General features: G+C 71.8%; 51 protein-coding genes (2 of these 51 running past the window's edge). 21 read left to right on the top strand and 30 right to left on the bottom strand.

Features of this window, described 5'->3' with window-relative positions:
• The 5 genes from cydD to recQ form a co-directional block, all read left to right on the top strand.
• On the top strand, window positions 1–1,211 hold the 3' portion of the coding sequence (cydD, locus tag BLR02_RS05075) for a thiol reductant ABC exporter subunit CydD (RefSeq protein ID WP_090661068.1). 466 nt of this gene lie to the left of the window's left edge; 1,211 of the gene's 1,677 nt are visible here — the last part of the coding sequence; the start codon falls outside the window, past its left edge; it ends in the stop codon at window positions 1,209–1,211.
• Window positions 1,212–1,215: 4 nt separating this feature from the next.
• Window positions 1,216–2,856, top strand: a complete 1,641-nt coding sequence (gene cydC, locus BLR02_RS05070; RefSeq protein WP_090661601.1) for a thiol reductant ABC exporter subunit CydC — start codon at window positions 1,216–1,218, stop codon at window positions 2,854–2,856.
• A 16-nt stretch (window positions 2,857–2,872) separates the two neighbouring features.
• The gene (locus BLR02_RS05065; protein WP_090661065.1) at window positions 2,873–3,832 is read left to right on the top strand and encodes a radical SAM protein; all 960 of its coding nucleotides are present in this window, start codon (window positions 2,873–2,875) and stop codon (window positions 3,830–3,832) included.
• A gap of 150 nt (window positions 3,833–3,982) precedes the next feature.
• A complete protein-coding gene (locus BLR02_RS05060) occupies window positions 3,983–4,375 on the top strand; it encodes an OmpA family protein (protein ID WP_090562211.1) in 393 nt (130 codons plus the stop codon).
• Between the two features lie 68 nt (window positions 4,376–4,443).
• On the top strand, window positions 4,444–6,291 hold the full coding sequence (gene recQ / locus BLR02_RS05055) for a DNA helicase RecQ (RefSeq protein WP_245704615.1): 1,848 nt from the start codon (window positions 4,444–4,446) through the stop codon (window positions 6,289–6,291).
• A gap of 12 nt (window positions 6,292–6,303) precedes the next feature.
• Here recQ and BLR02_RS05050 read toward each other — a convergent pair whose 3' ends face one another.
• From BLR02_RS05050 to BLR02_RS05015, 8 genes are all read right to left on the bottom strand, one after another.
• The gene (locus tag BLR02_RS05050; protein WP_245704614.1) at window positions 6,304–7,281 is read right to left on the bottom strand and encodes a YihY/virulence factor BrkB family protein; all 978 of its coding nucleotides are present in this window, start codon (window positions 7,279–7,281) and stop codon (window positions 6,304–6,306) included.
• A gap of 57 nt (window positions 7,282–7,338) precedes the next feature.
• Window positions 7,339–9,069, bottom strand: a complete 1,731-nt coding sequence (locus tag BLR02_RS05045) for an ABC transporter ATP-binding protein/permease (RefSeq protein WP_090661062.1) — start codon at window positions 9,067–9,069, stop codon at window positions 7,339–7,341.
• 35 nt (window positions 9,070–9,104) lie between these two features.
• A complete protein-coding gene (locus BLR02_RS05040) occupies window positions 9,105–9,554 on the bottom strand; it encodes a DUF1499 domain-containing protein (RefSeq protein ID WP_090661029.1) in 450 nt (149 codons plus the stop codon).
• A complete protein-coding gene (locus tag BLR02_RS05035) occupies window positions 9,551–9,817 on the bottom strand; it encodes a DUF3253 domain-containing protein (protein WP_090562875.1) in 267 nt (88 codons plus the stop codon). The genes BLR02_RS05040 and BLR02_RS05035 overlap by 4 nt, the downstream gene beginning before the upstream one ends.
• A gap of 64 nt (window positions 9,818–9,881) precedes the next feature.
• Entirely contained in the window at window positions 9,882–10,841 is a 960-nt protein-coding gene (locus tag BLR02_RS05030) for an NAD(P)/FAD-dependent oxidoreductase (protein WP_090661026.1), read from the bottom strand.
• The gene (locus tag BLR02_RS05025; RefSeq protein WP_143018038.1) at window positions 10,838–12,931 is read right to left on the bottom strand and encodes an HWE histidine kinase domain-containing protein; all 2,094 of its coding nucleotides are present in this window, start codon (window positions 12,929–12,931) and stop codon (window positions 10,838–10,840) included. The genes BLR02_RS05030 and BLR02_RS05025 overlap by 4 nt, the downstream gene beginning before the upstream one ends.
• A 213-nt stretch (window positions 12,932–13,144) precedes the next feature.
• A complete protein-coding gene (locus BLR02_RS05020; RefSeq protein WP_245704613.1) occupies window positions 13,145–13,849 on the bottom strand; it encodes a DUF1194 domain-containing protein in 705 nt (234 codons plus the stop codon).
• Between the two features lie 277 nt (window positions 13,850–14,126).
• On the bottom strand, window positions 14,127–17,045 hold the full coding sequence (locus BLR02_RS05015) for an FAD-binding and (Fe-S)-binding domain-containing protein (protein WP_176849376.1): 2,919 nt from the start codon (window positions 17,043–17,045) through the stop codon (window positions 14,127–14,129).
• Between the two features lie 127 nt (window positions 17,046–17,172).
• Here BLR02_RS05015 and BLR02_RS05010 point away from each other — a divergent pair, with 127 nt between their 5' ends.
• The 3 genes from BLR02_RS05010 to BLR02_RS05000 all read left to right on the top strand — a co-directional run bounded on the left by BLR02_RS05010 (window position 17,173) and on the right by BLR02_RS05000 (window position 20,852).
• On the top strand, window positions 17,173–18,357 hold the full coding sequence (locus tag BLR02_RS05010; RefSeq protein ID WP_090661020.1) for a pyridoxal-phosphate-dependent aminotransferase family protein: 1,185 nt from the start codon (window positions 17,173–17,175) through the stop codon (window positions 18,355–18,357).
• A gap of 175 nt (window positions 18,358–18,532) precedes the next feature.
• Window positions 18,533–19,171: a VOC family protein gene (locus tag BLR02_RS05005; RefSeq protein ID WP_090562228.1), complete on the top strand. Its 639-nt coding sequence runs from the start codon at window positions 18,533–18,535 to the stop codon at window positions 19,169–19,171.
• Window positions 19,172–19,472: 301 nt separating this feature from the next.
• Entirely contained in the window at window positions 19,473–20,852 is a 1,380-nt protein-coding gene (locus tag BLR02_RS05000) for a PleD family two-component system response regulator (RefSeq protein ID WP_090661017.1), read from the top strand.
• 103 nt (window positions 20,853–20,955) lie between these two features.
• Here BLR02_RS05000 and rpmG read toward each other — a convergent pair whose 3' ends face one another.
• The 3 genes from rpmG to BLR02_RS04985 form a co-directional block, all read right to left on the bottom strand.
• A complete protein-coding gene (gene rpmG, locus BLR02_RS04995; protein WP_043342217.1) occupies window positions 20,956–21,123 on the bottom strand; it encodes a 50S ribosomal protein L33 in 168 nt (55 codons plus the stop codon).
• A 91-nt stretch (window positions 21,124–21,214) separates the two neighbouring features.
• On the bottom strand, window positions 21,215–22,633 hold the full coding sequence (locus BLR02_RS04990; protein ID WP_090661014.1) for a CHAD domain-containing protein: 1,419 nt from the start codon (window positions 22,631–22,633) through the stop codon (window positions 21,215–21,217).
• A 77-nt stretch (window positions 22,634–22,710) separates the two neighbouring features.
• Window positions 22,711–23,250, bottom strand: coding sequence for a SixA phosphatase family protein (locus BLR02_RS04985; protein WP_090562233.1), 540 nt, complete (start codon window positions 23,248–23,250; stop codon window positions 22,711–22,713).
• A 94-nt stretch (window positions 23,251–23,344) separates the two neighbouring features.
• Here BLR02_RS04985 and BLR02_RS04980 point away from each other — a divergent pair, with 94 nt between their 5' ends.
• Genes BLR02_RS04980 through BLR02_RS04960 form a run of 5 tightly spaced genes read left to right on the top strand, consistent with a single transcriptional unit; the run spans window position 23,345 to window position 27,502 of the window.
• On the top strand, window positions 23,345–24,067 hold the full coding sequence (locus BLR02_RS04980; protein ID WP_090661011.1) for an SDR family NAD(P)-dependent oxidoreductase: 723 nt from the start codon (window positions 23,345–23,347) through the stop codon (window positions 24,065–24,067).
• On the top strand, window positions 24,067–24,666 hold the full coding sequence (locus BLR02_RS04975; protein ID WP_090661007.1) for a DUF6134 family protein: 600 nt from the start codon (window positions 24,067–24,069) through the stop codon (window positions 24,664–24,666). Before BLR02_RS04980 ends, BLR02_RS04975 begins: the two co-directional genes overlap by 1 nt.
• 16 nt (window positions 24,667–24,682) lie before the next feature.
• Window positions 24,683–26,224: a cryptochrome/photolyase family protein gene (locus tag BLR02_RS04970; protein ID WP_090661004.1), complete on the top strand. Its 1,542-nt coding sequence runs from the start codon at window positions 24,683–24,685 to the stop codon at window positions 26,222–26,224.
• A gap of 52 nt (window positions 26,225–26,276) precedes the next feature.
• On the top strand, window positions 26,277–27,032 hold the full coding sequence (locus BLR02_RS04965; RefSeq protein WP_090661001.1) for a creatininase family protein: 756 nt from the start codon (window positions 26,277–26,279) through the stop codon (window positions 27,030–27,032).
• 5 nt (window positions 27,033–27,037) lie between these two features.
• A complete protein-coding gene (locus BLR02_RS04960; protein ID WP_090562244.1) occupies window positions 27,038–27,502 on the top strand; it encodes a GNAT family N-acetyltransferase in 465 nt (154 codons plus the stop codon).
• Between the two features lie 3 nt (window positions 27,503–27,505).
• On the opposite strand, the gene phoB is transcribed toward BLR02_RS04960, so the two are convergent.
• The 7 genes from phoB to BLR02_RS04925 all read right to left on the bottom strand — a co-directional run bounded on the left by phoB (window position 27,506) and on the right by BLR02_RS04925 (window position 33,721).
• Window positions 27,506–28,222, bottom strand: a complete 717-nt coding sequence (phoB, locus tag BLR02_RS04955) for a phosphate regulon transcriptional regulator PhoB (protein WP_245704612.1) — start codon at window positions 28,220–28,222, stop codon at window positions 27,506–27,508.
• Window positions 28,223–28,237: 15 nt separating this feature from the next.
• Window positions 28,238–28,957, bottom strand: coding sequence for a phosphate signaling complex protein PhoU (phoU, locus tag BLR02_RS04950; protein WP_090562245.1), 720 nt, complete (start codon window positions 28,955–28,957; stop codon window positions 28,238–28,240).
• A 16-nt stretch (window positions 28,958–28,973) separates the two neighbouring features.
• Window positions 28,974–29,756 carry a phosphate ABC transporter ATP-binding protein PstB gene (pstB, locus tag BLR02_RS04945; RefSeq protein ID WP_245704643.1) on the bottom strand — a complete coding sequence of 261 codons (783 nt, stop codon included), beginning with the start codon at window positions 29,754–29,756 and terminating at the stop codon, window positions 28,974–28,976.
• Between the two features lie 70 nt (window positions 29,757–29,826).
• Complete coding sequence (gene pstA / locus BLR02_RS04940; RefSeq protein WP_090660995.1) at window positions 29,827–30,714, bottom strand: phosphate ABC transporter permease PstA; 888 nt, start codon at window positions 30,712–30,714, stop codon at window positions 29,827–29,829.
• Window positions 30,715–30,718: 4 nt separating this feature from the next.
• On the bottom strand, window positions 30,719–31,669 hold the full coding sequence (pstC, locus tag BLR02_RS04935; RefSeq protein ID WP_090562882.1) for a phosphate ABC transporter permease subunit PstC: 951 nt from the start codon (window positions 31,667–31,669) through the stop codon (window positions 30,719–30,721).
• 44 nt (window positions 31,670–31,713) lie between these two features.
• Window positions 31,714–32,772: a phosphate ABC transporter substrate-binding protein PstS gene (gene pstS, locus BLR02_RS04930; protein ID WP_245704611.1), complete on the bottom strand. Its 1,059-nt coding sequence runs from the start codon at window positions 32,770–32,772 to the stop codon at window positions 31,714–31,716.
• Between the two features lie 136 nt (window positions 32,773–32,908).
• Window positions 32,909–33,721, bottom strand: a complete 813-nt coding sequence (locus BLR02_RS04925) for an enoyl-CoA hydratase-related protein (RefSeq protein ID WP_176849375.1) — start codon at window positions 33,719–33,721, stop codon at window positions 32,909–32,911.
• A gap of 91 nt (window positions 33,722–33,812) precedes the next feature.
• On the opposite strand from BLR02_RS04925, the gene BLR02_RS04920 reads away from it, so the two are divergent.
• From BLR02_RS04920 to BLR02_RS04910, 3 genes are all read left to right on the top strand, one after another.
• A complete protein-coding gene (locus BLR02_RS04920; RefSeq protein ID WP_090660989.1) occupies window positions 33,813–35,513 on the top strand; it encodes a gamma-glutamyltransferase family protein in 1,701 nt (566 codons plus the stop codon).
• Between the two features lie 93 nt (window positions 35,514–35,606).
• A complete protein-coding gene (locus BLR02_RS04915; protein ID WP_090562259.1) occupies window positions 35,607–37,325 on the top strand; it encodes an N-acyl-D-amino-acid deacylase family protein in 1,719 nt (572 codons plus the stop codon).
• Window positions 37,326–37,339: 14 nt separating this feature from the next.
• Window positions 37,340–37,939 carry a hypothetical protein gene (locus tag BLR02_RS04910; protein ID WP_090660986.1) on the top strand — a complete coding sequence of 200 codons (600 nt, stop codon included), beginning with the start codon at window positions 37,340–37,342 and terminating at the stop codon, window positions 37,937–37,939.
• A 10-nt stretch (window positions 37,940–37,949) separates the two neighbouring features.
• Here BLR02_RS04910 and BLR02_RS04905 read toward each other — a convergent pair whose 3' ends face one another.
• Window positions 37,950–38,759 carry an alpha/beta fold hydrolase gene (locus BLR02_RS04905; protein ID WP_176849374.1) on the bottom strand — a complete coding sequence of 270 codons (810 nt, stop codon included), beginning with the start codon at window positions 38,757–38,759 and terminating at the stop codon, window positions 37,950–37,952.
• 64 nt (window positions 38,760–38,823) lie between these two features.
• Between BLR02_RS04905 and BLR02_RS04900 the strand changes: the two genes are divergently transcribed.
• Complete coding sequence (locus tag BLR02_RS04900; protein ID WP_090562263.1) at window positions 38,824–39,507, top strand: DUF1194 domain-containing protein; 684 nt, start codon at window positions 38,824–38,826, stop codon at window positions 39,505–39,507.
• Here BLR02_RS04900 and BLR02_RS04895 read toward each other — a convergent pair whose 3' ends face one another.
• The 8 genes from BLR02_RS04895 to BLR02_RS04860 form a co-directional block, all read right to left on the bottom strand.
• Entirely contained in the window at window positions 39,508–40,470 is a 963-nt protein-coding gene (locus BLR02_RS04895) for a Bug family tripartite tricarboxylate transporter substrate binding protein (RefSeq protein WP_090562265.1), read from the bottom strand. It lies immediately after the preceding gene.
• Window positions 40,471–40,504: 34 nt separating this feature from the next.
• Complete coding sequence (locus BLR02_RS04890; RefSeq protein WP_245704610.1) at window positions 40,505–42,112, bottom strand: AMP-binding protein; 1,608 nt, start codon at window positions 42,110–42,112, stop codon at window positions 40,505–40,507.
• Window positions 42,105–43,313 (bottom strand): acyl-CoA dehydrogenase family protein, encoded by a 1,209-nt coding sequence (locus BLR02_RS04885; RefSeq protein ID WP_090562269.1) that lies wholly within the window; start codon window positions 43,311–43,313, stop codon window positions 42,105–42,107. The genes BLR02_RS04890 and BLR02_RS04885 overlap by 8 nt, the downstream gene beginning before the upstream one ends.
• Before the next feature lie 11 nt (window positions 43,314–43,324).
• On the bottom strand, window positions 43,325–44,095 hold the full coding sequence (locus BLR02_RS04880; RefSeq protein WP_090660980.1) for an SDR family NAD(P)-dependent oxidoreductase: 771 nt from the start codon (window positions 44,093–44,095) through the stop codon (window positions 43,325–43,327).
• An 83-nt stretch (window positions 44,096–44,178) separates the two neighbouring features.
• Entirely contained in the window at window positions 44,179–45,129 is a 951-nt protein-coding gene (locus BLR02_RS04875; protein ID WP_090660978.1) for a CobW family GTP-binding protein, read from the bottom strand.
• The gene (locus BLR02_RS04870; RefSeq protein ID WP_090660975.1) at window positions 45,126–45,413 is read right to left on the bottom strand and encodes a hypothetical protein; all 288 of its coding nucleotides are present in this window, start codon (window positions 45,411–45,413) and stop codon (window positions 45,126–45,128) included. Before BLR02_RS04870 ends, BLR02_RS04875 begins: the two co-directional genes overlap by 4 nt.
• The gene (locus tag BLR02_RS04865; protein ID WP_176849373.1) at window positions 45,410–46,840 is read right to left on the bottom strand and encodes an amidohydrolase family protein; all 1,431 of its coding nucleotides are present in this window, start codon (window positions 46,838–46,840) and stop codon (window positions 45,410–45,412) included. The genes BLR02_RS04870 and BLR02_RS04865 overlap by 4 nt, the downstream gene beginning before the upstream one ends.
• Before the next feature lie 55 nt (window positions 46,841–46,895).
• A complete protein-coding gene (locus BLR02_RS04860; RefSeq protein ID WP_090660972.1) occupies window positions 46,896–47,942 on the bottom strand; it encodes a hydroxyacid dehydrogenase in 1,047 nt (348 codons plus the stop codon).
• An 88-nt stretch (window positions 47,943–48,030) separates the two neighbouring features.
• On the opposite strand from BLR02_RS04860, the gene BLR02_RS04855 reads away from it, so the two are divergent.
• Window positions 48,031–48,771 (top strand): sulfite exporter TauE/SafE family protein, encoded by a 741-nt coding sequence (locus BLR02_RS04855; protein WP_090562287.1) that lies wholly within the window; start codon window positions 48,031–48,033, stop codon window positions 48,769–48,771.
• Here the strand turns inward: BLR02_RS04855 and BLR02_RS04850 are convergent.
• Together BLR02_RS04850 and BLR02_RS04845 are read right to left on the bottom strand one after the other, a co-directional pair.
• The gene (locus tag BLR02_RS04850) at window positions 48,768–49,904 is read right to left on the bottom strand and encodes a 2-methylaconitate cis-trans isomerase PrpF family protein (RefSeq protein ID WP_090660970.1); all 1,137 of its coding nucleotides are present in this window, start codon (window positions 49,902–49,904) and stop codon (window positions 48,768–48,770) included. The genes BLR02_RS04855 and BLR02_RS04850 overlap by 4 nt on opposite strands.
• A gap of 22 nt (window positions 49,905–49,926) precedes the next feature.
• Window positions 49,927–52,242, bottom strand: a complete 2,316-nt coding sequence (locus BLR02_RS04845) for a xanthine dehydrogenase family protein molybdopterin-binding subunit (RefSeq protein WP_090660964.1) — start codon at window positions 52,240–52,242, stop codon at window positions 49,927–49,929.
• 109 nt (window positions 52,243–52,351) lie between these two features.
• Here BLR02_RS04845 and BLR02_RS04840 point away from each other — a divergent pair, with 109 nt between their 5' ends.
• Genes BLR02_RS04840 through BLR02_RS04830 form a run of 3 tightly spaced genes read left to right on the top strand, consistent with a single transcriptional unit; the run spans window position 52,352 to window position 55,294 of the window.
• Window positions 52,352–53,491, top strand: coding sequence for an acyl-CoA dehydrogenase family protein (locus tag BLR02_RS04840; RefSeq protein ID WP_090660961.1), 1,140 nt, complete (start codon window positions 52,352–52,354; stop codon window positions 53,489–53,491).
• Window position 53,492: 1 nt separating this feature from the next.
• Window positions 53,493–54,497: an acyl-CoA dehydrogenase family protein gene (locus BLR02_RS04835; RefSeq protein WP_090660959.1), complete on the top strand. Its 1,005-nt coding sequence runs from the start codon at window positions 53,493–53,495 to the stop codon at window positions 54,495–54,497.
• Window positions 54,494–55,294 carry a crotonase/enoyl-CoA hydratase family protein gene (locus tag BLR02_RS04830; RefSeq protein ID WP_090660956.1) on the top strand — a complete coding sequence of 267 codons (801 nt, stop codon included), beginning with the start codon at window positions 54,494–54,496 and terminating at the stop codon, window positions 55,292–55,294. The genes BLR02_RS04835 and BLR02_RS04830 overlap by 4 nt, the downstream gene beginning before the upstream one ends.
• A gap of 36 nt (window positions 55,295–55,330) precedes the next feature.
• On the opposite strand, the gene BLR02_RS04825 is transcribed toward BLR02_RS04830, so the two are convergent.
• Window positions 55,331–55,425 carry the 3' end of a phasin family protein gene (locus BLR02_RS04825; protein ID WP_090660953.1) on the bottom strand. It continues 295 nt past the right edge of the window, so the window shows 95 of its 390 coding nt (coding positions 296–390); its start codon lies beyond the right edge, outside the window — the gene reads right to left on this strand; the stop codon is at window positions 55,331–55,333.

Here is a 55,425-nt window from a genome sequence, read left to right as displayed (position 1 = left end):
CGACCTATGCCGACCCGCGCAGCGGGTTGCTGCTCGCCATCGCCGGCCTGCTCTACCCTGTGGCGATGGCGGCGACGGGCATCGGCGCCGCCCAGGCCAGCCGCCGTCAATTCGAGGCGCTGGAGCGCCTTTCCGGCCGCTTCCTCGACCGCATGCGCGGCCTGCCCACCCTCGTCCTCTTCAACCGGCAGGAGGCGGAGGCCGAGGCGCTGGGCGAGGCGGCGAACGAGTTGCGCCGCCGCACCATGTCCGTGCTGCGCGTCGCCTTCCTCTCGGGCACCGCGCTCGAGCTGCTCTCCGCCCTGGCGCTGGCCTGCATCGCCTGGCGCCATGGTGCGCTGGAGGGTGGCGACCCGGCCGCCGGCCTCTTCTGCCTGCTGCTGGTCCCCGCCTTCTTCGCCCCGCTCCGCGCCTTCGCCGCCGCCTATCACGAGCGCCTTGCCGCGGCCGGCGCCGCCGCCGCCCTGGCTCCGCTGCTGCTCGCCGAGGAGGACGCCGGCCTCGCCCTGGAAGAGATGCCGCCCCGCGTCGTCGTGACCTTCACCGATGTGCGGCTGACCTATGACCCCGCCCGGCCCCCGGCGCTCGACGGCCTCTCCTTCCGGGTGAATGCCGGCGAGACCCTGGTGCTGGCAGGGGCCTCCGGCGCCGGCAAATCCTCCGTCCTGCGCCTGCTGATGGGCTTCAACCGGCCGGAGGCGGGGCGCATCGCCATCAACGGCCAGGATGCCCTGGCGCTGAAGCCGGCCGAGCTCCGCCGGCTCTCCTCCTATGTCGGGCAGAAGCCGCATCTCTTCCGCGCCTCGATCCGCGACAATATCCGCTTCGCCCGGCCGGATGCATCGGCCGGGCAGGTGGAGGCCGCCGCCCGGGCCGCCCAGGTGCTCGATTTCGCCGAAGGCCTGCCGCAGGGCCTCGACACGCTGGTCGGGGAGGGGGGCTGGGGCCTGTCCGGCGGGCAGGCCCAGCGCGTGGCCCTGGCCCGCGCCTTCCTGCGCGACACGCCGCTCGTGCTGCTGGACGAGCCCACCGCCCATCTCGACCCGGGCACCGAGGCCGAGGTGCTGGAAAGCCTGCAGCGGCTCTGCATGGGGCGCACCGCGATCATCGCCAGCCATTCCGCCGCCGCCCGCGCGAGCCTCGGCCGGGTGCTGGAGATCAGCCATGGCCGTGCCCTCGGCACTGCCCGCGCCGCTCAGGGCCAGGGGTAACGCCATGACCGCCGACCTCCTCCGCATCCTCGGCCTCTGGCGCGGCCGCCGGGGCTGGCTGGTGGCCGGCCTCGCCGTCACCATCGTCTCCGCCCTGCTCGGCGCCGCCCTGCTGGCCCTGGCCGGGCAGGCGGTGGCCGATGTGCTGGGCGGCGCCGCCGTCGCCGGGGCCGTGGCCTTTCTCCTGCTCCGCCCATTGATCGCGCTGCGCCCCGCTGCCCGCTGGGGCGAGCGGATGATGACCCATGCCGCCACCTTCCGGGCCCTGGCCGATACCCGCGTCTGGTTCTTCCGCCGCCTCGCCGACCGCCTGCCCTCCGGCATCGGCCTCCGCCGTTCCGGCGACCTGCTGGGCCGGCTGGTCTCCGATGTCGAGGCATTGGACGGGCTCTACCTCAAGGTGATGGTGCCGGTCGCCGCCGCCCTCGCCCTGGTGCTGGTCGTGGTGGCGCTGCTCGCCGGCCACCCGCTGCTCGCCGCCGCGGTCGCCCTGCCGCTCGCCCTGGCCCTCGCCCTGCCGCTGCTGCTGGCCCCGGGCGCCGCCCGTGCCGCCGCCGAGGCTGCCGAGGCGCAGGGCCGGCTGCGCGCCACGGCGGTCGATCCGCTGATCGGCATCGAGGACACGCTCGCCGCCAATGCCGAGCGGCAGGCCGGCGCCGCCCTCGCCGCCGAGGCGGTGCAACTCGGCCGGGCCCAGCGCCGCCTTGCGGGCCGCGCCGCCCTGGCGGGCGCAGGCGGCACGCTGCTTGGCCAGGCCGCGCTGTTGGCCGCCCTTGCCTGGGGCCTCTCGGGCGGCGGGGCGGGCGTCACGGTGCTCGCCCTCTTCCTCGTATTGGCCACCGCCGAGACGATCGGCGTGCTGCCCCGCGCCGGCACCGCCCTCGCCGCCGCGGGCGCCGGCGCCCGCCGCCTCTTCGAGGCCGCCGATGCCCCGGCGCCGCTGACCGAGCCCGCCGTGCCCGCCGGCCTGCCCGGCGGCCACGCCATCCGCATCGAGGGCCTTCGCTTCGCCTGGACGCCGGACCGGCCCCTGGTCTTCGACGGGCTCGATCTCGATCTGCCGGAGGGCACCCGCCTTGCCATCCTCGGTCCCTCGGGAATCGGCAAGTCCAGCCTCGCCGCCCTGCTGCTGAAGCTGGCCGCGCCGCAGGCCGGGCGCATCACCCTGGGCGGCGTCGATCTCGCCAGCCTCGCCGCCGAGGATGTCCGCCGCCGCATCGCCTGCCTCACCCAGGATGCGCGGCTCTTCGACGACAGCATCGCGGCCAATCTCCGCATCGCCGCGCCCCTTGCCCCCGAGGCGGCGCTCTGGCGGGCGCTCGACCGGGCCGGGATCGGCGCGCTGGTCCGCGCCCTGCCCGAGGGGCTCGAAACCCGCTGCGGCGAGGGCGGCGCCCGCTTCTCCGGCGGCCAGGCCCGCCGGCTGGCACTCGCCCGCGTGCTGCTCTCCGCCGCCCCGGTCCTCATCCTCGACGAGCCGACCGCCGGCCTCGATGCGGAAACCGAGCGCGCCTTCCTCGAGACATTGGAGGAGGTCACGGCCGGCCGCACCGTCATCCTCATCGCCCACCGCCTGACGGGGGTGGAGCGGCCGAGCCGGATCATTCGCCTCGCCGGCGGCCGGGCCTTGCCTGCCGCGGGCTAGGGACCACCTCCAGCCCATGTCCAGCATCGCGCCTACCGCACCGCCGCCGCTCGACCCGGCGAAATTCCGCGACCCCCTGGTGACGGCGCGCGGCGAGGTGCGGGCGACCGTGGCGCTCACCGGGCTCCGCACCCTCTGGGTCAATACCGGCACGCTCTGCAACATCACCTGCCGCAACTGCTACATCGAGAGCAGCCCGCGCAACGACGCCCTGGCCTACATCACCGCCGCCGAGCTGCGCCCCTTCCTCGATGAGATCGGTCAGGACGGCCTGCCGGTCGGGGAGATCGGCTTCACCGGCGGCGAGCCCTTCCTCAACCGCGACCTTCCCGCGATGCTGGAGGATGTGCTCGCCCGTGGCCATCGCGCCCTGGTGCTGACCAATGCGATGAGGCCGATGCGCAACCATGCCGCCGCCCTGCTGGCCCTGCGGGACCGTCATGGCGATGCGCTGACGCTGCGAGTCAGCCTCGATCACCACAGCGCCGTGCTGCATGACCTGGAACGGCAGGAGGGCAGCTTCGCCATCGCCCTCGACGGGTTGCGCTGGCTCGCGCAAGGGGGCTTCCGCGTCCATGTCGCCGGCCGTGCCGATTTCGGCGGGCAGGGGGAGGCGGCGATGCGGGACGGCTATGCTGCCCTCTTCGCGGCCGAGGACATCCCGATCGACGCGGCGGATCCGGTGGCGCTGATGCTCTTCCCGGAGATGGATGCGGCGGTCGATGTCCCGGAGATCACCACCGCCTGCTGGGGCATCCTGAAGAAGAGCCCCGACAGCCTGATGTGCGCCTCCTCCCGCATGCTGGTGAAGCGCCGCGGCGCGGCGGCGCCCGCCGTGCTGGCCTGCACCCTGCTGCCCTATGACGCCCAGTTCGAACTGGGCGGGACGCTGGCCGAGGCCTCCCGCCCGGTCGCGCTGAACCATCCGCACTGCGCCCGGTTCTGCGTCCTCGGCGGCGCCGCCTGCTCGCGCTGAGGCTACCGGTTCACCCTCCGCAATGTGATGGGTTTGGTTCGGGCGGGCCATGCAAGAAGACGTGGCCACCGGGTTGCCCGATTCGGGCGTGATCGCAGCCTTGAGTTGAGGTGGCGCGTTTCTTCCTCGCCACTGTCTCGGAGTTGCCCCATGCGCCGTCGCTTCCTCGCCGCCGCCCTGCCGATGCTCGCCCTCGCGGCCTGCCAGACGCCCGGCCCCGCCCCAGTGGCCTCGCGCAGCGTGGTGTTCTTCACCGCCGACAGCGCCGCTCTCGACGAGAATGCCGCCAGCCTGGTGTCCGAGGTGGCCGAGCGCGCCAAGGCCAACCCCTCGGCGCCGGTCCGCATCCGCGGCTTCACCGCCCCCGAGGGCAGCGCCGGCTTCAACCGCAGCCTCTCCGAGGCGCGCGCGCGCAATGTCGCCGATGTGCTGGTCGCGGCCGGCATCGACCGCAGCCGCATCCGCATCGAGCCGCGCGGCCCCGTCGCCTTCGAGATGATCCCGACCGAGAGCCGGCGCGTCGAGATCCTGCTCGGCGGCTGATCCTCCGCGGCCCTGCCTGCTGCGCAACAACTGCTGACGCCGGGGACGGCGCGTGGCATGAAGGCGGCATGCCCGATGTCATGGAGCCCCCGACCCATCCGGGGGCCGTTGCCGACCCGGCCGAGCTGCTGCATCGGGTCTTCGGCCATCCCGCCTTCCGCGGCCGCCAGGAGGAGATCGTCCACCATGTGATGGCGGGCGGCTCCGGCCTCGTGCTGATGCCGACCGGTGGCGGCAAGTCGCTTTGCTTCCAGGTGCCGGCGCTCTGCCGCACCGGGCTTGGCGTCGTTGTCTCGCCCCTGATCGCGCTGATGGAGGACCAGGTGACGGCGCTGCGCCAGCAGGGCGTCGCCGCCGCCGCGCTGCATTCCGACCTGCCGGAGGAGCAGGCGCGGGAGGTGAAGCGGGACCTCGCCCGCGGCGCCGTCAAGCTGCTCTACATCTCGCCCGAGCGGCTGACGCTCGAGGGCACGCTCGACTTCCTCGCCCGCCGCCCGCTCGCCCTCTTCGCCATCGACGAGGCGCATTGCGTCAGCCAGTGGGGGCATCACTTCCGCCCGGAATATCGCGGTCTCGGCTTGCTCGCCGAGCGCTTCCCCGATGTGCCGCGCCTGGCGCTCACGGCCACGGCCGACCCGCGCACCGTCGAGGACATCCGCGCCCAGCTCGGCCTGCAGGACAGCCCCGTCTTCCGCGGCGGCTTCGACCGGCCGAACATCCTGATCGCCGCCGCGCCGCGTGACAGCGAGCGCGCCCAGCTCCGCGCCTTCGTCAAATCCGCGGGCGACGGCTCCGGCGCCGGCATCGTCTATTGCGGCAGCCGCGCCAAGACCGAGCAGACGGCCGAATGGCTGCGCGGCGACGGGCATGACGCGCTCTGCTTCCATGCCGGCATGGACCCGGCGGCGAAGCGCGATTCCCATCGCCGCTTCGCCCGTGGCGACGCGGTCATCATGGCGGCGACCATCGCCTTCGGCATGGGCATCGACCGGCCCGATGTGCGCTGGGTCGCCCATCTCGACCTGCCGCGCTCGCCGGAGAGCTGGTACCAGGAGATCGGCCGCGCCGGCCGCGACGGGCTGCCGGCCCGCGCCCTGCTGCTCTATGGCGCTGGCGACATCGCGCTCGCCCGCCACCGGATCGAGGAGAGCCCGGCGACGCCGGAGCAGAAGCGCATCGAGCGCGCCCGGCTGGAAGCCATGGTCTCGATCGCCGAGGCCGCCACCTGCCGCCGCCGCATCCTGCTACGCTGCTTCGGCGAAGAGGGACCCGAGCGTTGCGGCGCCTGCGATGTCTGCCAGGACCCGCCCCGCCTCTTCGACGGCACCATCCCCGCCCAGAAGCTGCTGAGCGCCGTGCTGCGCACCCGGCTGCCGAATGGCGGCCATTTCGGCCTCGGCCATGTGGTGGACGTGCTGCGTGGCAAGCTGACGCCGAAGGTCGCGCAATTCGCCCATGACCAGCTGAAGACCTTCGGAATCGGCGCCGACCTGCCGGACCTTGCCTGGCGCGGCGTGGCACGCCAGCTCGTCGCCCGCGGCGCCCTCGACGTCGCGGTCGAGAACCATGGCGAGCTGGTGCCGACCGAGGCCGCCCGCCCGATCCTCAAGGGCGAGGAGCGGGTGATGCTGCGCGCCGAGACGCTGACCCGGCCCGCCCCGCGCGAACGCGGCCGGGGCGCGGAGCCTGCCATGGCCGGCGATGCGCTGTTCGACGCGCTGCGCGCCTGGCGGAAGCGCGAGGCCTCGGAGCAGGGCCTGCCGGCCTATGTCATCTTCCAGAACGACACCCTGGCCGCCATCGCCGAGCGGCGCCCGCAGGATGCGGAGGAGTTGGCGATGATCCCCGGCGTCGGCCGCAGCAAGCTCGAACGCTATGCCGATGCGGTGCTGCGGGTGGTGCGGGACACGCTGTAAAACGGCGCGGGGCTACTTCTTCCGCCGGAACACCGCCAACAGCACTGCCATCGTCGCGGCGCCGCCGATGAAGTGACCGGTCTCGGCACGTTTCTGCTCGCTGCGGTCGCGCCCGCGATGGCGCGCCGGCTCGGCCAGCGCCGCCTGCGCCGCCGGGCTGCCCTGGAACCCCGCCCAGGCGCGTGTGAACTCCGCGCCCAGCATGAAGACCTGCGCCGAGTAATACACCCAGAGCAGCACCACCATGGCCGCACCGGCCGCGCCGTAGCTGGTCGCCACATGGCTGCTGCCGACATACCAGCCGATCAGCGACTTGCCGATGGTGAAGAGGAAGGCCGTCACCAGCGCGCCGACGCCGACATCGCGCCAGGAGATCTCGCGGTCCGGCAGGATCTTGTAGATGGCGGCGAAGAGCACGGTCACCATCAGGAAGGAGAGCAGGAAGTTGGCCGCCCCCAGCAGCAGCAGCATCTCGGGGAACTGGTCGCGGAACCAGGTGACGAGGGCGGAGAGGACGGCGCTGGCGATCAGCGAGACCAGCAGCAAAAAACCCGTGGCCGCGACCAGGCCGAGGCTCGCCAGCTTCGCCCGCATCAGCCGGGTCACCGCGCCGCCGCGCGGTGGGCTGGCCCGCCAGACGGCGTTCAGCGCCGCCTGCAACTCGCCGAAGACGCCGCTCGCCGTCAGCAGCAGGGTGACGACGCCGATGATGGTGGCGATGGTGCCCGTGGTGCGGTTGCCCGCCCCCTTCACCATGGCCTCCACCGCCTCCGCCCCGGTCACGCCGAGCAACCCGCGCAGTTGCTCGGAAATGGCGCCGCGCACGGCATCCTCGCCGAAGGCGAGTCCGGCAATGGCGGTGGCGATCACCAGCAATGGCGCAATGGAAAACACAGTATAGTAGGCGATAGCCGCCCCGCGGCTCATCGCCTCGTCCTCGATATAGCCCTCGACGCTTTCGCGCAGCAGCGCCCAGACCCGGTTCAGCATTCAACCATCTCCTGCCGGCGGACCAACATCCGCAGGCGGAAAGGGTTGCGCCGCGGCTCAGGCGGGCGCTGGCACCAGGTGCCCCTCCCGCACCCGGAGCGCCCGCTGGTGGTATTGAGCGACCGCCGGCCGATGCGCGATGGAAACCAGGGTGGTGCCCGGCAGCCGCTCCTTCAGCAATTCATAGAACCGGGCCTCCGCCTCCGGGTCGAGGCTCGCCGTCGCCTCGTCGAGGAAGAGCCAGCGCGGCTTCAGCAACAGGGCCCGGGCCAGCGCGATCCGTTGCTGCTCGCCGCCCGAGAGCCGCCGCTCCCAGGCATCCTCGTCGTCGAGCCGCCCGGCGAGATGCCCGAGCCCTGCCGCCTCCAGCACCTCGCGCACCTCGGCATCGGTGAATTCGGCCGCGTCGCACGGGTAGCAGACCGCCCGGCGCAGCGAGCCGAGCGGCAGATAGGCCCGCTGCGGCAGGAAGAGGACGCCGCTGGCCGGCCCATGAACCCGCCCCCGCCCAAAGGGCCAGAGCCCGGCCAGCGCCCGGAACAGCGTCGATTTGCCGCTGCCCGAGGGGCCGGCGATCAGCACCGCCTCGCCCGCCGCGATCCGCGCCGAGGCGCCCTCGATCAGCACCCGCCCATCCGGCAGGCCGACCGTCACATCCTCCAGCACCAGCGCGTCACCGCCATCCGGCACCGCCTGGATGCCGGTCCCCGCCGCCGCCCGCGCCGCCTCGATCGCTCCGATGAAGCCGGTGGCACGCAGCACCGTCGCCCGCCATTCCGTCAGGGCGGAGTAGTTGTCGACGAACCAGGAGAGCGCGCCCTGCACCTCGGAGAAGGCGCCCGAGGTCTGGGTCAGCCCGCCGAGCGGGATCCGGCCGGCGAAATAGGACGGGGCGGCGACGACGAAGGGAAAGACCACCGCCACCTGCGAATAGGCTGCGGTGAAGAAGGTCAGCCGCTTGGTCGCCACCATCAGCGCCCACCAATTGCCCATCACCGCGCCGAAGCGCTCGCGCAGCCCGCGTTTCTCATCCGCCTCGCCGCCATAGAGGGCGATGCCCTCGGCATTGTCGCGCAGCCGCACCAGGGCATAGCGGAAATCCGCCTCCACCCGCTGCTGCTGGAAATTCAGCCGGATCAGGCTGCGGCCAACGAGATGGGCGAGGCCGGTCCCGACCAGCGCATAGAGCAGCGCCACCCACACCATGTAGCCGGGGATGGTGATGCCGAGGATGGTCGCCGGGCCCGACAGGCCCCAGAGCACCAGGATGAAGCTGAACAGCGTCACCGTCGAGCGCATCAGCCCAAGCCCGAGGGCCAGGCTGTTGTCGACGAACATCCGCAGATCCTCGCTGATGCGCTGGTCCGGGTTGTCGGTGCCTGGGTCGGCGAGCGCCACGCGGTAATAGGCGCGGTCGGCCAGCCAGCGGTCCAGCACCTCCCGCGTCAGCCAGGACCGCCAGCGGATCTGCAAGGCCTGGCGGAGATAGAGGGCATAGACCGCGATCAGGATGTAGAGCGCCGCGACGAAGACGAAGCCCGGCATGGGCCCGGACTCCGTCTGCCGCCACCAGAACAGCAGGGCCCAGAAGGCTTCGGCGTCCTTCTCCTGCAGGCTGTTGAAGAATTCGCGGTTCCAGTAGCTCAGCAGCACGCTCATCCCGACCAGGGAGAGGTTCAGCACGATGACGACGCCGAGCAGCAGCCGCGCCCGCCAGCGCTCCTCGCTGCGCCAGTAGGGGGCCGCCAGGCGCCAGGCGTCCGACAGGAAATGGCCGATGCGGCGCATGGCGCAGTCACTCCAGGAGGCGAAGGGGTAGGGGGTCAGCGGCGGCGCAGCGCGGCCTCGAAGGCGGCCAGCCACCGCTCGACCCGGCGGCGGTTCACGCCGAGGTCGGACCAGCCGAAGAGGCTCCGCGAATAGAGGAACAGCCCGGCGCCGGCGGAGCCCGGCACCAGCTCGGCGGCGATGATGTCCGGGTAGTTCATCAGCCCGGAGCGCTCGACCCATTGCGCCTGGCGCCGCTCCGGCCAGTCGCGGATCAGGGTGGTGCGGGGGAAGCCCTCGCCGAGCCGGCGCAGCACCGGCCATGCGGTCGCCGCATCGACGGGGAGGGGAGGCACGGCGATATGGGCCTGCGGATGCCCGCCGGGTGGCGCGGCGAGGCAGGTATTGGGCGAGGGCGGCAGCACCAGCCGGGCGAATTCCACCGGCTCGGCCGGCGGCAGGCCACCGGCGCCGCGGCCGAACAGCGCCCCGATCGGCGCGCTCATGCGCCCGCCGGCCGGCGCAGGCGGATGACGCCGCGCACCTGTTCCGGCGGCACCGGCTTGCCCTTACGCAGGATCTCGATGCCGCCCTCGCGGCTGAGCGCGACCGCCGCCTCGCGCACCCGGCCCATCAGCGGCCGCCAGGCCTCGCCGGGGGCCAGCGCCCGCGCCACCTCGCTTGGACAGATGGACTTGCCCTCGCCGCGCTCGGCGGTCTGGCGAAGGATCTCGGCGGCGATGGCCGAGGCGTCTGGATCGGTGGTCATGATGCCGCGCACCATAGGCCGGCCGGCGATGCTGTCAGCCTGGATTTGCGCCACCGGTCCCCCCTCAACCGAGGATGGCCGCGGCCAGCGCCCGGCCGCTGTCGAAGGCCGCCTCCGCCCGCCCGGCGAGGCACCAGTCCCCGGCAAGGCCGAGCCGCGCCGCGGGCAGCCAGAGGCAGGGCTCGCCGAGCGGCTGCTCCACCAGCGAGTAGCGCCAGCGATGCGCCTGCAGATGGATGGGTGGGGGCGCCACCGGCAGCTCCGCCAGCAGCCGGGGCGCGACCTCCGCCGCATCGGCCTCCAGATGGGCCCGCGACCAGCCCGGCCCCGCCTGGATCACCCAGCATTCGGTCGCGGCGTCGCGGCCCGGCTTGCCGCTGTCCCGCGCCAGCCAGCCGACCGGGCCCGCCTCCGGCCGCAGCGTCTCCGGCCAGTCGGGCCGGGTGCCGAAGGCGGCGAGCACCGTCCAGCAGGGCGCGATACCGACCGCCGCGAGCCGTGCTCGCAGGCCCGGCGCCGGCCGCGCCACCAGCGCCGCGGCCTGGGCCGGCGGCAGCGTGACGGCGACCGCATCGAAGGGGCCGTCCTCCGCCGGTGCCGCCTCGGGCAGGGCCTGGCCGGGCCGGATGCGAGACGCCTCGTGATGCCGCACCATCCAGGCGCCGGGGGCACCGTCGAGCGCCACCACATGGCGTGCCGCCCGCAGGTCGAGCCCGCCGGCCAGCGCCCGCGGCAGTGCCGACATCCCCGGCACGCCGACGAAGCGCCCGGCCTCGCCCCAGCCGGCCGCACCAGCTTCAGCCAGCAGCGCGGCGAAGCCGGCTCCGCGCGCCGTCAGGTATTGCGCGCCATGGTCCCATTGCAGCCGCTGGCCGGCGGCCTCGGCCCGGCGCGTCGCCAGCCGCCCGCCGGCGGCACGGCCCTTGTCGAACAGGGTCACGGTCGCGCCGCGCGCCGCAAGGCCGCGGGCGCAGGCGAGGCCGGACAGGCCGGCACCGATGACGGCAATGCGGGGCTGGGTCATGCGAGCCCAGGAATGGGCCTGCAATCCGCATCCGCAAGGGCCAGGCGCTCAAGTGGGATGTCGATCCGGCAGACCAGCCCTGTCACCGGCCAGGACTGCCGCACCGTGCCGCCGAGCTGGCCCTGCACCGTCGCTTCCAGGAGGCGGGAGCCGAAGCCCCGCCGGCTTGGCGGCCGATGGACCGGCGGCCCGCCGGATTCCTCCCAGGACAGGTGCAGCATCTCCGTGGCGGGGTCGATCCGCCAGCGCAGCATCACCTGTCCCGCCGGGGCCGAGAGCGCGCCATGCTTGGCCGAATTCGTCGCCAGCTCATGCAGGATCATGGCCAGCGGCTGCACCGCCTGGGGGAGGAGTTGCAGGTCCGGCCCATCGATCGTCACGCGGCGCTGCCCGGCTCCAGCCGGCAGGAAGGCCATCACCTCCCCATCCGCCAGCGCCCGCAGGCTGCTACCGGTCCAGCCATCCCCGGCGAGGCGCGCATGCGCCCGTGCCAGCGCCCCGACCCTGGCCTCCACCGCGGCCGCATAGGTCGCCGCATCCTCCCGCGGCGTGAGCCGCAGGGTTGCCTGGACCAGCGTCAGCGCATTCATCGCCCGGTGCGAAACCTCGCGCGTCATCAGCGCCACACGCTCCTCGGCGCGGCGCTGGTCGGTGATGTCGTCCACCACGAGTACCAGCCGCGGTGGGTCGAGCTTCGCGTCGAGGATGGGCGCCAGGTCGAGCCGCAGCCAGGCCACGCCACCATCGGGGCGATGATGGCAGAGGGTCCGGCTCGCGCTGCCACGCTGCTGCAGCTCAAGCCGGTAGTCGCCGAGCGCCGTGGCGCCGAAGAGCGAGACGAGGTCGGTCTCGTTCAGCAGCGCGGCCTCCGGCATGCCGAGGATCGCGCAGAACCGCGCATTGACCATGAGGAGGATGCCCGATTCCAGCTCGGCCTGGCCCATGCCGATGCCGGCCGCCTCGAAGCTGGCACGGAAGCGCACGGCCTGGTGATGCAGCGCCGCCTCGCGCCTTTCCCGCGCCCCCGCCGCCTGGCTGAGGGCAGAGGCCGCGCGGTCGATCTCGCGCAGGCCCGTGCGCGTCAGCGGCGCTGCTGGCGGCGCCTCGCCAAGGGTGCCGAGCCAGGCGACGCCCCGGGCGATGCGCTTCGCCAGCAGCAGGGCCAGCAGCAGCCCGGCCAGGGTGAGGGAGATGCCGGCGAGCAGCGCCCAGCGGAGCGGATTGCGCAGCGTGCCGACGAGATGGTTCTCCGGCGCCGCGATGGCGATGCGGAAGCCGGACTCCCCGCCGCGCACCAGGGCAATGGAGGATTCGACGCCATCAACCCGGCGCGTCCGCACCACCCTGGGTTCCGGCCCGGCCTCGATCGCCGCCCGGACCGCCGGGATCACCGCCGAGCCGACGAATTCATCGTGGCGCTCGCTGCGGGCGACGACATGGCCCGTCCGGTCGATCACCGCAGCGACCCAACCCGCAGGAAGCCTCTGCCGGGTCAATGCCTCGGCGAGTTCGCTGGCGGGGATGGCGAGGCCGAGAGCATAGCAGAGGCAGGTTTCGGCCCCGTCGCGCCGGAGATGGACGGGCACGGCGACAACCACCTGCGCCTCGCCGCTGAGCGGCCCACGGGTCAGCTCGCCGATCTCGGTCTTCCCGCTCTGGAAAACCTGGCGGGCCGCCGGGGCTGCGAGGGCAGGCCCTTCCGGTATCCCCATGGGCAGCCGGGAGTTGAGCACCATCCGGCCATCCGGTGCCAACAGGCTCATCGGGCCAAGCCCGGCCGCCCTGGCGATGATGACAAGCTGCGGGCCGAATTCCACCGGGTCACCGCCGAAGAGGAGGGAGGGGACCGCTGCCAGGCCCAGGAGCAGGGCCTCCGCCGCCGCGAAGCGACCCTCGAGTGCGAGGCCGAGGGCGCGCGCAGTCCCGATCATCTCCGCCTCGGCCCAGTCCCGGGCGCGCGTTTCGGCCCGGTGGATGATCAGCCCGGTCACACCCAGCAGGCCGAAGGATACCATCGCGTAAATCGCCACCATGCGATGGCGCAGGCTGGCGCTCCGGGGCTGCTTCCCGACCCTGGTGATGAACGACATCCGCATCTCCCGCAGGCCGCGGGGCCCGCGATGTGCAAGACCCACCGGAGCCGGGCCGCGCCCGAAACTTGGGTCAGTCTGACTGGCTTCGTAACTCTAATTATTACGTCTCGATCAAATTTCGCGGATTTGTGATCGGTTTACCACAAAATCACACAACCGAAACGTGCATCAGAGGGTTGATAGTTACGAGAAGGATGAGCGATTCGCCTGTCAGGCGAATCGCTCCGTTGTTGGGCCCGGTTCTGGCACCGCCGCGATCTCACGGATGATCTTTCGCCGCACGGCTGCCTCGAAGGCCTGGAACCCCTCGGCGACGACGAGGAAGGCGCCCGGGCCACCGATCACCTCCTCCCGGTAATAGGTATCGAGCGGCGGCAGCGAGGCGGCGAGGGAGAGCGGGGCCGGTGTCTTGTCGAGCACCGCGAGGCCGTTCAGCACGATGCCCTGCGCCAGCGCCTCGGCCCGCGCATCCGCCACCGGGCGGCCGGAATTGTTCACCCCGTCACCCGAGATATCGACCACCTTGCGGGTGCCCTCGAAGCCCTGGCCGAATTGCCTGGCGGCATAGTCCATGGCACCGGAGATCGAGGTGTAGAGCCAGGTCCGCCTTGGCGCATTGCCGATGGCATCGGCGAAGCGGTTGGCCGAGGCAGCGCCATCCAGCAGCATCCAGGGCACCACCGTGTTCTGGATATGCCAGTCGGACCAGGTGAACATGGTGACCGCGATGGCCCCGACGGGTCCGCCCATGATGCCCTCGATCAGGCGCGGGTCACGGAAGGCCGCCTCGTAGCCGGAGAATTGCATCTCCTGCTCCTCGGGATCGACGGAGCGGCTGACATCGACGGCCAGCACGAGTTCCACATCGACCGGCGTCGCGGCCCGCGCCTGCCCGGCCCGCAGCAGGGCAGGCATCGCCAGGGCAGCGCCCAAAATCTCACGTCTACGCATACGACCCCTTTCAGGCCGATGGCCGGCGCGGTGCGCACCGGACCCCGGCGTGGATAGGCGAGGCCGTGACTGTCATCCTTCCCGAACAGAATCATCATACTGCAGATTTATGCTGCAGTGCAACATGGCCTCTGGGTGGCAGAAGCCGGCGCCAGGGATGGTGGTGGAGCCGCCGGGTACCCGGCGCGCAGCACCGCCTGTAGGTCCAGCGCCCCTGCCGCCGTCCCGCCCCGGCCTGCTCTCAGGCCAGCGCCATCTCCATCACCCGGATGCCGTGCAGCGCTTCCCGCCCCGACAGGTCCCGGATCTGATGCCGGCAGGAGGTGCCGTCGGCGACGACGAGCTGCCCGGACGGCACCGCCCGCACCGCCGGCAGCAGCGAGAGCTCCGCCATCGCCTTCGACACCTCGAGATTGGCCGCCTCATAGCCGAAGCTTCCCGCCATCCCGCAGCAGGAGGAGGTGAGGGGCACCACCTTCAGCCCGGGGATCATCGTCAGCATGGCGACGGCCGGCGAGAAGGCGGCGAAGGCCTTCTGATGGCAGTGCCCATGCACATGCGCGGCCTCGGCCACCGGCTTGAGCGCCAGCTTCGGCTTCTCGCGCGTCATGAACTCGCCGATCAGGACGGTCCGCGCCGCCAGCGCCTCCGCCTCCGCCCCTGGCAGCAGGGAGAGGAATTCGTCCCGCAGCGTCAGGGTCGAGGAAGGCTCGATGCCGATGACCGGCGAAGGGAAGGGGGCAAGCGCCGCCAGCGTTCGCCGCGCCTCGGCCCGCGCCTCCTCTACCAGCCCGGCGGCAAGCAGCGTCCGCCCCTCGTCGAGCGGCCGTGACCCGCGCGCGGGCCGCGCCACGGATGGCCGGTAGCCCGCCGCCCGCAGCACGCGGATCGCGGCACGCAGGTTGTCCGGTTCGAAATACCGGTTGAAGACATCCGGGAAGAGGATGACCTCGCCCTCGCGCCCATCCGGCGCCGGCAGCTCGGCATCCTGGAAGGCATCGCGCCGGAAGCGCGGCAGGCTGCGCTCGGCGGCGAAGCCGAAGATCCGCTCCGTCAGCCGCGGCAGGCCGGGGATCCAGCTCCGCGCATTCGCCGCCTCCGGCAGCATGGCGGCGAAGGGCGCCCAACGCGGCAGGGTGGCGATCAGCCGGTCCTTGGCCGATAGCCCGCGCTCCCGCGCCCGCGCCGCCATCGCCTCGATCTTCATCTTCGCCATGTCGACGCCGGTCGGGCATTCGCGCTTGCAGCCCTTGCAGGAGACGCAGAGCGAAAGCGCGTCATGCACAGCATCCGAGGCGAGGCCGCCCGGCAACTGCCCGGTGAGCGCGAGGCGCAGCGTATTGGCACGGCCGCGCGTCAGATGGGCCTCGTCCCGCGTCGCCCGGTAGCTCGGGCACATGACATTGGCATCCGACTTCCGGCAGGTGCCATTGTTGTTGCACATCTCGACCGCGCCGAGCATCCCGCCCGTCGTCTCGCCCTGGGGGGCCGCCCAGGGCGACCAGTCGAGCACCGGCGCGAAGCCCGGATCGGCGGCGTAGTCGGGTGCGTAGCGGAACAGCGTGCGGTCATCCATCCGCGGCGCCCGCACCACGCGGCCCGGGTTCAGCAGGCCGGCGGGGTCGAAGGCATCCTTCACCTCCTCGAAGGCCGAGGTGATGCGTGGCCCGAACATCGGCGCGTTGAACTCGGAGCGCACGATGCCGTCGCCATGCTCGCCGCTATGCGAGCCCTTGTACTCGCGCACCAGGGCGAAGCACTCCTCGGCGATGGCGCGCATGCGCCGCACATCCTCCGGGTCCTTCATGTTGAGCACCGGCCGCACATGCAGGCAGCCGACGCTGGCATGGGCGTACCAGGTGCCCTTGGTGCCGTAGCGTTCGAACACCCCGTTCAGCCGTTCCGTGTAGTCGGCGAGGTCGGGCAGGGCGACGGCGCAATCCTCGATGAAGGAGACCGGCTTCCCGTCCCCCTTCATGCTCATCATGATGTTGAGCCCGGCCTCCCGTACCTCGGCCACCGCGGCCTGGAAGGCGGGGTCGATGCAGCGCACGACGCTGCCGGGATAGCCGAGATCGCCCATCATCTCCTCGAGCGCATCGAGGCTGCGGGCAAGCGGCGCATCCTCCTGCCCGTGGAATTCGACGATCAGCAGCGAGTCCGGCTCGCCGCGCACCATGCGGTCGATGGTCGCGCGGAAGATCGGGATGGAGCGGCCGAGATCGATCATCGTCCGGTCCACCAGCTCCACCGCCTCCGGGTCGAGCGTGACCAGGTGCTGGGAGGCCGCCATGGCGGCGCGGAAGGTCGGGAACTGGCAGATGCCGAGCGCCTTGCGCGGCTTCACCGGCCATAGTTTCAGGTCCAGCGCGGCGGAGAAGGCGAGCGTCCCTTCGCTGCCGACCAGCAGCCGGGCCAGGTTGCCGCGCCCCTCGGCGCGTGCCGCCGGAGTGAGGCTCTCGATGTTGTAGCCGCCGACGCGCCGCAGCTGGTTGGGGAAGCGCGCGGCGATCTCCTCCGCCTCCCGCGCCCCGAGCGCGCGCAGCCGCTGGATGAGGTCGGCAATCCCTGCCGGCACATCGCCGCCGAGATTGTCCGGCAGCTCGCCGAAGCGGAACCGGCTGCCATCGGCGAGCAGCGCGTCGATCGCGCGCACATTGTCCGCCATCAGCCCATAGCGGATGGATTTCGCGCCGCAGGAGTTGTTCCCCGCCATGCCGCCGATGGTGCAGCGCGCCCAGGTGGAGGGATCGACGGGAAAGAACCTCTTCTCCTTCGCCAGCGCCGTGTTCAGCGCGCCGAGGGTGATCCCGGGCTCCACCCGCGCGGTGTCGCCCTCCACGCTGAGGACCCGGCGGAGATGTTTGGTGCAGTCGATCACCAGCGCCCGGTTCACCGTCTGCCCGCACTGGCTGGTCCCGCCACCCCGCGGCAGCACCGGCACCCCTGCCTCGCGGCAGATCGCCAGCGCCGCCTCGACATCCGCCAGGCTGCGCGGCACCAGCACGCCGACCGGCTCGATCTGGTAGATGCTCGCATCCGTCGCGTAACGGCCGCGATCGGCCGCGCTCCAGAGCACCTCGCCCTCGGTCTCGCGCCGCAGGCGTTCGGCCAACCGGCTGTCGCCGATCCGGTCCTTGGGGATGGTGAAGGCGTTCATGCGCGGTTTCTAATCCTGGGCGGCCCGCTTGTCCGATCTATAATGCTCATCAATCCGACAAGCCCTTCTCATTGGCGCGGACGCATGGATCGGGCGCATAAGCCGCGCCACAGCGGAGACCCAGAGCATGGCCTATTACCAATCCTCTCCCGCCGCCGGCCGGCATTTCCTGCAGATCCCGGGCCCGACCAATGTGCCGGACCGCGTGCTCCGCGCCATGGACAACCCGACGATGGATCATCGCGGCCCGGATTTCGGCCGCTTCGGCGCCCAGCTGCTGGAGAAGCTCCGCACCGTCTTCAAGACCGAAGGCCCGGTCATCATCTACCCCGCCTCGGGCACCGGCGCCTGGGAGGCCGCGCTGGTCAACACCCTCTCGCCCGGCGACCGGGTGCTGATGTGCGAGACCGGCTGGTTCGCCACCCTCTGGCGGGAGATGGCCGAGCGCCTTCAGCTCAGGCCCGAATTCATCCCGACCGACTGGCGCCGCGGCGCCGACGTGCCCGCCATCGAGGCGGCGCTGCGCGAGGACAAGGCGCACGGCATCAAGGCCGTCTGCGTCGTCCATAACGAGACCAGCACCGGCTGCACCTCCCGCATCGACGAGGTTCGCCGCGCCATCGACGCCGCCGGCCATCCGGCCCTGCTGCTGGTCGATACCATCTCCTCCCTTGGCTCCATCGATTACCGCCATGACGAATGGGGCGTCGATGTCACCGTCGCCGGCTCCCAGAAGGGGCTGATGCTGCCGCCCGGCCTGTCCTTCAACGCCGTCTCCGCCAAGGCGCTGAAGGCGACCGAGACGGCGAAGCTGCCCCGCAGCTTCTGGGACTGGCACCCGATGCTGAAGGCGAACGAGACCGGCTACTTCCCCTACACGCCCGCGACCAACCTGCTCTACGGCCTCGATGCCGCCATCGACATGCTGAACGAGGAGGGGCTGGACAGCGTCTTCGCCCGCCACGACCGCTTCGCCGAGGCGACGCGCCGCGCCGTGCGGCACTGGGGCCTCGAGGTCCAGTGCGAGGATCCGCGCCACTACTCGTCCTCGCTCACCGCCGTTCGCCTGCCGGAGGGCCATGGCGCCAATGCGTTGCGGGCGACGATCCTCGAGCGGTTCAACATGTCCCTCGGCAACGGGCTCGGTCCGCTGAACGACCGGGTCTTCCGCATCGGCCATCTCGGCGATTTCGGCCCGCTCTCCCTCATCGGCGCGCTGGGCGGTGTCGAGATGGGCCTCGCCGCCGCTGGCGTGCCGCATCAGGCCGGGGGCGTCCAGGCGGCGATGGGCTACCTGAACGGCAACGCCTGAGCGGCCGCGGCCGGAAGCTTCCGGCCGCGGCCAGATTGATCTGGCGCATTTCGCTTCCCTGGCACGTTGGCATGATGTCCTGCCCCGCACCCGGCCCCATCCTTGGGGCGGGCGCGCGGCGATATCCGGGACGACCCCAATTCGCGTGGCACGAAGCCGCGCCCAGAGGAGAGCCATGGCCGAGATCGACCATATCGTGGTGGGCGCCCGCACACTCGAGGAGGGCGCCGCCTTCGTCGAGGAGCATCTGGGGGTGAAGCCCCGGCCGGGCGGCGTCCATGCCGGATTCGGCACCCACAACATGCTGCTCGGCCTCGGCCGCGCCTGCTACCTCGAGGTGATCGCCCCCGACCCGGCCCAGCCGGAGCCGGAGCACCCCCGCCTGTTCGACCTCGATGACCCGGCGATGAAGCTGCGGCTGGAGGCCGGCCCCGGGCTGATCGCCTGGGTCGCCCGCACACCGGTGATGGATGCCGTCGTCGCCCGCCTCGGCCCCAGGGCCGGGGAGGTGAAGTCCATGTCCCGCGGCGACCTCTCCTGGCGCATGGCCTTCCCGCCGCAGCGCCAGGACATGGACAACCTGATCCCCGCCCTGATCCAGTGGCAGGGGGAGGGTGCCTCCGCCCGCCTGCCGGACAGCCATGCCCGCCTGCTGCGGCTGGAGGGGGAGCATCCCGAGGCGGATTCGGTGAATGCGGCGCTCGGCGAGCGGGGCCTCGAGGAGGCGCTGAAGGTGCGCCGCAGCCCGCATGCCAGGCTGGTGGCCCGGCTCCGCCGGCCCGATGGCACGGAGGTCACGCTCTCCTCCGGCTAAGGCCATCGGGACAAGGCCGGAGGCTGGCCCTGGCCGATCCGGTTGGTTTCCCTTGCCGGGTCCCGGCACCGCGCAGGGAGTTCTAAGCAGGGCCCGGCCTGTGCTATGCTCCCTTCCCATGCGGTGCAGGCTTGTTGGTCCTGCCGCCGCGCAGCGGTGGCCGTGGCCCGGCCCTCGTGCGTCATTCGGACGGCGCCAGCCAGGGGGGCGGCGCCGGCCTCGCTGGGGAAGGCAATCGGACCAGTATGGAGCAACTTACGCCGTCTCGGCGCCAGGGCCCGCAGGTTACCGAGAGGCTGGCATGACCGCTCGTATCCTCGTGGTGGATGACATCGCCGCCAATCTCCGGCTGCTCGAAGCCAAACTGCTCAACGAATACTACGAGGTCGCCCTGGCCGCCTCGGGGCCGGAAGCCTTGGCCACGGCCGCCCGCTGGTCGCCCGACGTCATCCTGCTCGACGTCATGATGCCCGGCATGGACGGGTACGAGGTCTGCCGGCACCTCAAGGAGAATGCCGCCACGGCCCATATGCCCGTGGTGATGATCACCGCCCTGATCGACCCGGTCGAGCGCGTCCGTGGCCTGGAGGCCGGTGCCGACGACTTCCTGTCGAAGCCGGTCGACGACGCCACGCTCTTCGCCCGGCTGCGCGCCCTGTTGCGGGTGAAGCAGGTCCAGGATGCCTGGCGCCTTCGCGCCGACACCGCCCGCGACCTCGGCTTCGAGCCGCAGCCCGACCCTTCACCCGACATCAAGGGCGCACAGGTCCTGGTCCTGTCCGAGCAGGTCGAGGAAACCCAGCTGGTCGCCTCCATCCTCGGCGCCGACGGCATGGTGGTGCAGACCGAGACCGAATCGGAGGCCGCCCGCCGCAGCCTGGTCGATGGCAATTTCGACCTCGCCGTGCTCTGCCTGCCGGGCGAGGGCGGCGATGTGCTGCGCCTTGCCTCACGCCTCCGGGCGCAAGGTGCGACGCGGGACCTACCCGTGCTGCTCGCCGCCGATGTCAGCCAGCGCGGCCTCGTGCTGCGCGGCTTCGATCTCGGCGCCAACGACCATGTGCTGCGCCCGATCGACCCGAACGAGCTGCGCGCCCGGGCCCGCAACCAGATCCGCCGCAAGCGCTACCAGGAGCGGCTGCGGGCCGATCTGGATCGCTCGCTCGAGATGGCGGTCACCGACCCGCTGACCGGCCTGCGCAACCGGCGCTATGTCCATCGCCATCTCGAGGGCGTGCTGCGTGGCACGGATGCCGCCGTGCTGCTGCTGGACGTGGACCGGTTCAAGTCGATCAACGATGGCTATGGCCATCCGGCAGGCGATGCCGCTCTCAAGGAGGTGGCGCGCCGCCTCAAGACCCATCTGCGCGCCGCCGACGTGGTCGCCCGCTATGGCGGCGAGGAGTTCATGGTCGTGCTGGCCGGCGCACCCACCGATTACGCCACCATGGTGGCGGAGCGCCTGCGCCAGGCGCTCGCCGCCGAGCCCTTCGACATCGCCGGCCTGCGGCTTGGCATCACCGCCAGCTTCGGCCTCGCCATCGCCGGGTCGGGCACCAGCGTGACCGCCGCGATCGCCGCGGCGGATACGGCGCTCTACCGGGCCAAGCAGGGCGGGCGGAATCGGGTGGAACAGGCCCGGCCAGAGGATTTCACCGAACCGCCCGGCAGCACGGACTGACCGGCCGCCAGGCAGGCCACAGGCAGGCATGGCAACAGGCGGGCGCCTCGCGGCCCCGCCTCGCCTTGGCCGATCCTGACCCGGTTGGGCCCCCGACGGGACCTTACTTGATCTTCGCTTCGCGGAAGACGACGTGCTTGCGCGCGACCGGGTCGTACTTCTTGAGTTCGAGCTTGCCGGTGGTGTTCCGGACATTCTTCTTGGTCACGTAGAAGAAGCCGGTCTCGGCGCTGCTAACGAGCTTGATCTGGATGGTGTTCGACTTGGCCATGGCGAAGCCCGTGAATCCTGAAATAACTGAAGGGGGCGCAACCTAGCGGCCCCCACCGTCACGTCAAGCCAAACCGGCATGGCGGCCGCCATCAGCGCCAGAAGGGGTCGGCGCCGAGCAGGTCATCCCAGGCTTCCAGCGCATGGCGCCTGGCCCGGCCGGTACGGGCAGCGGCGAACCCCTCCACGGCGCCGACCGCCCAGCCCGGCACCCCGGCGCCGAGCGAGCCCACCAGCCCGCGCGCGACCGCGACATCATTCGCCAGCCCCAGCTCCTCCTGCAGCGCGGCGAGCCGGCGCAGGAAGCGCCGTGCCGACTTGCCCGGCCAGAGAGGCGCGAAGAGCTCCGCCGCATAGCGCAGCCGCTTGGCATCCAGCCGCACCTCGTGCAGCGCCTCCGCACCGTGCTCGGCGATATCCTCGCCCCGCTTGCGCAGCCGGTGCCAGCGCTTGTCGAGCAATGTGGCGCCGAACTCGCTGAGCGGCTGGTCGAGCAGCGCCTGCTGCTCCGCCGGCCCCTGCCGCCAGGGCCGCAGCAGGACCAGCCCGAGCCCGGCCAGCACCAGCCGCGGGAAGGCAGGCCCCTCCAGCAGGCGGCGCAGCGCCCCATAGGCCTCCTGCCGCCGTGCCTCGCCGGCTTTCAGCAGGGCGAGCAGCCGCCGGTCGCCACCGACCGCCTCGGCCACCGCCGCGCCCGTCCCGGCCAGGAAGACATCCCAGTCCCGCGCTGGGCCGAGTGCGGTTGCCAGCGCCTTCAGCCCCGCGTCGAACTCCTTCACCTCGGCGCAGGCCGCGGCCGCGCCGAAGGATTTCAGCACCGAGCGCAGCCGCCGCAGCGCCACCCGCGTCTGATGCACGGCTTCGGGCCCGGCACCCAGCCGGCAGCCAGGGGCATGGCTGAGCATCACCTCCAGCAGATGGCCGAGCGCGCTGAGCAGCGCCGCTTCCACCGTCTCCGCATCGGCCAGCGCCGGGGGGCCGCGGCGGCGCGCCCTGGGCGATTCGCCACGGGCGAGGGCCCGGCCCTCCTCGGCGAGGCTGGCGCCGGGCGGCAGGGGGTGCAGGTCGGCCAGCGCCGCGGCCCGCGCCAGGACCGCCGCGGCCGGGCCGCGCAGCGTCAGCCGGGCAACCGGCATCTCGGCCGCCACGGCGCGCAGCTTGCCGGTCAGCAGGTCGGCCTCGACCTCGCCCAGGGCAAACAGGCTGCGGCGGCCGCTGAAGGCGGCGATCGGGACGAGGGCGGCCTCCTCGGGAAGCGCCGCCTCCGCCGGCTCGGCCGGGCGGCCGGGCCACCAGGCCGCATCGGCGACGGGCATCGCCCGCAGCAACCGGCGCGGCCCGCGGCGTGGTGCCTCGAGCGCCAGCCCGTCGGTGGCCAGGGCACCATCCGCGGTATCGAGCCAGATCAGCTCCTCGGTCAGGCTGCGGGTGCGTCCGGCCCGGGCGGTGGTGATCGCGCCATGCCGCGGCAGCCGCTGGGCCGCCTCCGGGTCGAGCGCGAATTCCAGCACCGCCCGCGAGTCGGTTTCCGGTGCGGCAAGCGGCTCGCCGTTCTCCTCCGTGGCGGAGTCGGCATCATCGAAGCGGATCAGGCGGACACCTCTGCGGCTGGCAGGTCACGTGGGGCAAGGAAGCGCACCAGCCGCGCCCCGCCACGGTCGAGCTGGGGCCAGGGCTGGGCGATGGTGAACTCGGCCAGCGCCCCGGTCGGGTAGCCCTCCACCAGGCGCCGCGCATCGGTCCCGCCCCGGGACAGGACTTCCGGCCCGGCCAGCTCCAGGGCCAGCTCGTGCAGGCCGGGGTTGTGGCCGATCAGCAGCAGGCTGCGGGCCGTCGCCGGCGCCTGCCGCAGCTCGTCGAGCAGGCGGGGCCAGGGCGCCAGGTAGAGCGCGTCCATCGGCTCGATCAGGGCGCCGTCCTCGAAGGGCGTCAGCGCCTCCAGGGTCTGCAAGGTCCGCCGGGCGGAGGAGACGAGCACGATGTCGGGCGAAAGCCCCAATTCTCGCATCGCCTCCGCCATGGCAGCGGCGGATCGCCGGCCGCGCGTGTTGAGCGGTCGGGCATGGTCGGTGAGGCCCGGGTCGTCCCAGGAGGACTTCGCGTGCCGCAACAGCAGGAGCTGGCGCATCGCCGCCGATCCTGCCACTTCCCGCGCCGCTTGTCCTGCCCCTTCCGCTCCCGGCTCGCGGCCCCATCTCGGCCCGGCAGGGCAAGGAGCGGGCATGTCGGGACCGATCGCTATTCTTGGCGCCACCGGGGGGATCGGCGGGGCGCTTGCGCGACGAATCGCGGCCCGTGGCGCGGTGCCCTTCCTCATCGGCCGTGACGAGGGCCGCCTCTCCGCCCTGGCCGGAGAACTCGGCGCAGCCTCCGCCACCTGCGACGTCACCGACCCGGCAGCGCTGAAGGCCGCGGTCCAGGCCGCCGGCAGCCCGCTCTCGGGCCTCGCCTTCTGCATCGGCTCCATCGTGATGAAGCCGCTCAACCGCGCGATGCCCGCCGATTTCGCCGAGACCTTCGCCCTCAACGTCACCGCCGCGGCGATGGCCATCCAGGCCGCCGCCCCGGCGCTGGCCGCGGGACAGGGGAGCGTGGTGCTCTTCTCCTCGGTCGCTGCCCGCTCGGGCTTCCCCGGCCATGCGGTGATCGGCGCCGCGAAGGCAGCGGTCGAGGGATTATCGCTTGCACTCGCCGCCGAGCTGGCGCCATCGGTGCGGGTGAATTGCATCGCCCCCAGCCTCACCCGCACCGGCATCGCCACCCCCATGACGAAGAACCCCCAGATGGCCGAGGCCATTGCCAAGCTGCACCCCATCCCACGCCTCGGCGAGGCGGAGGATGCGGCGGCGCTCGCCGACTTCCTGCTCTCCGACCAGTCGGGCTGGATCACCGGCCAGGTGATCGGCGTCGATGGCGGCCGGTCGAGCCTCCGGGCCCGCGGCTGATGCGGCGCCGGCATCTGCCGCTGCTGGCCCTGCCCCTGCTGGCCCGTCCCGCGGGGGCCGCGCCGTCCGCCTATCGCTTCCGCATCATGCGGGAAGGCAGCGCGATCGGCACCCATCAGGTCACCATCGCGGAGGCGGGCGGCCAGCTCACCGCCCGCACCGAGGTCGCGGTCCAGGTGAAGCTCGTCGGCATCACCGTCTTCCGGCTTACCCATAGTTTCACCGAGGTCTGGGCCGGCGACCGGCTGCGCTCCATCACCTCCCACCATGACCGCAACGGCACGGTGAAGGACATGACGGCGCGTGCCGAGGGCGGCGCCATCCTCGTCCAGGGTCCCGAGGGCCCGCAGCGCCTCGCGGCCGAGGCTGCGCCGCTGAGCTGGTGGGACCCGCGCCGCTTCGACCGCCCGCTCTTCGACAGCGAGACCGGCAAGCCGCTTCGCCTGCAATGGAGCCGCTCGCCCATGGCCGGCGGGCTCGTCACCTGGCGCGCCACCGGCGACGAGGAGGGCGAGGGGCAATACGCCGCCGACGGCACCTGGCTCGCCTGGCGCACCCGGGGCGATGACGGCAGCCTCGTGATCTACGAGAGAAGCTGATGGGCGAAAGGGCCTGATGGGCCTGCTGCGGCTCGTCCTCGGCGACCAGCTCTCCGCCGGCATCGCCGCGCTCCAGGACCTCGACCCCGCCCGGGACGTGGTGCTGATGGCCGAGGTGATGGGCGAATGCACCTATGTGCCGCACCACAAGCAGAAGCTGGTGCTGGTGCTCTCGGCCATGCGGCATTTCGCCGCGGAGCTGGCGGCGCGCGGCGTCCGCCTCGACTACATCCGCCTCGACGACCCGGCCAATACCGGCACGCTGACGGGCGAGGTGGCACGCGCCATGGCCCGGCACAGGCCGACGGGCCTCGTCGCCACCTTTCCCGGCGAATGGCGCGTGCTCGAGGCGATGCGCGGCTGGGAGGAGGCGCTCGGCCTCCCCGTCGAGATCCGCGAGGATAGCCGTTTCCTCTGCCCCTTGCCGCGCTTCCGCCGCTGGGCCCAGGGCCGGCGCCAGCTGCGGATGGAATTCTTCTACCGCGAGATGCGCCGCGAGACCGGCCTGCTGATGGATGCCGATGCCGCACCGGTCGGCGGCCAATGGAATTACGATGCCGAGAACCGCCGCCGGCTCGAGCGCGGGGTGGTTCCGCCACCGCCCCGCCGCACCCCGCCCGATGCGGTGACGCGGGAGGTGATGGATCTCGTCGAGTCGCGCTTCCCGGCCAATTTCGGCACGCTCGACGCCTTCGCCTGGCCCGTCACCGCCGAGGAGGCGCAGGCGGCGCTGGAGGATTTCATCGCGGCCCGCCTCGCCCGCTTCGGCGACTACCAGGACGCCATGGCGAGTGGCGAGCCGGTGCTGTTCCACGCCCTGGTCTCGACCAGCCTCAATCTCGGCCTGCTCACGCCCCGCGCCTGCTGCGAGGCGGCCGAGGCCGCCTTCCGCGCCGGCCGCGCACCGCTCAACGCCGTCGAGGGCTTCATCCGCCAGATCCTCGGCTGGCGCGAATATGTCCGCGGCCTCTACTGGCTGAAGATGCCGGACTACGCGGCGACCAACGCGCTGGAGGCGACCCGCCCGCTGCCCTGGTCCTGGTGGGGCGGGGAGACACGGATGAACTGCCTGAAGCAGGTCGTCCGCCAGACCCGCGACCTTGCCTATGCCCACCATATCCAGCGGCTGATGGTCACCGGCAACTTCGCGCTGCTCGCCGGCCTCGATCCGGCGCCGGTGAACGAGTGGTACATGGCCGTCTATGCCGATGCCTTCGAATGGGTGGAGCTGCCGAACACCCACGGCATGGCCCTGCACGCCGATGGCGGTGTCATCGCCAGCAAGCCCTACGCGGCGAGCGGCGCCTATATCAACCGCATGTCGGACTACTGCCGCGGCTGCGCCTATGACGTGAAGGCGGCGACCGGCCCGGATGCCTGCCCCATGAACGCCCTCTACTGGGATTTCCTCGCCCGCCACGAACGGCGCTTCGGCGGCAACCCGCGCCTGGCCATGCCGCTGCGCGCGCTGCGCGCGATGCCGCCGGCGAAGCGCGAGGCCCTCCGTGCCCAGGCCGCCGCCTTCCTCGCCGGGCCGGAGATGCGCCCCGAGGCTTGACCCGCCCCCGCCGCGGCGCATCATCCCCGGCGCGCAGCAGGGCGGGGGAAGCATGGCCATCGAGATCGAATGGATGCGGCTGACCGCCGAGGAGCTGCGGGCCCGCGCCGCCGAGGATGCGCTGGTGATCATCCCCGTCGCCTCGCTCGAGCAGCACGGCCCGCATCTGGCGACCGGCGTCGACATCATCCTCGGCACCAATGTCGCCGAGGAGACCGCGCGCCGGCTCGGCGGCCCGGTCGTCGTCACCCCCTGCGTCTGGACCGGCCTCGCCGAGCACCACATGGAGTTCGGCGGCACCGTCACGCTGGACTACGCGAGCTTCGCCGGCGTCCTGCGCGGCATCGTCCGCTCCGCCGCGCGGCACGGGTTCAAGCGGATGATGCTGCTGAACGGCCATGGCGGGAATGCCGAGGCGGTCGCCGTGGCGGCCGGGGAATTCTCCATCGAATTCGGCATCCGCGTCGCCGCCGCCACCTACTGGCATGCTGTGCCGGAGGTGATCGCCCCGCTCCTCGAGCGCCAGACCGGCCTCATGCATGCCTGCGAGGCGGAGACGAGCCTGATGATGCATCTCCGTCCCGACAGCGTCCGCACCGAACGCCTGGAGGAGGCGCATGGCCCCGGCTCCACCCGCGTCGAGGGTCAGCCGCCCGGCCTGGCGCTGCGCCGCTCCTTCAAGGCGATCTCGCCCTCCGGCGTCATCGGCGATGCCCGCGTGGCGACGGCGGAGAAGGGCGCGCGGCTGCTTGACGCCATCGCCGGCCGCATGGCGGAGCTGCTGCGCAACCCGAAGCTCTGGGCCTGAGGGCGATGGCGGAGTACCCCCTCGTCACCGGCCATGCCGCCTGGGTGGCGCTGGCCACGCCGCCGCCCGGCATCGCCTTCGCCCGCGAGGAGGGCCGGCTGGACCCGGCCGAATACACGGCCCTGGTCCGCGCCTCCGGCCTGGTCCGGCCCGTGGACGACGCGGCGCGGATGGCAGCCATGGTCGCCGGCTCCAACCTCATTGTCACCGCACGCGACGCCACGGGGCGGCTACTGGGCGCCGCCCGCAGCTTCACCGACTTCGCCTATGGCTGCTACCTGTCGGATCTCTGCGTCGATCCGGCCGGGCAGGGACAGGGGATCGGCCGCGCGCTCATCGCCGAGACCAAGCGTATCCTCGGCCCCGGCTGCATGCTGCTGCTGCTCTCCGCGCCGGACCCGATGACCTGGTATCCGAAGCTCGGGATGGAGCGGGTGGCGAACGGCTTCATCATCCGCCGGGACGGCTGACCCTCAGCCGCCCTCCTGGTCCAGCGCATAGCCGGCCGACCGCACGGTGCGGATCACATCCGCCCCGCCATCGACGTTGATCGCCTTCCGCAGCCTGCGGATATGCACGTCGACGGTACGCGGCTCGACATGGATGTCGCGCCCCCAGACGGCATCCAGCAGCTGCTCCCGGCTGAACACCCGGCCCGGGTTCTGCAGGAAGAATTCCAGCATCCGGTACTCGGTCGGGCCGAGATGCAGGGCCTTGCCCCCCCGCGTCACCCGGTGCGCATCCTGGTCCATGCTGATGTCGAGATAGGTGAGCGTGCCCTTGGTGGCGATGTTGCCCGAGCGCCGCAGCAGCGCCCGGATGCGCGCCAGCAGGCTGTCCATGGCGAAGGGCTTGGCGATGTAGTCGTCGGCGCCGGTATCGAGGGCGCGCACCGCGTCCTGGTCCTCGGTCCGCGCCGTCACCATGATGATGGGTAGGTCCCGCGTCGCCGGCTTGCGGCGCAGCTGGCGGCAGACCTCGATGCCGGAGAGCGCCGGCAGCATCCAGTCGAGCAGGACGAGGTCGGGCCGCGCCTCGGCGACCCGCAGCAGCGCCTCCTGCCCATCCGCCGCCTCCTCCACGCGGAAACCCTGCTTCTCGAGATTGTAGCGCAGCAGCGTGATCAGCGGCGCTTCGTCCTCCACCACCAGGATGGTCGGCTTGGCATGGCCCTGGACCATGTCCGGCATCGGTAATGTTCCTCCCTATACCGGCGGCCGGATCACGGCATAGGCCGAGCCGTCACCCTTCGGCCGGTCGTCCGGCAGGTTCTCGCCGCTCACGGCGTAATGCACCGTCTCGGCGATATTGGTCGCATGGTCGCCGATCCGCTCGAGATTCTTGGCGATGAACAGCAGGTGGGTCGCCGAGGTGATGTTGCGCGGATCCTCCATCATGAAGGTCAGCATCTCGCGGAAGATGCCGTTATAGACCTGGTCGACGGGCTCGTCCGCAGCCCAGACCTCGTCGGCCCGCGCCGCGTCGTCGTTGACCAGCGCGTCGATCGCGCCCTTCAGGTTCTCCTGCACCAGCACCGCCATGCGGTTGAAGCCGTTCAGGCTGCCGATCGCGGGCTGCTGGGCGAGGACGATGCTGCGCTTCGCCGCGTTGCGGGCATAGTCGCCGATCCGCTCCAGCCCATGGCTGATCTTCAGGCAGGCGATGACGAGGCGCAGGTCCTGCCCGACCGGCTGGCGCAGCGCGAGGATGCGGATGCAGAAATTCTCGACCTCCCGCTCCAGCGCATCGATCGCGGCGTCGCGCCCGACCACCTCGGTGGCGAGGTCGGTGTCGCGCCGCACCAGCGACGCCACCGCATCCGCCACCTGCCGCTCGGCGAGGCCGCCCATGCGGGCGATCATCTCGCGCAGCCGCCGCAGCTCCTCGGCATAGGAGCGCACGGTATGCTCGGCCATCTGTTCCATCGATCTGGCCCCTCGCTCAGCCGAACCGGCCGGTGATGTATTCCTGGGTCTTCGGATGCTTCGGCGCGGTGAAGAGCTGCCCCGCAGGTGCCACCTCGATCAGCTCGCCGAGATAGAAGAAGGCCACCTGGTCGGCACAGCGTGCCGCCTGCTGCATGTTGTGGGTGACGATGGCGATGGTGAAGTCGCGCTTCAGCTCGTCGATCAGCTCCTCGATCTTCAGGGTCGAGATCGGGTCGAGCGCCGAGGTCGGCTCGTCGAACAGGATCACCTCCGGCCGCACCGCGATGGTGCGGGCGATGCAGAGGCGCTGCTGCTGCCCGCCCGACATCCCCATGGCGGAGCTGTTCAGCCGGTCCTTCGCCTCGGTCCAGAGCGCGGCACGGGTCAGCGCCCACTCCACCCGCTCGTCCATCGCCGACTTCGACAGCTGCTCATGCAGCCGGACGCCGAAGGCAATGTTCTCGTAGATGGTCATGGGGAAGGGGGTCGGCTTCTGGAACACCATGCCGACCTTCGAGCGCAGCTCGTTCAGGTCGATGGTATCGGCGATGATGTTCTCGCCGTCGAGCAGGACCTCGCCCTCGGCGCGCTGGCCCGGATACAGGCTGTACATGCGGTTCAGCACGCGCAGCAGCGTGGACTTGCCGCAGCCCGAGGGGCCGATCATGCCGGTCACCTGCCGCGCCGGGATGTCGAGGTGGATGTTCTTCAGTGCCTTGTTGGCGCCGTAATAGAAGCTGAGGTCGCGGATCGCCAGCTTGGCCTCGTTCAGCGCCGCGCCGGAGCGCGCCTGCATCGTGCCGAGGCCCGGGCGGGTAGTGGCGGTCCTGTTGTCCATCGCGGAGTCGCTCATGGCTGCCTGTCCTTCACTTGCCGCTGCGCAGCAGGCTGCGTGCGCCGATATTCAGCAGCAGCACGGCGAGGGTGATGATGAGAGCACCGGCCCAGGCCAGCTCGATCCAGTCCTGGAAGGGCGAGCCGGCATAGGAATAGATGGTGATCGGCAGGCTCGGCATCGGGGCCGAGAGATCGGTCGAGAAGGCATTGTTGCCAAGGCTGGTGAACAGCAGAGGCGCGGTCTCGCCGGCGATCCGGGCGATGCCGAGCAGCACCCCGGTGATGATGCCGGAGATGGCCGAGCGCCAGCTCACCAGCACGATCATCTTCCATTTCGGCGCGCCGAGCCCGATCACCGCCTCGCGCAGCGTGTTCGGGACGAGGCTCAGCATGTCCTCCGTGGTGCGGACCACGATCGGGATGATGATGATGGCAAGCGCCGCGACACCGGCCCAGCCGGAGAAGCCGCCGAAGGGCAGCACCAGAAGCTGGTAGACGAAGAGGCCGATCAGGATAGACGGCGCCGAGAGCAGGATATCCGAGACGAAGCGCACCACCTCGCCGAAGCGCGAGCCGCGCGAATACTCGGCGAGGAAGGTGCCGACCAGCATGCCGATCGGCGTGCCGACCAGCGTCGCCAGGGCCACCTGGATCAGGCTGCCGATGATGGCGTTCAGCAACCCGCCATCGGAGCCTGGCGGACGGGTCACCTCGGTGAAGACCGAGAGGTTCATCGCCCCGAAGCCCTTGACGAAGAGCGTGATCAGGATCGAGGCCAGCAGGACGAGGCCGATGCCGGTCGCCGCCAGGGAAAGGCTGCGGATGATGAGGTCGACGCGCTTCCGTCGCCGTCCGAGCCGTGCCGCGACGCCGAGATCCTTGACCGGGGCGAGGGCGGGTTGAGAGGTGACGCTCATCGGGTCAGGCCTTCAGCCGGGAGCGCAGCAGGAAGCGCGAGGTGGCGAGCACGATGAAGGAGAGGACGAAGAGGATGAAGCCGAGCGCCAGCAGCGCCGAGAGCTTCAGACTGCCCGTCTCGCTCTCGCCGAACTCGAGCGCCACCACCGAGGCGATGGTGTTGCCCGGCCCGAACAGGGTGGTGGTGATGCGGTTGGCGTTGCCGATGACGAAGGTCACCGCCATGGTCTCGCCCAGCGCCCGCCCGAGCCCCAGCATGATCCCCCCCGCGACCGAGATCCGCGTATAGGGCAGCACCACGCCCCGCATCACCTCCCAGGTGGTGGCGCCGAGGCCGTAGGCGCTCTCCTTGAAGACCGGCGGCACCTGCTCGAACACGTCGCGCATGGTGGCGGCGATGAAGGGCAGGATCATGATGGCAAGGATCAGCGCAGCCGTCAGGATGCCGGTGCCGAAGGGCGGGCCCTGGAACAGGAAGCCGATGCCCGGCAGCTCGCCCAGGCTGTCGATCAGCGCCGGCTGCACGTACTGCGCCATCAGCGGCGCGATGAGGAAGAAGCCCCACATGCCGTAGATGATGGAGGGTACGGCCGCCAGCAGCTCCACGGCCGTGCCGACCGGGCGGCGCAGCCAGGGCGGCGCCAGCTCGGTCAGGGTGAAGGCGACGCCGAAGGCCAGCGGCACGGCGAGGAGGATGGCGAGCACCGCCGTCACCACCGTGCCGTAGATGGAGACGCCGGCACCGAAGACCTCGGTCACCGGGTCCCATTCGGTGGACCAGAGGAAGGGCAGGCCGAAGGCCCGGAAGGCCGGCAGCCCGCCGAGGAAGAGCTCGACGATGATGCCGCCCAGCAGCAGCAGGACGAAGGCACCCGCCGCCTGGCAGGCTCCGGCGAAGAGCGCATCGCCGAGATTGCCGCCGCGGCGGGCCGCCGGCCGCGCGCTCGTGATCATGGTGGTGGCCTGCGACACGCGCGGCGCTCCCTGTCAGCCTGGGTTCAGCCGTTCCAGACGGGCTGGCCGTTGGCCTTCACCTCGGCCTTCCAGGCGGCGCGGATCTTGTCCTGCACCGCCGGCGGCAGCGGGATGTATTCCAGCTGCTGCGCCAGCTGGGCACCGTTCTTGAAGGCCCAGTCGAAGAAGTTCATCACGTTGCGGCTGCGCTCGGCATCCGTCGGATTCTTCGGCAGCAGGATGAAGGTCGGCGAGACGATCGGCCAGGAGGCGGCGCCGTTCTGGTCGATCAGGCTGGCGGCCATGCCCGGCGTGCTCCAATCCGCGCTCTGCGCCGCGGCGACGAAGCTTTCCTGCGTCGGCTTGACGAACTGGCCAGCCTTGTTGCGCAGCTGGGTGGTGACGAGCTTGTTCGAGATCGCATAGGCGTTCTCGACATAGCCGATGGCGCCGCGGATGTTCTTCACCGTGCCGGCCACGCCCTCATTCCCGCGCGCGCCCGTTCCGGCGGGGAAGCGGACCGAGGTGCCGATGCCGACCTTCTGCTTCCACTCCGGGGAGACCGCCGAGAGGTAGGACACCCAGACGAAGGTGGTGCCGGAGCCATCGGCGCGGTAGGCCGGGGCGATGGCCAGGTTCGGCAGGGTCAGGCCCTGGTTGAGCTCGACCAGCTTGGGGTCGTTCCACTTGGTGATCTTGCCGAGATAGATATCGGCCAGCAGCTCGCCGGTCAGCTTCAGCTGCCCATCCTCGATGCCGGGGATGTTCACGATGGCGACCAGGCTGCCCATCACTGCCGGGAACTGCAGCAGGTTCGCCTCGGTCAGCTGCTGTTCCGTCAGCGGCGCGTCGGAGGCGCCGAAATCGACGGTGCGGTTGCGGATCTGGTTGATGCCGGCGCCCGAGCCCACGGACTGGTAGTTCACCGTGATGCCGGTCGCGCTGCGGCCGGCCTCGGCCCATTTCTGGTAGACCGGGTTGGGGAAGGTGGCGCCGGCGCCGGTGATCTGGCCACCGGGCTGGCCACCTTGGGCGAAGGCGCGGCTCCCGAGGGCGGTGCCGGCAAGCAGGGTGGCAGCGGTCAGCAATTGGCGACGTTGCACGCGTGTCTCTCCACGAATGTGTTTGGCCGGACCGTTGCGTGGCCCGGCGGTTGGCGCCTTCCTAACGGCGCCATGAGACCGAGCGATTGCAGTTCTGTGAAGCTTCGATGACAGTAGGCTGGATGATGGCCGCCAGTCATCCGGTATACGATCCGGCCTCATCCGGGGCCCAGCTTGGGCGCCGCCGCTCGCGGAAGGCCGCGAGCCCCTCCCGGCCCTCCGCCGAAGCCCGCTGCACCCAGCCCTCATGCGCCAGCAGTGCCATCTGCCGCGCATCCAGCGTCATCCGGTTGACGCCGAGCAGGCTGGCCTTCGTCACCGCCGCCGCCCCCGGAGCCGCCAGCAGCACCTCGCCGAGGATCGCCTCCAGCCGTGCCTCCACCTCCGCCTCCGGCACCACCTCATGCACCAGCCCGATCCGCAGCGCCTCGACGGCATCGAAGCGCTCCCCGGTCACGGCATAGCGCCGCGCCTGGCGCAGCCCCATGGCCTGGACCATCTGCGCCGAGATCGGCGTCGGCGACACGCCGACCCGCACCTCGGTGAGGCCAAAGACCGCCGCCGGCGTCGCCAGCGCCACATCGACGCAGCAGACCAGCCCACAGCCACCGCCGAAGGCCGCGCCCTGCACCAGGGCCAGGGTCGGCCTGGGGAACTCGTTCAGCAACTGCATGGCGCGGGTGGTGGCGAGCGAGGCCTCGAAGGCCGCCTCCGGCGCATAGTCCGAGACCTCCGCCAGCCAGTGGATATCGGCCCCGGCGGCGAAGTGGCGCCCCGCCCCGCGCAGCACCAGGGCCCGCACCCCGGCATCCTCCGCCAGCGCCTCCAGCGCCCCGGTCAGCGCCGCCAGCAGCGCGGCATTGTAGGCATTGCCCCGCTGCGGCCGGTTCAGGGTGGCGGTGACAACCCCCCGCGCATCGCGGCTCAGCAGGACAGGTGATTCCTCCATGGGCTTTCCTCCTTCGGCGGCATCGTTGTGGTGGCATTGACAGCCGCTCCGCGGCCGGCGGAGCCTTGGCCCGACCGAGGGAGCCGCCGCCATGCATGCCACCCGTCCCACCCTATACGGCACCCGCCACGCCGTCTCCGCCGGGCATTACCTCGCCACCGCCGCCGGCTTCTCGGTGCTGGAGGCAGGCGGCAATGCGGTGGATGCGGGCTGCGCCGCCGGCATCGCCCTCGGCGTTCTGCTGCCCGACCTGGTGAATGTCGCCGGCGTCGCGCCGATCCTCATCCGCATGGCGGATGGCACGGTCGAGACCATCGCCGGCCTCGGCCCCTGGCCCGCCTCCATCCCCGCCAACCTCTTCATGCGCGAGCATGGCGGGCGCATCCCGGACGGCGTGCTCCGCACCGTGGTCCCGGCGGCGCCGGATGCCTGGATCACGGCGCTCGAGCGCCACGGCACCATGGGCTTCGGCGAGGTGGCGCAGCATGCCATCCGCCACGCGCGGGACGGCTTCGCCGTCTATCCGCTGCTGGCCGAGAACATCCGCACCCATGAGGCGGATTACGCCCGCTACCCGAGCAATGCCGCCATCTTCCTCCCCGGTGGCCGCCGGCCGGAGGTGGGGGAGAGGTTCATCCAGTCCGACCTCGCCCGCAGCCTGCAATACATGGCCGATGAGGAGCGCGCCGCGGCCGGGCGCGGGAGGCTGGCGGGCCTCGCCACCGCCCATGCCGCCTTCTACCGCGGCGACATCGCCCGCGAGATCGCCGGCTTCATGGCGCGCGAGGGCGGCTACCTGACCATGGCCGACCTCGCCGCCTACCGTTCACGCATCGAGCCGGCGGTGCGGCGCATGTGGCGCGGCCATGAGGTCCTCACCTGCGGCCCCTGGTGCCAGGGGCCGGCCCTGCTCGAGGCACTGCTGCTCTTCGAACGGGGCGGCTTCGCCGGGATGGAACATAACGGCCCCGACTACCTCCACCTCCTCGCCGAATGCGTGAAGGCCGCCATGGCCGACCGTGAGTACCATTTCGGCGACCCGGCCTTCATCGACGTCCCGATCGACCGCCTGCTCTCCGACGAGCATCTCGCGGCGCGGCTCGCGGAGATCGACCGAGGACGCGCGCGTCCCGGCATGCCGGGGCCGATCCTCGGCCCGGGCACCGGCGCGCATGCGCCGGCCGCCCGCGCCCTGCCGATGGCCGAGGCCGATACCTCCTACTGCGCCGTGGTCGACCGCTGGGGCAATGCCTTCAGCGCCACCCCCTCCGACGGATCCTGGAACTCGCCGGTGGTGCCCGGCCTCGGCCTCATCCCCTCGAACCGCGGCAGCCAGAGCCGGCCGGACCCGGCGCATCCCTGCGGCGTCGCCCCCGGCAAGCGCCCGCGCCTGACCCCGAACCCGGCCATGGTCGTCACCGCCGGGGGCGGCGTCATGCCCTTCGGCACCCCGGGCGGCGACGTGCAGATCCAGGCCATGCTGCAGGTGATGGTGAACATCCTGCATTTCGGGATGGAGCTGCAGGAGGCGATCGAGGCGCCCCGCATCGCCAGCTACTCCTTCCCCTCGAGCTTCGCCCCCTTCGACTACTTCCCCGGCCGCTTGGCCGTCGAGGACGGCATCCCGCAATCGACGCGCGACGCGCTCGCCGCCCGCGGCCATGAGGTGCGGGACTGGCCGCACCGCACCTGGCTCGCCGGCACGGTGGAGGTGGTGAAGACCGACCCACGGAGCGGCCTCATCGCCGCCGGCGCCGACCCGCGCCGCCCGGCCTACGCCATGGCAAGTTGAACGGGGAGGCGGGCAGAGGGCGCATAGCCCATTGCCCGCATGTCATGCCACCGGCAGAGTTATCCGAACGACCAAGACCAACCGGAGGCGTCCATGCATGACCTCGTGATCCGCGGCGGCACCATCATCGATGGCACCGGCGCGCCAGGCTTCACCGGAGACCTCGCCATCGATGGCGACCGCATCGCCTCCGTCGGCGGCAAGGCCGGCCCCGGCCGCCGCGAGGTCCGGGCCGAGGGCCGCCTCGTCACCCCCGGCTGGGTCGATGTCCACACCCATTACGACGGGCAGGCCACCTGGGACCCGGTGCTCGCCCCCTCCTCCTGGCATGGCGCGACCACCATCCTCTTCGGCAATTGCGGCGTCGGCTTCGCCCCGGTCCGCCCCGCCCATCACCAGGCGCTGATCGACCTGATGGAGGGTGTCGAGGACATCCCCGGCATCGCCCTCGCCGAGGGGCTGAAATGGGACTGGGAGAGCTTCCCCGACTATCTCGACGCGCTCTCCCGCCTGCCGCGCACGATCGATGTCGCGGCCCAGATCGCCCATCATCCCTTGCGCGTCTATGCCATGGGCGAGCGCGCCATCGCCCGCGAGATGGCGACCGCCGAGGATATCGAGCTGATGGCCCGGCTGACCGAGGAGGCGCTGCGGGCCGGCGCCTTCGGCTTCACCACCAGCCGCACCGACCAGCACAAGACGCCCGCCGGCGAGCTGGTCCCCGGCCGTTACGCGGAACATGAGGAGCTGATCGCGATCGGGAAGGCCATGGGCCGCGCCGGCCGCGGCGCCTTCGGCATGCTGTCCGACTTCGAGGACGAGGCGGCCGAATTCGGCTGGCTCCGGCAGGTCGCCGCCGACAGCCGCCGGCCCGTCTGGTTCCTGCTGACCGACCGCAGCTACGACCCGGATCGCTGGCGCCGGCTGATGGACGGCGTGCGCGCCGCCCGCAGCGATGGGCTGGCGCTCTCTGCCCAGGTCGCCGGACGCCCGGTCGGGCTGATCCTCGGCCTCGCCACCAGCCTCAACCCCTTCGCCCTGCGCGAGGGCTTCGCCGAACTCGCGCGCCTCTCCCCCGCCGAGCAGCTTGCCCGCCTGCGCGAGCCGGCAGTGCGCGCCGACATCCTGGCGCAGGAGGCGAGCCCCCGGCTGATGGAGATCCTGCCGCCGCTCTCCCGCCAGATCGCCACCCGCTGGGACCGCATGTACATCCTCGGCGACACGCCGGATTACGAGCCGCCGCCGGAGCGCAGCATCGCCGCCCTCGCGGCAGGGGCCGGCCAGTCGCCGGAGGCCTATTGCTACGACTACCTGACCGGCGGCGATGGCGGCCGCATGCTCTATTTCCCCGTCACCAACTACGTCCATGGCGACCTGGAGGTGGTGCGGGAGATGATCGAGGACCCGAATACCGTCCTCGGCCTCTCCGATGGCGGCGCGCATTGCGGCGTGATCTGCGACGCCTCGCTCAACACCACCATGCTGACGCACTGGGTGCGCGACCGCAGCCGCGGCCCCCGCCTGCCGCTGGAATTCGTCATCAAGCGCCAGACCAGCGAGACGGCCGACTTCTTCGGCTTCCACGACCGCGGGCGGCTGGCCGTCGGCAAGAAGGCCGATGTCAACGTCATCGACTTCGCCGCGCTCCGCCCGCACCACCCGGAGATGGCCTTCGACCTCCCCGCCGGCGGCCGCCGCCTGATCCAGCATGTCGATGGCTATGACATGACGATCTGCAGCGGCGTGCCGATCTTCGAGCGCGGCGAGGAGACCGGCGCGAGGCCGGGCCGCCTCGTCCGCGCCACGGGCTGAGCGGAGGGGCCGCGATGTCCGGCCGCAAGCCCCTCGTCCTCGGCGACCTCGCGGAAGCAGAGGGCGACGTGACGCAGAACCGCTGGGTCGGCGCCCGCTCCGCCCGCGCGCTGGAGGCAAGCCTCGGCTTCCATGCCGGTCGCCTGTCGGATGGCTGGTGGGTCCTGCTCCTGAAGGAGCGGCTGAAGCCCGCTGACTTCGACTTCGCCGGCATCACCCTGCGCTCGGGCGGGCGCCTTGGCCTGCCGGCCAGGGACCCGGCCGCCGATCGCGCGCGGACCCATGTCTCGGACCAGATCCTCGCCGAGCGCGGGCCGGCGGGCTATGCCGATCTCCAGGCCTCCGCCCTCGCCGGGGTCACCGAGAAGGGCGAGGACCGCATCGTTAAGGTCATCCCCGTCACGCCGCATTCGGAGGCGATGGCGCCGGCGGACCAATACCCGATGGGCGGCGGCGGCCTGCAATGGACGCTGCGGCGGCCCTGCAGCTTCCTGGTGGCGCTGCAGGTCGATGCCCAGGGCATCGCCCGCATTCCCGGCTTTTCCTGCTTCCTCGGCGAATCCGCGACCTATGACGACCGGGCGCGGATCGCCCGCTACCTGATGGAAGCCTGAGGCGGCTGCCTCAGGCCCGGCCGAGGAAGTCGAGCACCGCCGCGTTGAAGGCCGCCGGGTTGTCGCTGCTCATCCCATGCGCCGCATTCGGGATGACGACCCGGCTTGTATCGGCCATGACCTGCTCCAGCGCATCGATGACGGCCACGAATTGCGGCTGGGTCTGCGCGCCATGGACCAGCAGGGTCGGCAGCCGGATCGACTCCGCCGCCGCCCGCCCATAAGGCCGCCGCCGCTCGTCGATCTGGCCGAGCAGCGTATGCGCGTTGTCGAGGTTGATGGCCTTCCGCACCGCGCTCCGCCGCTCCCAGGCGCCGGGGCCGCCGGTATGTTCGGCGAAGCGCCGCATGGCGCCCTCGGTATCGCCGGCCTTCAGCAGCTCGGCCGCCGCGGCGAAGGCCCCGGCCTGCTTGCCCGCCCCGCCGGGCACCCCGCCCAGGCTCTCATCCAGCTCGCCCCCCGGCTCCGCCAGCACCAGCCGGCGGATCAGCTGCGGATGCCGCTCCGCGAGCCGGAAGGCGATATGCCCGCCGCGCGAATGCCCGACCAGATCGACCGGCCCCGCCCCGAGCGCCGCCATGAAGCCGGCCATGTCCTCGACATGCTGGTCGATCTTGAAGGTCTCGCCCACGCCGTCCCAGCGCTCCGGCCAGTAGTGCCGGAGGCTCGGCGCCACGGCATGGAAGCGTGCCCCGAGCGGCTCCATCTGCGGCGCCCAGTAGCGGTGGTCGTTCAACGAGCCATGGATCAGCACCACGGCCGGTCCGCTCCCCGCCTCCGCATAGGCCATGTCATGGCCATTGACCGTCAGGCTCGGCATCGCTTTCCCTCCCATCCTTCCCTGCGAGGATGCGGGGCCTGAACCATCGCCGCAAGGAGCCCCGATGCGCCGCCGCCCCCTCCTCGCCAGCCTCGTCGCCGCCAGCACGCCTGCCCTCGGCCAGCCGCGCGAGGTCGATCTCCTCCTGGCGCTGGCCGTCGATGCCTCCGGCTCCATCGACCCTGACGAGTTCCAGCTGCAACGCGAGGGGTATGCCGAGGCGCTGACCCATCCAAGCGTCCTCGGCGCCATCCGCGGCAGGCCACATGGTGCCATCGCCGTCGCCATGGTCGAATGGGGCTCGCCCGGCGGCGCGGCGACCGTGGTGGAATGGATGCGCGTGACCGACGGCGCCTCCGCCATCGCGCTCGCCGAGGCCGTGCTCCGCGCCCCGCGCAGCCCGCAAAGCTGGAACGCCATCGGCGACGCGCTCGACCATTGCGCCCGCCTCCTGGCCACCGCACCCTTCCAGGCGGCCGAGCGCGTCATCGACCTCTCCGGCGACGGGCCCGACCTGCGCTCGAACCGGGCCGCCACCGCAGCGCGGGACGCCGCCGTCACGGCCGGCATCACCGTCAACGCCCTGGCCGTCGCCGCCGCCGGCCAGGTGACCCGCGCGGGCGAGCCCCTGGCCGAGACCTATCGCCGCGAGGTCATCGGCGGCCCCGGCGCCTTCGTCGTCACGGCCGAGGACCGCCGGGACATCGCCCGCGCGCTGCGGGCCAAGCTGATCCGGGAGATCGCCTGACTACTCGATCCGCAGATTGGCCGCGCGGATCACCCCGCCCCATTTCTCGAGGTCGCTCCGGATCAGCGCCGCCATCTGCTGCTGGTCCTGGACCCAGACCGTGGCGCCCGCGCGCCTGATCTTCTCCGCCGTCTCCGCCGCCTGCACGATGCCGCTGATGGCGGCGGAGAGCCGGTCGCGCACCGCCTGCGGCATGCTGGCCGAGCCGATGAAGCCGAACCAGACATAGACCTCGTAGCCCGGCAGCCCCGCCTCGGCGAAGGTCGGCACATCGGGCAGCGCCGGGTCCCGCTCGCTGCCCGTCACCGCCAACGCCCGCAGCCGCCCGCCCTGGATGTTCGGCAGGACGTTGGGCAGGTTGTCCACCGTCATGTCGACGCGCCCGCCGATCAGGTCGGCGACGCCGGGCGCGCTGCCCCGATAGGGCACATGCACGAGCTCGAGCCCCGCCCTGGCGCGGAACAGCTCCGCCGCGAGATGCGGGCTGCTGCCGGCGCCGGAGCTGGCAAAGCTCATCCGCCCCGGCTGTGACTTCGCCCGCTCGATCAGCTCGGCCAGGCTGCCGATGCCGCTCTCCGTCCGCACCGCGAGGCAGTTCATCAGCCGCGCCGTCACGCAAAGCGGGGCGATGTCCTTCACCGGGTCGTAGCCGGTGTTGGAGAAGAGGAAGGGGTTCATCGTCAGGTTGGCGGTATTGGCAATGGCGATGGTGTGGTGGTCGGTTGCCTGCGCCGTGGCCGCGATGGCGAGCGAGCCGCTCGCGCCCGGCCGGTTCTCCACCACGCCGATCTGCCCCAGGGCCTCGCCCATCCGTTCGCCGACGAGGCGCGCCAGCGTGTCGTTGAAGGCACCCGGCGTATAGGGCACCAGGATGCGCACCGGCCGGTCCGGCCAGGCCTGGGCCCGCGCCGGCACCGCCAGCAGGGCGGGGGCGGCAAGCAGCCCCCGTCGCGTGATGGTCATCCCCGTCTTCCTCCCATTCTTGTTGAAAGGAAGGCTACACGCCCTGCAGCCGCCCGCGCAGTTCGAATTTCTGGATCTTGCCCGTGGAGGTCTTCGGCAGGGGGCCGAAGCTGACCCGCTTCGGGCATTTGAAATGGGCGAGGCGCGCGCGGCACCAGGCGATCACCTCCGCCTCGGTCGGCGGCTCGGCCCCTGGCCGCGGCGTGACGAAGGCGTGCGGCACCTCGCCCCATTTCGGGTCGGGCGCGGCGACGACGGCGGCTTCCATGATGGCGGGATGGGCGTAGAGCACCTCCTCCACCTCGAGGGTCGAGATATTCTCCCCGCCCGAGATGACGATGTCCTTCGCCCGGTCCTTCACCTCGATATAGCCATCCGGATGCATCACCCCAAGGTCGCCGGTATGGAACCAGCCGCCGGCGAAGGCCGCCTGGTTGGCTTCCGGGTTGCGCAGATAGCCCTTCATCACCGTATTGCCGCGCAGCATCACCTCGCCGAGCGTCCGCCCATCCGCCGGCACCGGCGCCATGCTGGCGGGGTCGAGCACGGCGGCCTCCTCCAGCATCGGGTGGTTCACCCCCTGGCGCGCCATGAAGCCCGCCCGCTCCGCCAGCGGCATCGCCTCCAGCCCGGGCTGCGGCAGGCAGATCGTCGCCGGGCCGTAGCACTCCGTCAGGCCGTACAGGTGGGTGACATCGAAGCCCATGGCCTCCATCCCGGCGATGACGGGGGAAGGCGGCGCCGCGCCGCCCGTGGCGATGGCGACCGGGCCGGGCAGGGGCCGGCGCACCGCCTCCGGCGCATGGATCAGCATGGTCAGCACCACGGGCGCGGCGCACATATGCGTCACGCCATGCGCGGCGATGGCGGCGAAGATCGCCCCCGGCTCGACCCTGCGCAGGCAGACATGCGTCCCGCCCTGCAGCGTCACGGCCCAGGTATAGGTCCAGCCGTTGCAGTGGAACATCGGCAGCGTCCAGAGATAGACGCTGCGCGGCGTGAGGTTGAAGGCCAGCGCATTGGCCGCCGCGTTCAGGTAGGCGCCGCGGTGATGCGCGACGACACCCTTCGGGTTGCCCGTGGTGCCCGAGGTGTAGGAGAGGCTGATTGCCTCCCACTCGTCCTCGGGCATCCGCACCGGCTCCGCCGGGTCGCCGCCGGCGAGGAAGGCCTCGTACTCCGTTGCACCCAGCGTCTCGCCATCCGGCGCCTCGCTGTCGGCGATGTCGACGACCGTCATGCCCTCCGGCACCGCGCCGCGGGCGGTGCGGGTGAACTCGCGGTCCACCAGCAGCAGCTTCGCCCCTGCATGCCGCAGGATGAAGCCGATCGCCGCCGCATCCAGCCGGATGTTCAGCGTCAGCAGCACGGCGCCGGTCATCGGCACGCCGTAATGCGCCTCCAGCATCTCCGGCGTGTTCGGCGCCATGATGGCGACCACATCGCCCGGCCCGATGCCCGCCCGCCTCAGCGCCGAGGCAAGGCGCCGGCTCCGCTCCGCCATCTGCGCATAGGTGAGGCGCCGCTGCCCATGGATGACGGCAACCCGCCCCGGATAGATCCGCGCCGCCCGCAGCAGGAAGGAGATGGGCGAGAGCGGCACATGATTCGCCGGCTGCCGCTGAAGGTCGCCGTCATCCACGATCGGCGCCCCATTTGAAGAAGTCCTTGCCCTGGCGCCTGAGGAAGTTGGCCAGCACCATGCGGTGCACCTCGCTCGCGCCATCGACCAGCCGCGCCTGCCGGGCATAGCGGTACATCCACTCGACCGGCGTGTCCTTCGAGTAGCCGCGCGCGCCGAGCAGCTGCAGCGAGGTATCGACCGCCTTGTGCAGCGCATCCGCCACGACGACCTTCGCCATGGAGATCTCCTTCCGCGCCAGGCTCCCCTGGTCGAGCAGCCAGGCCGCACGCATCGTCAGCAGCCGGCCGATATCGAGCTCCATCGCCGCCTGGCCGACCAGCTGCTGCACCGCCTCCTTCTCCACCAGCTTGCTGCCGAAGCTGCTGCGCTGCTCGATATGCGCCATGGCGATCTCGAGCGCCCGCCGCCCCATCCCCGTCCAGCGCATGCAATGGGTGAGGCGGGCCGGGCCGAGCCGGATCTGCGTCACCCGCAGCCCGTCGCCCACGCCCATCAGCACGTTCTCGTCGGCCACCTCGAGCCCGTCGAATTCCAGCTCGCAATGCCCGCCATGCTCCTCCGGCCCCATGATCGGGATGCGGCGGACGATCTTCCAGCCCGGTTGGTCCGCATGGAAGAGGAAGGCGGTGAGCCCAGTGCGGTCGTCATCCGAGGTACGCGCCATCAGGATGAAGTGCTTCGAGGTCTCGGCGCCGGTGATGTAGTGCTTGCGCCCGGTGATGACCCAGCGGTCATTCCCCCGCCGCTCGGCCTTGGTATAGGTCATCGACGGGTCGCTGCCGCAGCCATCGGGCTCGGTCATGGCGAAGCTCGACTGCACCTTCCCGTCGATGATCGGCTGCAGCCAGCGCTCCTTCTGCGCCTCGGTGCCGACCATGTTCAGCACGCGCATGTTGCCGTCATCGGGGGCGGCGCCATGGAAGACCACGGGGCCGAAGATGCTGCGGTTCATCTCCTCGTAGAAGGCGGCGATCGCGACCATGGGGAAGCCGCCGCCGCCGCGCTCCTTCGGCAGGTTGAGCGCCCAGAGCCCCTCCGCCTTGGCCTCTGCCCGCAGCCGCTCCAGCAGCGGCTTGGCGATGTTCTCATGCTCGTCATAGCTGGCCGGGTCGGCCTCCAGCGGGATGATGCGCTGCTCGACGAATTCGCGGATGCGCGCGCGGGTCGACTCGACCTCGGGAGACAGGCTGAAATCCATCTGGGCGTATCCTACAGAGCGTTCACGGAATGGCCGCCATCCACCACCAGCGCGGCGCCCGTCATATGGGCGCCGGCCGGGGAGGCCAGCAGCAGGAGCGGGCCGGTCAGGTCGTCGGGCTGGCCGAGGCGGCGCTGCGGCACCCGCTTCACCACTGCCTGGCCGGCGTCCGAGGCAAAGAATTCGCGGTTGATCGGCGTCTCGACATAGCCGGGGCAGAGCGCATTCACCCGGATGCCGTACCGCGCCCATTCGACGGCGAGCTGCCGCGTCATCTGCACCAGCCCCGCCTTGGAGGCCGTGTATCCAACGACGCCCTGGAGGATGCGCAGTCCGCCGATCGAGGCGATGTTGATGATGGCCCCGCCGCGCTTCGCCGCCACCAGCCGCCGCCCCGCCTCGGTCGCCACCAGGAAGCAGCCGCGGAGGTTGACCTCCACCACGCTGTCCCAATCCTCGGCCGTTTGCTGCAGGGCCGGCTTGGAGACGGCGATGCCGGCATTGTTCACGACGATATCGGGCGCCTGGCCAAAAGCCGCCTCTGCGGCATCGAAGGCCGCGGCGACGCTCTCCGGCCGCGCCACGTCGAGCGGCACCGCCACGGCGCCCGTGCCCAGCTCCGCCGCCAGCGTCTCCAGCGCCTCCACCCGCCGCGCCGCCAGCACCACCCGCGCGCCCGCGCCATGCAGCACCCGGGCGAAATGCGCCCCGAGCGCGCCCGATGCCCCGGTGACCAAGGCCACCGAGCCTGCCAGCCCGAACAGCCGTCCTGGATCGACCATCCCGTTCCTCCCGCTTGGCCGCACTTGACCACCGGGGCGGGCCAGGGGGCAAGCCTGTGGGCAAGCCTGGGCCGCCGGATGGGTCAGCGCAACGACCCGGCGACCTCCGCCTCGATCGCGGCCAGCAGCCGCACCGGGAAATGGCGCGGGATGCCCTGGCCGATCAGCACGATCCGCGTCCGGCGGTCGCCGCCCGGCCAGCGCTCCAGCCAGTCGGGCGGGTGCACCACATGCTGGATGGCATGCACCACCATCGGCCGCGCCGGCTCCTCCGCCAGCGCCACCAGCCCCTTCAGCCGCAGCAGCCTTGCCCCGCAATGCTCCGCCAGCGCCTGCATCCAGAGCGTCAGGGCAAGGGCCGGGACGGGCGCCTCCCGCTCGATGACGATGCTGCCGAGCCCGGCGCTGTGCCGCGCCTCGGGTCCCGGCAGCGGGATCGGGCTGCCGGGCGCGAAGAGCCAGCCGGGCTCCACCGCCCCATGCGCCGCCGCGCGCAGCGGCGCGTCCGGGTTGATCCCCGCCAGCACCGCGCCGAGCGCCGCCGCATCCCCGAGATCGGGCTTGGTGACGAGGATGCGGTCGGCCAGCATCGCCTGCCGCCGCGCCTCCGGGTGGCGGTCGAGCGCCGCCGCGCCGTGCAGCGCATCGACCAGCGTGACCACCGCGCAAAGCCGGTGCGTCTCCGCCACTGCCGCATCGGTCATCAGCGCGTGCAGGATCGGCGCCGGGTCGGCAAGGCCCGAGGTCTCGATCAGCACGCGCCGGTAGGCCGGCAGCTCCCCCGACGCCCGCCGCCGCGCGAGATCCATCAGCGTCGCGGTGAGGTCGGTGCGCACCACGCAGCAGAGGCAGCCGGTCGAGACATTGACCAGCACCTCCTCGCTCGCCGCCAACAGCTCATGGTCGAGCGGCACCTCGCCGAACTCGTTGACGATGACGGCGCTGTCCGCCCAGGCCGGGTCGGCCAGCACGCGCCGCAGCAGCGTCGTCTTGCCGGCACCGAGAAAGCCGGTGACGACGGAGACGGGGATCATGAACCCGCCACGCGGAGCCGCCGCGCCTCGCCCTCGCCGGCGCCGACCGCATTCCGCAGCCCCCGCAGCAGGCCGGTGACGGAGGTGCAGGGCCGCCGCTGCCCCGGCCGCTCGATCCACCAGCGGATCGGCAGGTCCTCCGCCGCCGCCGGCAGCACGCGGAGGCCGAACCCCTCCAGCGCCACGCCGCCCTCGATGACGGCAACGCGCCGCGGTGGCCCCTCGGGCACCTCCCACAAGGCCAGCGCATCCGCCACCAGGTCGCGCAGCTCGGGCGGCGTCACAGCGCCGCGCCGGCCCTGATCTCCTCCGGGATCGCACGCGAGACCCACTGCCCGCCGCGGTCGTCGCCGCACCAGCGGTCGCCCTCGACGACGATCTTCCCGCGCAGGATGGTCATCGCCGGCCAGGCATCCACCTGCCGCCCCTCCCAGGGGCTGTAGTCGCTCTCGTGCATGGCCTCGGCCCGCACCTCGCGCCGCAGCGCCGGGTCGAGGATGCAGATATCCGCATCCGCCCCCGGCGCGATGGCGCCCTTCCGCGGATACATGCCCATGATCCGCGCCGCATTGGTCGAGACCGCATCGACGAACTGCCGCAGGCTGAAGCCGCGCTTGCCGACCATCTCGGAGTACATCACCGCGACGCGCGGCTCGACGCCGGAATTGCCGCCCGTGGTGTCGTCGATCCGCCGGCCCTGCGTCTTGACCGCCAGCGAGCAGCAGAGCTCGTCGGTGGCGACGCAGTTGATCGTCCCGTCCATCGCCCCGCGCCACAGCTCGTCCTGGTCCGCCTGAGACTTGAGGGAGGGATAGGTGTGGTACATCTGCCCGTTCGGCCGCTTGTAGTCATCCGAGGTGTAGAGCATGTACTGGTGCAGGCTCTCGCCATAGGCAGGCTGGTTGCGCGCCCTGGCCTCGCGGATCGCCCGCACGCCATCGGCGGCCGAGACATGCAGCATGTAGAGCGCCGTCCCCGGCACCCGCTCGGCCAGCCGCAGCACGCGGCGGAAGGAGAGGTCCTCCGACAGCGTGTTGTGCACCTCCGCCATGTTCTCGAAGCCGGCGCGCCCCTCGCGGAACAGCTTGGCGTACATGTGCATGACGATGTCGTTGTCCTCAGCATGGATCACGCCGAGCCCGCCCTTCCGCGCCAGCACCTGGAACACCTCCCAGATGTCGCCGAAATCCACCATCCGCCCCTTGCGGCTCGGCGTGATGTCGGTGGTGAAGATCTTCACCGTCGGGTGCCCCGCCTCGATCGCCTCGGCGAGCTGCGCGGGCACCTCCGGCGGCAGGTCGCCCTCCACCATCGTGTGCAGCGCCCAGTCGCAGGCGCAGCCATCCGCCCGCCAATCGGCCATGCGCGCCTCGATGGCGCCCTGCACCGTCTGGCCATGCGTCCAGCGGGTGAAGTCGATGATGGTGGTCGTGCCGCCGAAGAGCGCGGCGCGGCCGACGACCGAGGGCCCCTGGGTCAGCGTCGGTGTGCCGTCCGGCACCACCACGGGCCAGAGGCAGTGGGTATGCGGGTCGATCCCGCCCGGCATGACGATCTGGCCGGTGGCATCCACGCGCCGGGCGCCGACCGGCAGGGGGAAGCTGCCGCGCTCCGCCACCGCCACCACGCGCCCGCCGCCGATCGCCACATCCGCCGGGCCGATCGCATGCGGCGTGACGACGCAATCCCCGCTGATGACCAGATCGACCATGCCCCACCCTCCCGATGCCGGCGCCATGCTGCCGCCGGCGGGAGGTGGCCGCAAGCTAGCCCGCCAACGCCCGGCCGAAGGCGGCGGCCCAACGTTCCGCGAAGCGCGGCACCACATCCGGGTTGATGATGCGCGGCGGCAGGCGCCCCTCCGCCGCGTCGGCGAAGGCCAGCGCCGCGATGCGGGTGATGTTCGCCCGGCTCTCCTGCGTGACGCCGGCGGTATGCTGCGTGACGATCACGTTGCCCATCTGCAGCAGCGGATGCGTGGGCGGCGGCGGCTCCTGCGCCCAGACATCGAGTCCGGCAGCGGCGATATGCCCGCTCGCCAGGGCCTCGGCCAGTGCCGGCTCGTCATGGATATGCCCGCGCGCGGTGGTGACGAAGATGGCGCCGCGCCTCATCCGCGCGAAGCTCGCGGCGCTCATCATGCCGCGGCTCTCCGGCGCGAGCGGCAGGTGCAGGCTGACCACGTCGCTCCCGGCCAGCAGCTCATCCATCTCCACCTTCCGCGCGCCGCGCGCGGCGATGGCGTCGGCGTCGAGATAGGGGTCGCAGGCCAGCACCGGGCAGCCGAAGGCCAGCCGCACGATCTCGGCCACGCGCGTCCCGACATGGCCGATGCCGACCAGCCCGACGGTCCGCCCGCGCAGCTCCCGCCCCATCAGCGCCTCACGGCTCTGCGCCTGCCCGGCCCGCATCGCCGCCTGCGCCTCCGGCATGCGCTTCAGCAGGGCGAGCATCATGCCGACCGCATGCTCCGCCACGCCCTCCGCATTGCCGCCGGCCTGGTTCACCAGCAGCACGCCGGCGGCGGTGCAGGCGGCGGGGTCCACCGTGTCGTAGCCCGCGCCGGTGCTGCCGACCATCAGCAGCCGCGGCAGCTCGGCCAGCAGGGCAGGGGTGACGTGGAAGGGCCGCGGCAGCTCGTCCCGCGAGGCCATGCAGTAGTAGCCGTCCACCTCGCGCAGCGCCGCCAGCACCGCGCCCTCCGGCTGGTCGAGCGGGATGCGCACCACCTCGAGCGCCGCGCACTGCGCCGCCGTGTCGAGAAAGGCCTGGTGCGGCAGGTGGGAGAGGTAGCCGACACGAAAGCGGCGCATGGCGTTTCCCTGGATGTTGCTTGCCCCGGTTGTATCCCCCGCCGCTCCGGGCGAAAACCCGCCCCCTGACATTTCAGGGGCCGGGCGCATGACATTCGGGATGACCATCGTCGTGCTGGGCGGCGCGCTCGCCGGCTTCATCCAGGGCGTCTCGGGCTTCGCCTTCGGCCTCGTCGCCATGGCCTTCTGGTCCTGGGCGCTGGAGCCCGCCATCGCCGGCCCGCTGGTCGTTTTCTGCTCGCTGATCGGCCAGGCGATGGGGATGCGCTCGCTGACGCTCTCGGCGGTGCCGCGGGCCATCCCCTTCATCCTGGGCGGGCTGCCCGGCGTGCCGGTCGGCGTGCTGCTGCTGCCGATGATCGACCCGCGCCTCTTCCAGGCCGGGCTCGGCGCCCTGCTGCTGATCTGGTGCCCGGCCATGCTGCTGGCGGCGCAGCTGCCGCGCGTCACAGCCGGGGGGAGGCTGGCGGATGGGCTGGCCGGCTTCCTCGGCGGGGTGATGGGCGGCATCGGCGGGCTGCCGGGCCCGATCCCGACCCTCTGGTGCGTGCTGCGCGGCTGGGACCGGGCGACGCAGCGCAGCGTCTTCCAGCTCGTCTTCCTCAGCATGCACACGACGACGATGGCCGGCTACCTGCTGACCGGCACCGTCTCCGCCCGCGCCGCCTGGCTCTTCCCGGTGATGCTGCCGATCGTCATCGCCACGGCGCTGATGGGGGCGGCGGCCTATCGCCGCCTCGGCGATATCGGCTTCCAGCGCGTGGTGCTGGCGCTGCTGGCGGCCTCGGGCGTGGCGCTGCTGGCGGGCAGCCTGCCGAAGCTGCTCTAGCCGGGTATCGCCACCGCCCCCTGCATCAGCCGCCGCTGGGTGCGGAACATCACCGCGCTCTCCGCATGCCAGCCCTCCGGCCGCCGCTCCACCTCGGCGCCCACCGTCAGCAGGCCGGAGGGATGCGCCACCCGGGTCTCCTCCGGCCGCCCGCCCCGCGCGGCCAGCCCATGCGGGATGCTGCCCTCCACCCGGCAGGCAACGGCGAGGCCCAGCGCCCCGGTCATCGGCACCGCCCGGTGCGGCCGCTCCATCGATAGCATCCGCACCGTCACGTCATGTCCGGACGGATCGAGAACCTCCCCGTCCAGCGTCCGCGCGGCCAGCGGGCCGGCGACGAGGGCGATGCGCGGCGCCGCCAGCCCCACCCCCTCGGGCGTCGCGGCCAGCCCCATGGCAACGCCCGCGACGCGGCGGATGCGGTCGAGCAGCGCCATCATCTCGCCCTGCGCCTCGATCGCCTCCGGGCCCTCGCCGCCGGTCAGCCCGACATCCCGCGCATCGATGAAGGCCGCCGGGTTGCCGGCATCGATCAGCGTCGCCCGCAGCGAGCCGAAGCCCGGCACCTCCAGCGCATCGGCCACCCGCCCGGTCGGCAGCAGCCCCGCGGTCTGCGTCCCGCCCGGCGCCAGGAAGTCGAGGCGAATCCGCGCCCCCGTCCCGGCGACGCCGGCGATGGCGAAGTCGCCCCGCACCTCCGCCTTGCCGTCCCGCACCGGGAAGCGGGCATGGATGATCTTCCGCGTGTTCACCTGGTGGATGCGCACCAGCGCCTCGCCATCGGCCACGCGCACCAAGCCTTCATCGACGGCGAAGGGCCCGACGGCCGAGGACAGGTTGCCGCAATTGCCCTTCCAGTCCACCACCGGCCGGTCCACCGCGACCTGGGCGAAGGTGTAGTCCACATCCGCCTCGGGGTGCGTCGGCGGCCCGATGATGACGGCCTTCGACAGCGAGGAGATCCCGCCTCCCATCCCGTCCAGTTGCCGCCCATAGGGATCCGGGCTGCCGAGCACCGAGAGCAGGATCGGGTCGATCTCCGCCCGATCCGCCGGCAGGTCCCGCGCATGGAAGAACACGCCCTTCGAGGAGCCGCCGCGGATGAAGACCGCCGGTATGAAAACCTGTGTCATTGCGCGCCTCCGGCACGACGGCTCACGCCGCCACCCTCCCTTCGAGCACCCGCCACACCTTCTCCGGCGTCACCGGCATGTCGATATGCCCGACCCCCAGCGCATCGCAGACCGCCGAGACGATGGCCGGCGGCGCCCCGCAGGAGCCGCCTTCGCCCGCCCCCTTCACACCGAGGTCGTTGTTAGGGCAGGGCACCACATGGAAGCCGAGGGTGAAATCCGGCGCGTCGGCGGCGCGCGGCATGCAGTAGTCCTGGAAGCTTGCGCTCAGGAACTGCCCGCTCTCCCGGTCATAGACCGCATGCTCCAGCAGCGCCTGGCCGATGCCGCTCATGATCCCGCCATGCGACTGGCCGTGCACCAGCATCGGGTTGATGACATTGCCAACGTCGTCGACGGCGGCATAGCGCACCAGCGAGACCTGCCCGGTCTCCTCGTCGATCTCCACCTCGGCGACATGGCAGCCATTGGGGAAATTGCATTCGGTGTTGCGGGTATAAAGCAGCTGCTCGTCGAGCCCCGGCGTCTCCCCCGCCGGCGGCGTCTGGGCGAGCTGGTAGACCCGGTCCCAGCCAACTTGCAGATCGGTCCCCGCCACGCGGAAGACGCCCCGCTCGAACTCCACGTCATCCACCGCCGCCTCCAGCAGATGCGCCGCCAGCCGGCGCCCCTTGGCGATCACCAGCTCCGAGGCGCGGGAGATGGCAACGCCACCCATCTGCGAGCTGCGCGACCCGCCCGTGCCGTTGCCCTTCTCCACCACATCGGTGTCGCCCTGCACCAGCCGGACCTTGTCGAACCCGACGCCGAGCTTCTCATGCAGCACCTGGGCATAGGCCGTCTCATGCCCCTGGCCATGGCTGAAGGTGCCGACGGTGACGGAGACGGTGCCGTCGCGCTCGAAGCGCACCCGGGCCCATTCGCTCGGCTGCCCGCCCGAGGCCTCGATGAAGTAGCCGAGCCCGATGCCGCGCCGCTTGCCCTGCGCCCGTGCCTCCGCCCGCCGCGCCGGGAATCCGTCCCAGTCCGCCAGCGCCAGCGCCCTGGCCTGTGTCTCCGCGAAGAGCCCGCTGTCGATTGCATTGCCGACGACATTCACATAGGGGATCTGCTCCGGCCGGATATAATTCCGCCGCCGGATCTCCTCCCGCCCGATCCCCAGCTCCGCCGCGCCGAGATCGAGCAGCCGTTCCAGCACATAGGCCTGTTCCGGCCGTCCCGCGCCACGATAGGCATCCGTCGGCGAGGTGTTGGTGAAGACGCAGCTCACCTGCGCGTTCAGCGCCTGGATGTCATAGACCGTGCCCATGATCCGCCCGCCCGCGACGGTCGGCACGCGCGGCCCGAAATCCTGCAGATAGGCCCCCATGGCGGCGAAGGTGCGGATGGTGACGCCGGTGATCCTGCCCTCCGCATCGAAGCCCATGCGCGCCCGCGTCACATGGTCCCGCCCATGCGGGTCGCAGAGGAAGGTCTCGCTGCGGTCGCTGGTCCACTTCACCGGCCGGCCCGTGCGTCGCGCAGCCCAGAGCACCATCCCGCTTTCCGGATGGATCTTGCCCCGCAGCCCGAAGCCGCCGCCGACATCGGGCGAGACGACCCGCAGCTTCTCCTTCGGCACCTTCAGGATCAGCCGCGCCAGCCCCTCCTGCACCCGCATCACACCCTGGGTCGGCGAATGCAGCGTGTACTGCCCCGTCGCCGCCTCATACTCGCCGAGCGCGACGCGCGGCTCCATCGGGTTGCCGACAAGGCGGTTGTTCACCAGCTCCACCGAGACCGTCCGCGCGGCGGCGGCCAGGCCCGCCTCGGCCTCCGCCTCCCGCCCGCTGTCCCAGAGCACGCAGAGATTGCTGCCATTCTCCTCCCAGAGCAGTGGCGTATCGGGGTCGAGCGCCGCCGCCGTATCGGTGACGCTCGGCAGGATCTCGTACTCCACCTCGATCAACTCGGCCGCGTCCTGCGCCATGGCCCGCGTCTCGGCCACCACCAGCGCCACCGGGTCGCCGACGAAGCGCACCTTCTCGGTCTGCAGGATCTCCCGCGGCGTCGAGAACAGCTTGGTGCCGCCCTTGCCCGGCACCTCGACCATCACCGGGAAATGCCCGATGCCGTCCTTCGCCGCATCCAGCCCCGTCAGCACCGTCACCACGCCCGGCGCCGAGAGCGCCTCAACCGTATCGATCGAGAGGATGCGCGCATGGGCATGGGGCGAGCGCAGCACATAGGCATGGGCCTGGCCGGGCCGGCCGATGTCATCGGTATAGGTGCCCCGGCCGGTCAGCAGCCGCACATCCTCCTTGCGCCGCACCGGCTGGCCGATCCCGAATTTATCCATGGCGCTGCCCTCCGCTTGGCCCAAGCAAAGCGGCCTGCCGCCCCTCTGTCGAGAGGGGGGTAGCGCCGGGCGCCGATCCGGGGCACCAATCGGTCAAGGGAGAACGTCCATGCCCAGCCTGCAATTCCCGCTCCGGGACACGCCCGCCGAGGCGCCCGCCCTCCGCGCCGAGCTTCGCGCCTTCCTCGCCGAGGCCGGGCGCGACTGGCCGCCCATGGTCCCCGCCTATTCCTGGATGGGCTTCGACCGCGAATTCTCCCGCGAGGTCGGCAAGCGGGGCTGGATCGGCATGACTTGGCCGAAAGCCTATGGGGGCGGCGAGCGCACCGCCCTCGAGCGCTACGTGGTGCTGGAGGAGATGCTCGCCGTCGGCGCCCCGGTCGGCGCCCACTGGATCGGCGACCGCCAGTCCGGCCCCCTCATCCTCCGCCTCGGCACCGAGGAGCAGCGCCGCGAATTCCTCCCCCGCATCGTCCGCGGCGAGCTGGCCTTCGCCATCGGCCTCTCCGAGCCCGATAGCGGCTCCGACCTGGCCAGCCTCCGTACCCGGGCCGAGAAGGTCCCCGGCGGCTGGAAGGTCAACGGCCGCAAGGTCTGGACCAGCAGCGCCCATCGCTGCGACTTCATGATCGCGCTCCTCCGCACCGCCCCGGCGCCGGACCCCAAGGCGAAGCACCAGGGCCTCAGCCAGTTCCTGGTCGATCTCCGCTCCTCCGGCCTCTCCATCCGGCCGATCCTCGACCTGGTGGGTCAGGACGGCTTCAACGAGATCACCTTCGACGACGTCTTCGTCCCCGACTCGATGCTGGTCGGCCAGGAGGGCAATGGCTGGGAACAGGCGACGGCCGAGCTCGCCTTCGAGCGCGCCGGGCCGGAACGCTACCTCTCCTCGCTTCCGCTGCTGGTCGAGGCGCTCGACGACCTCCGTGCCGAGCCCGCCGCGCCGGAGGCGGTCGGCCGGCTCCTCGCCCGCGCCGCCACCCTCCGCCAGATGTCCTTCTCCGTCGCCGGCATGCTGCAGGAGGGCCACACCCCCGCTCGCGAGGCGGCCCTGGTGAAGGATGCCGGCAACGACTTCGAGCAGGCCCTGCCGGAGACCATCCGGGGCCTGGTCGACCCGGCCCGCACGCCGCCGCAGGTGCTGGAGATGCTCGGCCTGATGACCATGGTCGCCCGCAGCTACAGCCTGCGCGGCGGCACACGTGAAATCCTGCGCGGCATCATCGCGCGCCAGCTGGGGCTCCGTTGAGATGAGCGAGATGCGCGACATCCTGGTCGAGCAGGTCGACCGCCTCCTGGCCAGCCGGTCGGAGCCCGCCACCCTCCGCGCCGCCGAGTCCGGCACCTGGCCTGAGGCGCTCTGGGACGAGGCGGAGGCGCTGGGCCTGCCGCTCGCCCTCGTCCCTGAGCAGCAAGGCGGCGTCGGCCTCGGCTGGGGCGATGCCGTGGCGCTCTGGCAGGCGATGGGCCGCCATGCCGCGCCCATCCCGCTCGGCGAGAGCATGGCCGCCGCCGCCCTGCTGGCCGGTGCCGGCATCACGCCGCCCACCGGCTTCATCGGCCTCGGCCTGCCCGGCGAGCCGGTGGCCTGGGGTCGCCGCGCCGGCCATCTGGTCCTGGCGCCGGGCGGCGAGGTCACGCTCCATGCCCCCGCCGACTGGCAGCAGGGCAGGGGCCTCATCGCCCGCGAGCCGGCCGACCGGCCGGTCCTCGCCGCCCCGCTCGCCGAGGGCCAGCTGCCCGCCGCCTATGGCCCCGATGCCGCCCTGCTCGCCGGCGCTCTGCTGAACGCCGCCCGCATCGCCGGCGCGCTGGAGGCGGTGCTCGACATGACGGTTGACTACGCCAATACCCGCAAGCAGTTCGGCCGCGCCATCGGCGGCTTCCAGGCCGTGCAGCAGCTCCTGGCCCGCTGCGCCGGGGAGGTCGCGGCCGCCGGCGTCGCCGTCGCCAATGCCGGCCGCGCCGCCGACCGCCATGGCCTGGGCGGGGCGGAGTTCGAGATCGCCGCGGCCAAGGTCGTGACTGGCGAGGCGGGTGGCACCGGCGCCGAGATCGTCCATCAGGTCCATGCCGCCATCGGCTTCACCGACGAGCACCCGCTGCACCTTTTCACCCGGCGCATCTGGGGCTGGCGCGACGGCGCCGGGCCGGAACGCCTCTGGGCCCGCCGCATCGGCGACGCCGCGCTCGCCCGCGGCGGCGACCGGCTCTGGGCCGACCTGACCAGCCGCGACGAGGACGCCATCGCATGACCGACTACGTGACCTATGAGCAGGACGGCCCGATCGTCACCCTGACGCTCAACGCGCCGGAGAAGCGCAACGCCATCTCCACCTTCGACGATTGCGATGACGTCGTCGCCGCCGTCCACCGCATCAACCGCGACCGCTCCGTTCGCGCCGTGATCCTCACCGGCGCCGGCACCGCCTTCTGCGCCGGCGGCGACCTCAAGGCCATGCGCGACCGCAAGGGCATCCTCGAGGGCAGCCATGCCGATGTCCGCGAGAACTACCGCCGCGGCGTCCAGGCCATGGCCAACGCCCTCTACGACTGCGACGCCCCCACCATCGCCGCGGTGAACGGCCCCGCCATCGGCCTCGGCCTCGACGTCGCCTGCATGTGCGACATCCGCATCGCCTCCGAGAAGGCGAGCTTCGCCGAAAGCTTCGTCAAGGTCGGCATCGTCCCCGGCGATGGCGGGGCGTGGCTCCTGCCCCGCGTCGTCGGCATGTCCGTCGCCGCCGAGATGAGCTTCACCGGCGACCTGCTGAGCCCGCAGGAAGCGAAGGAGGTCCGCCTCGTCTCCAGGGTCGTCCCGCATGAGGAGCTGATGGCCGCCGCCGGCGCGCTCGCCGCCCGTATCGCCGCCAATCCGCCCGAGATGGTGCGCATGACCAAGAAGCTGCTGCGCGAGGGCCAGCACACCCGCCTCTCGACGCTGCTCGAGATGTCCGCCGCCTTCCAGGCCCTGGCGCATACGACCGAGGACCACAAGGAAGCGGTCAACGCCATGCTGGAGAAGCGCAAGCCCACCTTCACCGGCCGGTAGCCGCCTCCGCCATGGCCGGGCCCCGAGGCCCGGCCGTCACGCCTTCGGCTCTTCCTCTGGCAGCCCCTTCGGCAGCCGCACCGCCCGGTCGAGCAGGTCGAAGCTCTCGCCCTGCAGCCGCTCCATCAGCG

The organism is Belnapia rosea (assembly GCF_900101615.1).
Classification (GTDB): domain Bacteria; phylum Pseudomonadota; class Alphaproteobacteria; order Acetobacterales; family Acetobacteraceae; genus Belnapia; species Belnapia rosea.
Note: the sequence above shows the minus strand (reverse complement) of the source record. Positions and strands in the feature narration are given on the sequence as shown.

Bases quoted from the DNA above. Each gene is read 5' to 3' on its own strand.
- BLR02_RS04980 (WP_090661011.1), top strand. From the start codon at position 23,345: ATGTCGGGACCGATCGCTATTCTTGGCGCCACCGGGGGGATCGGCGGG.
- BLR02_RS04915 (WP_090562259.1), top strand. From the start codon at position 35,607: ATGCATGACCTCGTGATCCGCGGCGGCACCATCATCGATGGCACCGGC.
- BLR02_RS04860 (WP_090660972.1), bottom strand. From the start codon at position 47,942: ATGCGCCGCTTTCGTGTCGGCTACCTCTCCCACCTGCCGCACCAGGCC.
- BLR02_RS04855 (WP_090562287.1), top strand. From the start codon at position 48,031: ATGACATTCGGGATGACCATCGTCGTGCTGGGCGGCGCGCTCGCCGGC.
- BLR02_RS05005 (WP_090562228.1), top strand. From the start codon at position 18,533: ATGGCCGAGATCGACCATATCGTGGTGGGCGCCCGCACACTCGAGGAG.
- cydC (WP_090661601.1), top strand. From the start codon at position 1,216: ATGACCGCCGACCTCCTCCGCATCCTCGGCCTCTGGCGCGGCCGCCGG.
- BLR02_RS04985 (WP_090562233.1), bottom strand. From the start codon at position 23,250: ATGCGCCAGCTCCTGCTGTTGCGGCACGCGAAGTCCTCCTGGGACGAC.
- BLR02_RS04840 (WP_090660961.1), top strand. From the start codon at position 52,352: ATGCCCAGCCTGCAATTCCCGCTCCGGGACACGCCCGCCGAGGCGCCC.
- BLR02_RS04885 (WP_090562269.1), bottom strand. From the start codon at position 43,313: ATGGATTTCAGCCTGTCTCCCGAGGTCGAGTCGACCCGCGCGCGCATC.
- phoB (WP_245704612.1), bottom strand. From the start codon at position 28,222: ATGCCGGACATGGTCCAGGGCCATGCCAAGCCGACCATCCTGGTGGTG.
- BLR02_RS05045 (WP_090661062.1), bottom strand. From the start codon at position 9,069: ATGCGCCGCATCGGCCATTTCCTGTCGGACGCCTGGCGCCTGGCGGCC.
- pstA (WP_090660995.1), bottom strand. From the start codon at position 30,714: ATGAGCGTCACCTCTCAACCCGCCCTCGCCCCGGTCAAGGATCTCGGC.
- BLR02_RS05025 (WP_143018038.1), bottom strand. From the start codon at position 12,931: ATGTCGTTCATCACCAGGGTCGGGAAGCAGCCCCGGAGCGCCAGCCTG.
- BLR02_RS05020 (WP_245704613.1), bottom strand. From the start codon at position 13,849: ATGCCTGCCCTGCTGCGGGCCGGGCAGGCGCGGGCCGCGACGCCGGTC.
- BLR02_RS05050 (WP_245704614.1), bottom strand. From the start codon at position 7,281: ATGCTGAACCGGGTCTGGGCGCTGCTGCGCGAAAGCGTCGAGGGCTAT.
- BLR02_RS04865 (WP_176849373.1), bottom strand. From the start codon at position 46,840: ATGGTCGATCTGGTCATCAGCGGGGATTGCGTCGTCACGCCGCATGCG.
- BLR02_RS04925 (WP_176849375.1), bottom strand. From the start codon at position 33,721: ATGGAGGAATCACCTGTCCTGCTGAGCCGCGATGCGCGGGGGGTTGTC.
- BLR02_RS05060 (WP_090562211.1), top strand. From the start codon at position 3,983: ATGCGCCGTCGCTTCCTCGCCGCCGCCCTGCCGATGCTCGCCCTCGCG.
- phoU (WP_090562245.1), bottom strand. From the start codon at position 28,957: ATGGAACAGATGGCCGAGCATACCGTGCGCTCCTATGCCGAGGAGCTG.
- BLR02_RS05040 (WP_090661029.1), bottom strand. From the start codon at position 9,554: ATGAGCGCGCCGATCGGGGCGCTGTTCGGCCGCGGCGCCGGTGGCCTG.
- BLR02_RS04830 (WP_090660956.1), top strand. From the start codon at position 54,494: ATGACCGACTACGTGACCTATGAGCAGGACGGCCCGATCGTCACCCTG.
- BLR02_RS04960 (WP_090562244.1), top strand. From the start codon at position 27,038: ATGGCGGAGTACCCCCTCGTCACCGGCCATGCCGCCTGGGTGGCGCTG.
- BLR02_RS04965 (WP_090661001.1), top strand. From the start codon at position 26,277: ATGGCCATCGAGATCGAATGGATGCGGCTGACCGCCGAGGAGCTGCGG.
- BLR02_RS05000 (WP_090661017.1), top strand. From the start codon at position 19,473: ATGACCGCTCGTATCCTCGTGGTGGATGACATCGCCGCCAATCTCCGG.
- pstB (WP_245704643.1), bottom strand. From the start codon at position 29,756: ATGCAGGCGCGCTCCGGCGCGGCGCTGAACGAGGCCAAGCTGGCGATC.
- BLR02_RS04900 (WP_090562263.1), top strand. From the start codon at position 38,824: ATGCGCCGCCGCCCCCTCCTCGCCAGCCTCGTCGCCGCCAGCACGCCT.
- rpmG (WP_043342217.1), bottom strand. From the start codon at position 21,123: ATGGCCAAGTCGAACACCATCCAGATCAAGCTCGTTAGCAGCGCCGAG.
- BLR02_RS04970 (WP_090661004.1), top strand. From the start codon at position 24,683: ATGGGCCTGCTGCGGCTCGTCCTCGGCGACCAGCTCTCCGCCGGCATC.
- BLR02_RS05015 (WP_176849376.1), bottom strand. From the start codon at position 17,045: ATGAACGCCTTCACCATCCCCAAGGACCGGATCGGCGACAGCCGGTTG.
- BLR02_RS04845 (WP_090660964.1), bottom strand. From the start codon at position 52,242: ATGGATAAATTCGGGATCGGCCAGCCGGTGCGGCGCAAGGAGGATGTG.
- BLR02_RS04850 (WP_090660970.1), bottom strand. From the start codon at position 49,904: ATGACACAGGTTTTCATACCGGCGGTCTTCATCCGCGGCGGCTCCTCG.
- recQ (WP_245704615.1), top strand. From the start codon at position 4,444: ATGCCCGATGTCATGGAGCCCCCGACCCATCCGGGGGCCGTTGCCGAC.
- BLR02_RS05065 (WP_090661065.1), top strand. From the start codon at position 2,873: ATGTCCAGCATCGCGCCTACCGCACCGCCGCCGCTCGACCCGGCGAAA.
- BLR02_RS04910 (WP_090660986.1), top strand. From the start codon at position 37,340: ATGTCCGGCCGCAAGCCCCTCGTCCTCGGCGACCTCGCGGAAGCAGAG.
- pstC (WP_090562882.1), bottom strand. From the start codon at position 31,669: ATGATCACGAGCGCGCGGCCGGCGGCCCGCCGCGGCGGCAATCTCGGC.
- BLR02_RS04905 (WP_176849374.1), bottom strand. From the start codon at position 38,759: ATGCCGAGCCTGACGGTCAATGGCCATGACATGGCCTATGCGGAGGCG.
- BLR02_RS05035 (WP_090562875.1), bottom strand. From the start codon at position 9,817: ATGACCACCGATCCAGACGCCTCGGCCATCGCCGCCGAGATCCTTCGC.
- BLR02_RS04875 (WP_090660978.1), bottom strand. From the start codon at position 45,129: ATGATCCCCGTCTCCGTCGTCACCGGCTTTCTCGGTGCCGGCAAGACG.
- BLR02_RS05010 (WP_090661020.1), top strand. From the start codon at position 17,173: ATGGCCTATTACCAATCCTCTCCCGCCGCCGGCCGGCATTTCCTGCAG.
- BLR02_RS05030 (WP_090661026.1), bottom strand. From the start codon at position 10,841: ATGACCCAGCCCCGCATTGCCGTCATCGGTGCCGGCCTGTCCGGCCTC.
- BLR02_RS04835 (WP_090660959.1), top strand. From the start codon at position 53,493: ATGAGCGAGATGCGCGACATCCTGGTCGAGCAGGTCGACCGCCTCCTG.
- BLR02_RS04920 (WP_090660989.1), top strand. From the start codon at position 33,813: ATGCATGCCACCCGTCCCACCCTATACGGCACCCGCCACGCCGTCTCC.
- BLR02_RS04975 (WP_090661007.1), top strand. From the start codon at position 24,067: ATGCGGCGCCGGCATCTGCCGCTGCTGGCCCTGCCCCTGCTGGCCCGT.
- BLR02_RS04880 (WP_090660980.1), bottom strand. From the start codon at position 44,095: ATGGTCGATCCAGGACGGCTGTTCGGGCTGGCAGGCTCGGTGGCCTTG.
- BLR02_RS04895 (WP_090562265.1), bottom strand. From the start codon at position 40,470: ATGACCATCACGCGACGGGGGCTGCTTGCCGCCCCCGCCCTGCTGGCG.